The sequence below is a fragment of the Algoriphagus sp. genome (assembly GCF_030694375.1).
GTDB lineage: Bacteria > Bacteroidota > Bacteroidia > Cytophagales > Cyclobacteriaceae > Algoriphagus.
The window spans coordinates 1-57,671 of the sequence record NZ_JAUXYL010000024.1 but is presented as its reverse complement, the minus strand read 5'-3'; the positions used below and the strand labels follow the sequence as shown (position 1 = coordinate 57,671).

Below are 57,671 nucleotides of genomic sequence, written 5' to 3'. Positions count from 1 at the left end.
ATCCTGAAGCATTAGCGAAAACTTGGTGAGATCTTCTTCATTTTTGATTGCATCGAGTTTGGAATATAGCCCCAAACGTTCACTGATATTGGTCACGTATGTTTCAGGAATCAACAGTTCCAAGTCGGTTTCTATGGTACAATCCTGAACCAATACCTTCACTCTTTCGCTCAAATCTGTTTCAAAAAGTGCGGCAAATTCATTTTCCTTCAATTCCTGTACAGCTTCATCGAGAATTTTATGATACATCTCAAATCCCAGATCTGTGATAAATCCGCTTTGCTCGGCACCCAGTAAATTTCCCGCTCCCCGAATGTCCAGATCTTTCATCGCTACTTTGAATCCGTCACCTAAATCCGAAAACTCCTCCAAGGTTTGAAGCCTTTTTCTGGCCTCCGCAGTCAAACCTGACATCGGACTGGTCAAAAGGTAGCAGAATGCTTTTTTATTGCTTCGCCCTACCCGGCCACGCATCTGATGCAAGTCGCTCAATCCAAACATGTGGGCCCGGTTGATGATGATCGTATTGGCATTCGGAATATCCAGTCCTGACTCGATGATATTGGTAGAGACCAATACGTCATATTCATGATTGATGAAATCTACCATTACTTTTTCAAGCTTTTTACCATCCATTTGACCATGAGCACTGATAACTCGGGCATCCGGCACCAGCTTCATGATCAGGTTGGCAATGCTGTCAATCTCCCCGACACGATTGTGCACAAAGAAAACCTGCCCTCCTCTTCTCAACTCATAAGCAACGGCATCACGGATCACAGGCTCTTGGAAGGTCTGGACTTCGGTGGTGACAGGTTGTCGATTGGGGGGAGCAGTAGCAATCACAGAAAGATCCCGTGCACCCATCAGCGAGAAGTGCAGGGTTCTGGGGATAGGGGTAGCGGTCAGTGTTAGTACATCCACATTGACTCTCAGGTTTTTGAGTTGGTCTTTGACTTTGACACCAAACTTCTGCTCCTCATCGATGATCAACAGACCGAGATCTCTAAAAACGATGTCTTTATTGACGATTTTATGTGTGCCAACCAGGATGTCGATCTCGCCGGTTTTCACCTGAGCAATGATTTCCTTTATTTCTTTAGCAGAGCGAAAACGGTTGATGTATTCCACCTTGACAGGAAGATTTTCCAATCTTTCGCTGAAGGTGTGGAAATGCTGCATTGCCAAAATGGTGGTTGGGACCAAAATGGCCACTTGCTTGCGGTCATTGACTGCTTTAAAGGCCGCACGGATGGCGACTTCAGTCTTTCCGAATCCCACGTCTCCACATACCAATCGGTCCATTGGATATGTTTTTTCCATATCAGATTTGACATCTGAAGTGGCCAAAGCCTGATCAGGCGTATCTTCATAGATGAAGGAAGATTCCAATTCCACCTGTAAAACAGAATCTCTCGAGAAGGCAAACCCATGTGCAGATCTTCGCTTGGCATAGAGCGCGATCAGATCCTTTGCAATGTCTTTTACCTGTTTTTTGGCGCGGGATTTTTTGTTTTCCCACTCGGGAGAACCCAATTTCGACATGGAAGGTACTTGCCCCTCCTGACCGGAATATTTTGAGATTTTGTGGAGGGAATGGATGTTGACGTACAAAAGGTCATCATCCCGAAAGATCAGTCGGACAGCTTCTTGCATCTTGCCGTTGACGTCGACCTTTTCCAAACCCGCAAAGCGTCCAACGCCATAATCAATGTGAACAATGTAATCGCCGGGGTGGAGGGCTTTCAGCTCCTTGATGGTGAGGGCTTTGGATTTACTGGCTTTTGCCCTTGATTTATATCTGTGAAAACGTTCAAATAACTGGTGATCGGTGTAGCATACGATTTTTCCCTGCTTGTCTACAAATCCCTCCCTTAGCCCCAAAAGCATGCTTTGAACATGAAGAGTAGGATCCAATTCATGAAAAATTCCAAGTAGCCGGTCGATTTGCTTTTCGTTCTCAGCCGTAATTAAATTGGTGAACCCTTGCTTTTCGTTGTCTGAAAGATTGGCGACGAGCAGGTCGAAATTCTTATTGAAAGAGGGCTGAGGCTGACTTTCCCAGTTTATTTTATTTTCTGTTTTCAAATAAAATTGCCTGCCAAATTCAACACTTGAAAATCTGCTGATGATGGCTGAAAAGTCCGCTCCCCGATCAAACAAATCTGTAGGCTTCAGCAATAAATTTTCGGTGTGAGATTTGGATACAATTTGGGTAAATGCCTGTTCAGCTTTGTGAAAGGATTCATCCATCACGTCGACTGTCAGCTGATAATCCTTGATCCAAATAGTCGCGTTTTCAGGCAGAAAGCTCAGAAATGATTGCCGTACCTCCTGAAGCAGCTTCGTCTGTACATTTGGGATCAGGGAAATCAACTCCACACTTGCAATTGAAAGTTGGGTTTCCGGATCAAAGGTTCGGATACTTTCCACTTCTTTGCCGAAAAGTTCGAGGCGATAGGGATGCTCGTTGCTGAAAGAAAACACATCCAGAATCCCTCCCCGTATGGCAAATTGCCCGGGTTCATAGACGAAGTCGGTTCGCTCAAAATCATAGCTGGCCAAAAGTTCTGACACAAACTCCATATCGACCGATTCACCGACTCTTACCGAGAAGGTGTTTTCTACGAGTGACCGCTTATTGATCACTTTTTCGTAGAGTGCCTCTGGATAAGTGATGATTATGCGAGATTCTCCTTTTGTCTCCAAAATATGGTTCAGGATTTCGGCCCGCATCAGGACATTGGCATTGTCTACTTCATCGTATTGATAGGGGCGTTTAAAACTGCCGGGGAAAATCATGTGAACCTCCGTGTGAAGGAGGTTTTGCAAATCTGAATTCAGGTAGGCCGCCTCCTCTTTATCTTGAGCGATGATGAGGTGAAAACCACCACTTTTTTCAAAATAAGAAGCTAAAAGAACCATGTCCAAGCTTCCTGATAGTCCCCGAAGTTGGAGTTTAATCGTTTCGGTAGACGCTAGCTGATGGGCAAGTGTCTGAAAAATAGGGTCTGACTGGTAAATGCTGATAAAGGACTGACGATCCAAGGCTGGAAATGTTAGAGGAAAATTGGAAGTGCCAAATTTAGGGTATTTTGACCTTTTTAAGGTTAGCGGTCGAGTATTTGATAATTTTCTGAACCAAGCACCCTTTAAAATGTTTTTTACCAGATGAATCGAACCAAAGAACCCCAAACCTGGCTTCAACGGGTGGAGAATCTCCATCCCTATGAGACTTTACTTTATTTGGGGATGTTTGGTAGCGGGCTGATTTTTTTATTCTTAGCCGTAGCTTTCATCTCCTCCGGAATTAATCAGCTAGAAGGCTTGAATCACAAGATCCCTGTAGCATTTCTGATTTCTACCTTCATGTTGATCCTTTCGGGGTATACAGCGACCAAAATGAGACTACATTATCAGGAAGAAAACATTCCCAAATTGGAAGGCTCATTGCGGAACACCTTTTTTCTGGGAGTGACTTTCACTATCCTTCAGTTTGCAGGATGGAAGGAATTAACTGACATGGGTATAAATTTTACGGGGCTTCCCAGTGGCAGTTTTTTATATTTACTTTCCGGGATTCACATCTTCCATTTGTTGGGGGCAATGATCTTTGCATTAATATTATTGGTACAGCTTCGCAAAACCCAAGAAGATGGGATCCGAAAATTGATCTTGGTGACCAACCCGTTTGAAAAAATGAGAATTCGGTTATTTACCGTTTACTGGCATTTTATGGATGCGATTTGGTTGATTTTATTTTTCCTGTTTATCCTTAGTTTCTGATGCAAATACAAATAGAATCTCCTGTCGAGCAAGGCTATCTTGAGGTGAAAGCCGGATTCAATGAGTCGCTTTTCAAAAAGCTCAGTCCGCCATTTCCTCCGGTGAAGCTGTTGCGATTTGATGGCTCACGAAAGGGTGATCTGGTTACTCTGGAACTTAATTTTATTTTTTTTAAACAAAAGTGGACCAGTGAAATCACAGAAGACAGTACCACCCCGCTGGAGTTTTTCTTTGTAGACAAAGGCGTAGAATTACCTTTCTTCCTTAAAAAATGGAAACACAAGCATCGGATAATTTCATCGGGGATCGGTTCGATTATTCGCGATGAGATTGAGTATGAGGCACCTTTTCGTTTATTGACCTACGCACTTTATCCAGCCTTATGGCTTCAGTTTGCTTTTCGGAAGCCGATTTACAAAAAGATTTTCAAAAGGCCTGGAGCGCACTGAGATTTTCGCAGTTTTCAATTCTACAATCGCCATAGAGAACCAAAGAATGGCTGGTGATTTGGGATTTGAAATCCCGGCCTGTGGAATCCTTGATTTCATTGATTTTCGGATCGGAAAATTCACGGATTTTTTGGCATTGATTGCAGACATGATGGTCGTGGTGCTTGTAAGTCAGCGCCTGCTCGTAGAGCGCCACTTTATCTTTGAACTGATGCTTGACCGCCAATCCGCTTTCGACCAGAAGATCCAAGGTATTGTAAATAGTAGCACGACTGATTGTATAACCTTTGTTTCTCATTTTCAAGAAAAGGCCTTCCACGTCAATGTGTTCGTCTTCGGGTAAAATGTACAGTTCATCAATGACTGAAAATCGTTCCGGAGTTTTTCTGTTACCCTGTTTAATCAGGAAGTTTTCGAAAATCTTTTTCGCTTTATCAATTAGAACTGTATCCGCCATTTTTGAATTGATGATTAAGAATTAAAGATGAGGCATTCCTGTTTTTTTGGCAAATCGCCCTGCGTTTTCTGGGTAATTTGATTTCAGTCTAAATTAGTGAAAAGAATTTTCAATCTTATTCCAACTTTTGGGTAGGCAATTTGAGTTTATGGAGTATAACCTTAAAAGAAATCTCATTATCTTCTGTCGGAGATCACCCCAACCCAAATGATTTCAAGAAAGATTTTCCTCCTTGTCCTTTTATCTTTCAATTTTAAAGCCTTTACGGAGGCTCAGGTGCCTGGATTTTTCATGAAAGAGGAAGCACGAAAAGTCAGAATTCCTTTTTACAGCTCCAATAGCCTGATTATTCTGCCTGTTTCGATTAATGGTAGCGAGTCGATCAATTTTCTTGTCGACACAGGTGTACGCTCAAACATATTGTTCAGCAAAACTTTGGGTGATGCATTAGGTTTGGATTACACCCGACGGCTTAGTATTGCTGGCGCGGATGGATCTACGGTCATTATGGCGCAAGTATCACCGATCAACACCTTGGATCTTGGTCCTATTGTGGGAAGGATGCAGAGCTTATTGGTACTCGAACAGGATTTTTTCGAATTGGAATCTGTGATTGGAGTGCCGGTTTATGGGATTATCGGGTATGAATTTTTCAAATTCAATCCTGTCAAAATTAATTATGATGAAGGATTTTTGGAGTTCTATAGAGAAAATTCGATCAAGTGGAAACCTCCCTTTTATCGAAAATTTGATATGGCTATTGAGGATAGTAAGGCATATATCGAGGCCAAAATCAATCAAAAAAGCGGTCCAAAGATCAAAGCTAAACTGTTGATTGATACGGGTGCCAATCATGGCCTATTACTCAATCAGGAGACTTCGGATGAAATTAAAATGCCTCCGCTGTTCATTGAATCCCAACTTGGTCAATCGCTCGGTGGGGTACTTTACGGATACATCGGGAGGGTGAACTCACTCAATCTGAATGGGCTGAATATGAAGGAGGTGCTCACCTCTTATCCTGATAAAAATACATTCAGTGACATCATTGTGGCTACGGGTAGACAAGGTAGTCTAGGTTCTGAGGTGTTGGGCAGGACTAGAATGATTTTGGATTATCAGCGAAAAAGAGCGTTGATCCGAAAAGGAGAAAATTTCTATTCACCCTTTGAATATGATATGAGCGGGTTGATTTTGAGAAAAATCCCGAATGATGAAAACCGCTACTATGTGAGTGATGTTCGATTGGGCTCCCCAGCCTACAAAACGGGGATTTTGCCCTATGATGAACTCCTCTCCGTCAATAAGATTCCTACCTTTCTTTGGGAACTTTCGGAACTTTTCAAACTGCTTAGATCAGAGGAAGGAAAGGAAATTCAATTGGAAATGAGGCGCTATCAAAGTGATGATTTAACCGAATTTGATGATTATAAAGTGAGTATTTTTCTCAAAAAGCAAATTTAAATATTCCTCATGGAGGGATTATTTGGATAACTTTGACGCGGGTTTTAAACACCAAAGCTTAGAATCCGTGTAAGCAATCGTTAAAAAACACAACCTAGAAACTATGAAAAAATTTCTTATCCCTGTTGCAATTATTGCCGTCTTGGGTATATACCTATATACTAAGGCTGTTGGAAGTTACAATCAATTTGTCCAAGCGGAAGAACAAGTCAATGGACAATGGGCTGAAGTGGAAACCCAATACCAGCGTCGGGCCGACTTGATTCCCAATTTAGTGAACACCGTAAAAGGATATGCGGATTTTGAACAGGAGACGCTCACAGGGGTGATTGAAGCGCGCTCAAAGGCCACTTCCATGACTATTGATCCCACCAACCTGACACCGGAAAACCTTGCTCAGTTTCAGCAAGCTCAGGATCAACTATCCGGCGCACTGAGCCGATTACTCGTGACCGTGGAGCGATACCCTGATTTAAAGGCCAATCAGAACTTTCTGGAACTTCAAGCCCAACTCGAAGGAACTGAAAACCGAATTGCGGTAGCGAGAAGAAATTTTAATGAATCGGTCGTCGCATACAATGCTAACATCAGAACTTTCCCGAACAATATTTTTGCCGGATGGTATGGTTTTGAGACCAAAGGAACATTCAAAGCTTCTGAAGGCGCTGAAAATGCACCAACTGTTCAATTTTAATCATGGCTGAAAAATTATTTTCTCCGGAGGAAAAAGCTCAGATCACAGCTGCAATTCAAGCTGCTGAGACTCGAACTTCCGGAGAAATCCAAGTTCACATCGAAAACCACTGCAAGGGCAATGTGCTTGACCGTGCCGCAGAGGTATTTGAGACGCTGAAAATGTATCAAACCAAAGACAGGAATGGCGTCTTGTTTTATTTGGCGGTAATTGACCACAAGTTTGCCATCCTCGGAGATGTAGGAATCAATGCAGTAGTCCCTAAAGATTTTTGGGAAAAGGCCAAGGACTTAATGGCGGATCACTTCCGTCAGGGGGAATTTACGCAAGGCCTTATGGCAGGTATACACCAAGCCGGAGATCAGCTGGGAGCACATTTTCCCTTTGATGAATCCGGCAACAAAAACGAACTTTCGGATGAAATATCTTTTGGGTAAAGCCCAAATTCAGGTATCAGCACTATTACTTCTTGCTACGGGATATGCGTTTGCACAGGATTTCCCTCCCGTACCCAATCCGCCGAGATTAGTGACGGATTTTACCGGAACGCTATCCTCTGACGAAATTGGCCGGTTGGAGCAAAAACTGGTAGCCTACAATGACAGTACTTCTACCCAGATCGCTATCGTGCTGATGCGCTCTACCGGTGAATATGAAATCGCGGATTATTCCCAGCGCCTAGCCCAGGCATGGGGAATTGGCGGAGCTGAAAATAATAATGGGATTCTGATTTTGGCAGCGATGGACGATCGAAAGGTCTTCATTGCAACAGGATATGGAATGGAAGGGGCTGTGCCCGATGCCTTGGCCAAGCGGATTGTAACTAATTTAATTCTTCCCAATTTCAAAATGCAAGCCTATTATCAAGGTCTGGATCAAGCCACAGACATGATTTTCAAATTGGCATCCGGAGAGTATAAAGCAGAAGATGTCGAATCGGACGGAGATCACGGCGGAGCATTTTTTCTTCTATTGCTGTTCATTTTCATTTTTGTGATCCTTCCATTGATCAAAAACCGAAAAGACAACGATAACCACATGGGAGGAAAGGGAGGAGGCATTGATCTTTGGACCACCATTATGCTGGCCAATATGCTAAAGGGCTCAGGTGGAGGCAAATTCGGTGATTTCTCCTCGGGCCGTGGGTCTTTTGGAGGCGGTTTCGGTGGCGGCGGATTTGGCGGTTTCGGCGGTGGATCTTTCGGCGGAGGCGGAGCAGGTGGAAGCTGGTAAAACGCCTTTCCTTTTTGACAAAAGACAAAAAATTCAAGACTTAGGCATAAAAAAAAAGCGCTCAATCGAGCGCTTTTTTAGCTTTTGCTTGACCTTAACTTAATTAAAGTACTCGCTCAGTCTGAGAAAAGTAGAAGCTTCCTTCGATTGCCGCGTTTTCGTCGGAGTCAGATCCGTGCACCGCATTTGCCTCGATGGATTTTGCAAAAATCTTTCTGATCGTACCTTCAGCAGCATTGGCAGGATTGGTAGCACCGATCAAAGCGCGAAAATCTTCTACTGCATTGTCCTTCTCCAAAATTGCAGCAATGATTGGCCCGGAGGACATATACTTGCATAGATCCGCGTAGAAGGGTCTTTCTTGGTGAACCTCGTAAAATTTACCTGCTAATTCAGGGGTTAATTTGGTAGCTTTCATTGCCACAATTTTGAAGCCCGCCTCTTCAATCATTTTCAGGATAGCTCCTGAGTTTCCAGCCTCGAAAGCGTCCGGCTTAATCATCGTGAAAGTTCTGTTACTTGCCATGGGATGTTTTTTATCTTGGTTTAATTTGGCCGCAAAAATAGGGGATTTCCCTGCATTTTTCTGCCTATGTCCTGTAATTCTGTCCTATTCATCTAATTTTCAGCCGGATGTCGTCTTTGGGATTTCTGGAAAAATTGCAGACATTTGCAGGCCACTAGAGCCAGAAGTGCTGCTGAAATGATATTAATGGAAGCTTTAGACTTGTTTAAAAAAGAACTTTCCTCTCCCAAGAAAATATTCATCACTACCCATGTGAAGCCTGACGCAGATGCCTTGGGTTCATCTTTGGGTTTGGCGAATTACCTCATCAAGAAAGGGCACGAAGTGACTGTAGTAACTCCTACTGATTACCCTTCTTTTCTTACTTGGATGAAGGGCAATGAAACGGTTCTTGACTTCAGTAACTCGGAGCATCAGGCTTTAGCCTCAGTTCGATTGGAAGAAGCCAATATGATCTTTTGCCTTGACTTCTCAGTTTTAGGAAGAGTCAATGAGTTAGGGGAGATGATCAGAAAGTCCGATGCTTTTGTGGTCAATATCGATCATCACCAGGACCCGGAGGATTTTGCGGATTTCAGATATTGGAGCACCAAGGCTGCCGCTACTTGCGAGTTGGTGTACGAACTGATTGTGGAATTGGGTGACAAAGACTTAATCGATAAGGACATTGCAGATTGTCTTTATGCCGGAATTATGACCGATACGGGAGGATTTCGCCATCCGAATACCACCAAAAATGTTCATTTGGTCGTGGCTGAGCTTATTGAAAAAGGAGCTGATTGCTCTCAGATTTCCAATTGGATCTATGATTCCAACTCGGTCAACCGACTCAAATTTATCGGTTTTGCCATTACACGGAGATTGGTCGTTCGCGAGGATTTACATACGGCTTACTTTGTGATCAGTAAAAAAGATCTTAAAAAATATCAAAGCCAAACCGGGGACACAGAAGGATTGGTCAATTATGCCTTATCTTTGGATGGAATCAAGGTTGCTGCCTTATTTTCAGAGCGGGAAGATGGGATAAAAATATCGTTCAGATCCAGTAGTGATGTAGCAGTAAATAAATTTGCTGCGTCCTATTTCAACGGAGGCGGACATAAGAATGCCGCCGGAGGAAAGTCTGATTTGAGCCTGAAGGAAACCGTTGATCTATTTGAATCACTCGTTGAAAAATGCCAAGATGAATTGTTTCATTCCGAAACATTAACTGCCGGATAAAACAGGCACAGAAATAAAACACAGAAAATTCCCCTAACCTTTATGAAAAATAGCAAAAGCCTGTTGGCAATCCTCGTCCTGATGTTTGGAGCGAGCACTATGTCTTCCTGTCAGAAAACAAAAGTCACTGAAAAAGACGCAATCGAGTATAAATATATTAAGCAAGGATCTGAAAAAGCTCCCAACGGAGATTTTCTCCTTTACAACTTGGAAATCGCCACAGCCAGTGACTCGGTGATTTACAGTACTATTGACCAACCTTTTCCAGGTTACCTAATGGCAAATGATACCTTGACTCCTCAGAATGGAATGGATGAAATATTCCTGGCTTTGAGAAAAGGGGACTCCATTTATTTTGAATCCACTGCTAAAATTATCTTCAGTGGCAACCAACCTCCATTTCTGAAAGAAGGTGATGTGGTTAAAGTCAAATTGGGGGCATTTGATATTAAAACGGACTCTGCAATGCAGGCATTTTATCAGGAAGTCATGATGAAAGAGCAGACGAAAAGTGTGGAAAGAGCCAAAACACTTTTGGTAGAAGAAGGTAAAACTATCGAGGCCTATGCCTCAGAAAAAGGACTTAAGGTACAAAAGACCGAAAATGGCCTGTATTATGTAATTGAAAAAGAAGGAACGGGTGAAGTTACTACTCCGGGGACGACCATGTATGTTAACTATGCAGGTTACCTATTGAACGGGACATTGTTTGATACTTCTTGGGCAGAAATCGCCAAAGCAAATAATATTTTCAGCGAAGGCAGACCATACGAGCCACTTTCAGTGAATGTAGGAATGGGTCAGGTGATCCCAGGATGGGATGAAGGTCTTATGTTGTTGAAAAAAGGATCCAAGGCAAAATTCTTGATTCCTTCGCCTTTGGCATACGGTGAAGCCGGAGCTGGGGCAATGATTCCTGCCAACTCCATCCTCATCTTCGACGTAGAAGTGACCGACGTGCAGAAATAATATTTCTAAAGTAGAGTAAGAAATTAAACCAAACCAGAACATATGAACTACCGACTGATCGCTTTTGCAGCTTTGCTTTTGGGTGCCATTTCTGTTGTATCCTGTATTGACCCTGATCAGACTCAAGAAGTGATTCTTGAAAAAGATAAATTGGCAATTGAAAAATACATTTCAGAAAACCCCTTCACATCTGTAAAGGAGTACAAAGAGGAAGTGGAAGGTTTTTATATGTTCTGGGAGGTTGCCAATGAATCTGGAGCAAGTGTCGTAAGAGGAGATACAGTCTTTGTGAATTACACCGGTAAATTGCTCAACAAACAGGTCTTTGACACCTCCATCGAACAGGTTGCCAGAGATAATGGTATTTTTGCAACTAACCGAACTTACCAGCCTCTAAAATTCCGCCCGGGGTTCAACTTTGCAATTGTAGGCTTTGAATTTGCCATATCGCTAATGAAAGAGGGTGAGAAAGCTACTGTAATTTTCCCCTCAAGGCTCGGATATGGCTCTCAGCCAAGCGGTCCTGTTCCGGCAAATGCTCCCCTGATATTCGAATTGGACTTGACAAGAGTAAAAAAGGTACCACAAAACTAAACCATGATTAAAAGACTGATTCCTATTTTGGTTTTGCTGGGCATGTTTTCCATGATGGCATGCGAGCCAAACAATCCATTCAATACAGGTCCTGCCTACGATGTTGAAGCAAATCTAAAAATTGATAACGCCAAAATTGCTGGATACCTTGATACTGCACGTATCGACAGCTTGTACCGGATTCATGACCCAAGTGGGGTGGTGATCATTGTGCAAAAGGAGGGAGTGGGAACAAGGCCCACTACGAACACGGTTATCTATACCGATTACACGGGGTATCTTTTTGACAAGAAGATATTTGATACAAGTATTGAAAATGTGGCGCGGGAAGCAGATATTTTTAATGATAAAGTGACCTATACTCCATTTCAATTTGTGTTCAACACTGGTTCTGTAATTCAGGGTTGGGATATCGCATTCCGAAGGTTAAGACCTGGCTCTAAAGCAGTCTTTATAATACCTTCTCCTTGGGGATATCGAGATAGAGAGCAAAACCGAATTCCGGCAAATTCAGTTTTAGTTTTTAAAATTGATTTTCTGGGAATAGATTAAAATGAAGGGGCTCAGCCCCTTTTTTTATGGATTTTAGGGAAAAAGGGAGGCACTTCTTTTTTATACTCCCGATAGCGTTCTCCGTAAAGAGAAATCAGATTTTTTTCTTCAAAATAAATTCCGAGGGGTAAATACAAGATCAGACAGCCCAAGTGGATTAAAGAACCCATAGTCCCAGAAACCAAAAAATATCCCGCAAATACCAGTAGAAGTCCAAAATAAAGCGGATGTCTTACCTGTGAATACATCCCTGAGGTGATCAATTCCGGATTTGATTCCGAAATCTTCTCGGGGAGAATTCCCAGAAATGATTTCATTGATACTTGCTTGAGTGATCGCAGCAGAATGATCACACCGGCTGTAGCGATCATGTATCCGGCATATTGTCCAAACTGCGTTGCGGGATAGACCAGTTCTACAGGCAAAAAAATTGCCTGTACCAGAATTGCAACAAATAGAAGGGTCGATAAAATAGAATAGAACAATCTGTACCATTTGTAGCGCTCGGGCCATTTCGCCTTCAAAATTCTTTTTAACTTGGAAGCTGCAAGGGCAGTGTGAAGAAAGTAAAACAGTCCCCAACTAAGGACCATGAGTAGATTTGACATTTGCGAAAATTAAACCCGGTATACCAGAATTTTTATGAAAATCGGAATAATCCGTGAAGGAAAGAACCCGCCGGACAAAAGAACTCCTTTTCCTCCAGGGCAACTAAAAAGCCTAAATGAGCGCTTTGGAGATCAATTGACTTTTATCGTTGAATCCAGTCCTTCTCGCTGTTATTCTGATGATGAATACAGGACTTCGGGAATTGAAGTAGCTGATGATATCTCCGATGCAGATGTGTTCTTTGGCGTCAAGGAAGTTCCGATTGAAAAGTTGAATCCTGATAAAACGTATTTCTTTTTTTCCCACACCATCAAGAAACAGCGCTACAACAAAAATCTTCTCCGGGCAATTTTAGAAAAAAATATCCGGCTCATTGATTATGAAGTGCTCAAGGACGATCAAGGAAACCGGGTAGTAGCTTTTGGGCGCTGGGCTGGAATTGTCGGGGCATACAATGCCTTCTGGGCTTATGGAAAGAAAACCGCCCTATACGATATCAAGCGGGCTTCGGAATGTATGGACCTTTCCGAATTGAAGCTTGAATTGAAAAAGGTACAGCTCCCCCCTATCAAAATTGTAGTTACTGGTTCCGGTCGGGTAGGTAAAGGAGTGAAAGAAATACTTGAGGTATTGAATATACCGGAAGTCGAAACGCATGAATTTTTGCATTTATACTTCGAAGAGCCTGTATTCACAGTCTTGAGCTCGTCGGATTACAACAGAAGAAAAGCTGATGGGGCGTTTGATCGAGAGGAGTTTTATTCATCTCCTGAGCTGTATGAAAGCCATTTTTTAAAGTTTGCAGAAGCAGGCGAAATGTTGATTGCTGCAGCATATTGGGACCCTGATGCGCCTAGATTGTTCAAATTGGAAGACATCAATTCTCCGGATTTTGCCCTTTCGGTGATTGCAGATGTGACCTGTGACATTGGGGGTTCGATACCGACCACACTTCGGGCTTCGACTATCTTGGAACCAATCTATGACGTGGATCGGGCAAGCGGAACCGAAATTCCGGCATTCGGAAGTCAAACCAGTATTTCGGTCATGGCGATTGATAATCTCCCCTGCGAACTTCCGAGGGAATCTTCGCTTGAGTTTGGCAAGCAGCTCGAACAATGGGTGGTCCCGGCTTTACTCGAAGAAAATTCCCCTATTTTGGAGCGGGCCACAGTTGCACGGGATGGAGATTTAACCCTGGAGTTTATGTACCTCAGGGATTTTGTGGATAACATTGAATGAAAATAGCATGAACAATTTGAATCGTTTTTTGGAATCCACACTGCTGCGACCGACCATGACGGGCCATGAGGTGGACCAATTAATCCAAGATGCCGTTGAGGAGCAGTTTATTGGAGTCTGTGTTCCTTCCTTTTGGGTAAAAAAAGTAAAGCGGGAACTCCGGGATCAGGATATTCAAGTGGTGACAGTGATCGGGTTTCCCTTTGGATTTGAAGACACTGCGACTAAAGTTGCCGAAACGAACGAGGCAATCAGACAGGGTGCTGACGAATTGGATTTGGTGTGGTCACAGACTGCCTTTCACTCGGGGATGAACTGGCCCAAAATTGAAATCGCGCAGATTGCCAAAATTTGTCATGCCGAAGAGCGAATCCTGAAGGTGATCATTGAAACTGCCTATTTGAACCCCGAACAGCTTCGGGAAGCTTGCATGATCTGTCAGGATGCCGGAGTAGATTTTGTCAAAACCTCTACAGGATATGCCCCATCAGGAGCCAAAGTGGAGGATATCAAACTTATGCGGGAGACCCTTTCCTCCGCAATTGGAATCAAGGCGAGTGGTGGGATTAAAACATTGGAGTTTGCCCTTGAGCTGATCAAAGCCGGGGCAGACCGGATAGGCACAAGCTCTGCAAAAGCAATTATGGAAGCCTATCGGAACGCCTCTCAAGCCTAATCCCTACTGAAATAAATCAGCAGGAAAGGAATAATAAAGAAGGTCAGCAGAATATATGCAAATCCGAAAATTCGATGTGTCACGGAGGTTTTCCCCATCCACTCAGCCAGTTTTACCGGAATATTTCTGACTTCTGGGAAAGGTAAAAAGATCAACGCTCCGATCGAATTGAATAGCACATGGGCGAAGGCCAAGGCAATGGCAGCCTCGGTTTTATACATTGCAGCGATGACAGCGGTGATGGTTGTTCCAATGTTGGCTCCGATGATAAAAGGGAAGGATTTAGCCAAGCTTACCTTACGATTGGCAACTAAAGGGACAACCAGACAAGTCGTCACCGTACTGGATTGTACTGCGGCCGTAAAAAATATGCCGTAGATAAAAGATACTGCCGTATTTTTAAAAATGATTTTGTTAATGTCTTCAAAAGTATCCAAAACAAAAGTTTTGTATACAGAGGTAGACATGACTTTAATAGAAAAAAACACCAGGAAAATTGCCAATAAAGTGGACACAAATGGGATGTTGATGTGTTCAACGATCCACTCTGTGGTTCCGCGTGTGAAGGTTCGATTATATTCAAAAGTACCGGTGAACTCTTTATCAGACACAAAGAGTTTTGCCAATTTTTCTGCGGTATTGGACAAAAAATTGAAGTATAATTCCAAAGGGAACAGAATTATCACATTGAAAATATTAAACACGTCATGAGAAATTCCTGAAGAAAGCGCTCGCTTAAATTCTTTCTTTCTGGTGATAAAAGTGAAAGAAACCAGTGTCGAAGTCAGCGTGGTTCCAATATTTGCCCCAAGAACCATCGGTACGGCCTGCTGTAAGGTCATATTACCGGAGGCCACAATTGCCACAATACTTGCCGTCACCGTAGAGCTGCTTTGAATCAAAGCAGTCACCAACAGTCCTACAAATAAGCTGATAAATGGATTTCGGGTGGCCTGAATAATTTCTTTAGCGACATCGTTATTCAACTTCCCCATCGCCACCGTGAGCAAGTCAATGGCAAAAATGAACAGCAAAAGGGAAAGAAATACAATCAGATAGTTTCTGATCTTGCTCTTGGTTGTTTTCTCTTCTAACAGTTCTTCCATTTATTTTAACAGAATACGCCTAGCTTGAGGCTTAGAATTCAAATCAGATCAATTTTTTTATTTCAGTGATCTCAGAAGAAATTCAAATTTAACTTAGAAATTCAGGTCAAAGTTGAAGTTTTTTCATGATTTGCAAGTCGGATTTGCCCTGAAAGTGAAGGATTTTCACTTAGTTAACAATTTGTTAACATTGGATGCAGATAACTTATTTAATTTTGTGCCCAATCTCCCACTAGCCTCAACATGGCCAAGAAAACAGCAATAGATCAAAACATCAATCAGGAAAAACTTTCTAAGAAAACCTATTCCCTTTTTGATTTTACCAAAAGTGAGCGCCCTTTTCTGATTACTGTTTGTATTCTGGTATCCATAGCAGGGTTGATTACTCCCTACACTTATGCTGCCATGTGGTTTGGCTTTGCTTTGGCGGCCTATTCTGCCATTGCTAATGACAGTATTCAGACCATAGGTACATTCATCGCCTCCAACAACAAGAAGCCTTGGTATTTGCTTTGGCTCTTTATGGGCTTGATATGGGTTGGGACGGTAAGTTATAGCTGGTTTTTTTATGCTGGGGATGTGACCTATCAGCGTCTCAGTGTGCCTGGTCTGGAAAAGGCACCGGAGAGTTTTGTGTTTTTACAGCTCGCTGCGCCAATCGTTCTTTTGGTGATGACCCGTCTCCGAATGCCGGTGTCCACTACCTTCCTCTTGCTGAATGTCTTTACCTATAAAGCCGGCACTATAGTAGATGTCATGTTCAAAAGCTTCGTCGGGTATCTTTTGGCCTTTGGTCTGGCAATGGTGGTTTGGTTCCTCCTGGAGCGGTTTGTAAAAAATTACCTAAAGGGTCAGGCTGCTTCCTATTGGATTTATTTACAGTGGATTACATCCGGAGTGCTCTGGTCTGTATGGATCATGCAGGACGCGGCAAATATCGCAGTGTTCCTTCCACGGCAGCTCAATGCTGTTGAATTCTCCGTATATGCAGGTTTTGTATTTCTCGGGCTTGGATTTCTCTTCTACATGAAAGGAGACAAAATCCAGGAGATTGTCAATGAAAAATCAAATGTCACGGATGTCCGTGCAGCAACCATTGTGGACTTGGTTTATGCCGTGATCTTGTTTTACTTCAAAATGTACAACAATGTTCCTATGAGTACCACTTGGGTGTTTATTGGCTTGTTGGCAGGAAGGGAATTGGCCATTGCTTTGGGGAAACACGGTAAGGCTAAAAAGCGAAATGCCTGGCTGGTAAGAGCTTTCCGATTGGGAAGAAAAGATATTTTTAAAGCCCTGATTGGACTAGTAGTCTCTTTGATCTTGGCCATTATCATCAACAAAGGAGTACGGGACGAGATTCTGGCATTCTTTCAATAACTGAAAATTTGGAACTTTACACCCACGAGTATTTCATGAATGAGGCTTTGAAACAAGCCAAAATCGCCTTTGATGAAGGAGAAATACCCGTGGGTGCCGTAGTCGTTTCAAAAAACAGAATCATAGGCAGAGCCTACAATCAGACTGAAAGGCTCAATGATGTCACCGCACATGCAGAGATGCTGGCAATTACGGCCGCCGCAAATTCCCTGGGTGCCAAATACCTGACTGAATGCAGACTCTATGTGACATTGGAGCCTTGTCCGATGTGTGCAGGCGCCTTGTATTGGTCGCAGCTCAGTGAGTTATATTTTGCCGCATCAGATTCGAAGCGGGGCTTTAGGCAGAGTAATCCTGCCATGCTTCATCCCAAAACACAGGTTTTTTCCGGGATATTGGCTGCGGAGTCAGAGAGACTGGTTTTGGATTTTTTCAAAAAACTGAGGGAGTAAGCCTTTTTTTGGCATTAAAGAACCTTTTTTTGCTTAGGTGGGTTGACAAACCAGAGTCTAACGACTTATTTCAATAAAATTCTTTAACTCAAAACCTAAAAATAATATGGCTTTTACACTTCCCGCTCTACCTTATGCTTTTAATGCTTTAGAGCCACACATCGATGCAAAAACCATGGAGATCCACCACGGAAAGCACCACAACGCCTATGTAACCAATCTAAACAATGCCATTGCTGGCACTGACTTAGAAGGTAAATCTCTTGAAGAACTGATTAAAGTTGCCGGCTCAAATGCAGCTGTCAGAAATAATGGAGGAGGACATTGGAATCACAGTCTTTTTTGGCAAGTAATTTCTCCAAACGGAGGAGGATCACCTTCCGGTGAACTTGCTGCTGCAATTGATGCCAAATTTGGATCATTTGATGCCTTCAAAGAAACATTCAACAAGGCTGCCGCTACTCGATTTGGGTCAGGATGGGCTTGGCTATGTGTAGATACAAAAAAAGAGCTTTGCGTTTGCTCTTCTCCAAATCAGGATAATCCATTGATGGACGTATCTGATTGCCCAGGAACACCAATCTTGGGGCTTGATGTATGGGAACACGCCTACTATCTGCATTACCAAAACAGGAGACCGGATTACGTAGCTGCGTTTTGGAACTTAGTCAACTGGGATGAAGTAAGCAAGCGTTTTGCCGCTGCCAAATAAGGTAAACCTGCCTGGAAATACAGATCCCCGGACTTGTTCGGGGATTTTTTATGTCCTAAACCGAATAAAATACTGTACGGATTTGAGACATGTATAGTACATAGAATAGTATAAAAGTGCCTTAATGGCTTTTTTAAGCTTATTAGTAGGCTTGGCACTTCATTTTCCTATAGAGTTGGCATATCGAATTGACTAAGCCAATCTATTATTCAAATGAAAACTACCAACTTCCTTTTTCTATCCATGCTTATTTATTTTCTGGGAATAAGTAATCTGGCAGCCACTCCAAAAGAAGTGGCAAAAATTACCGGAAAAATTGCCAACCAAAAGGGAGAAGCGGTCCCTTACGCCAATGTTGCTCTCGTACAATTGGACGGCGCATTGGTAGATGGAGCTGTTTCCGATGAAAATGGGAACTTCCTGATCGAGTCTACCAAATCCGCTAAAGTGAAACTCGTAATTTCTTCGATTGGGTATGTTTCCTTTAGTTCAGAGGCTTTTGATCTTTCTCCGGGGATTAATAAAGACTTCGGTTCCTTATCCATCTCAGATGAAATGACGGGTTTGGATGAGGTGACTGTCAAAGCCTCGAGGCCGGAAATTATTATCCAGCCAGACAAAACCATAATCAATGTAGAAGGGACGATCATGGCTGAGGGTTCAAATGCCCTGGATGTCATCGGCAGATCTCCTGGAATCTACGTGGATCAGGATGGAACTATCAACCTGAATGGACGGACTGGGGTCACGGTGATGATCAACGATCGCCCAACCTACATGAGCGCGACAGACCTCGCCAATTTTCTCCGATCGATGCCTGCAGATAATATAAAAAGTATCGAAGTGATCAATAATCCTACCTCCAGGTTTGACGCAGAGGGTGCAGCGGGTGTGATCAACATCCAATTGAAAAAGAACAATGTGGATGGGGTCTTCGGGAATATTCAAGTAGGAGGACAATACAACGGTCAGTTTGCGCCCAATGCAGGAATGACACTGAATGTGAAAAAAGGGAAATGGTCTACAAACGGAACACTCAACTACAATGAATATGCAGTCTATAATGATATAGACATCATCAGAAACTTCAGACTAGCCGAAGGCCAATCCAATTTCAATCAGGATTCAAGAATAGCTTCCCGATACAAGACGCCATCATTTAACGGAAGTGCCAACTACGAAATCAATAAAAATCAAAATCTTGGGCTGAACGTACAGGCATCTAATTCCTCGGATGTCAATACAAGTTCATCGGGTACAGTCATATCCAACCCGGGACAGGATTTTAACAGCTATATCGAGTCTTTCAATGATGCAAATGGAGAAAGAAACCGTTTGTTTACCAATCTCCACTATGATGCAAAGCTTGATACTTTAGGGAGCAAAATTTCAGCAGATGTCGATTTTACAATCATGGACAGCGAAAGCTCCTCGCTTTTGGATAATAGCTTTTGGTCAGAAAATGATCCGACGGGTTCTGCAAATTCCAATAAAATCCAGACATTAAACGACATGTATTATACCATTTTTACTGCTAAAGTAGATTTTACCAAGGCATTGAAGGGTGGGAAAACAGTTGAAACGGGAGTAAAAGGAAGCTGGGTTGAGTCTGATAATAATCTGGATTTGAGTAGAGCAGAAAACGAAGGCCCTTTTGAGCAAGATCCAAACTCTAACCGCTTCGTCTATAACGAAAATGTCCTGGCTGCTTATGCTGCTCTGAAAGGCTCGTTTAACACGAAATTAAGCTATCAGGCAGGATTAAGAGGTGAATATTCCGATATCGTTGGAAACTCAGTGACCCTGAATCAGGTGAACAAACAAAGTTATTTTAATCTGTTTCCAAGCTTCTTTGTTCAGCATAAGGTAAGTGATAACTATCAGATCGTCTACAACGCAAACAGACGAATCACACGACCAAATTACAGATTACTAAATCCATTTGTCTACTACATAGATCCACTGACTTCGGAGCGGGGTAACCCGCATTTAACACCACAGTACTCCACCAATTTTGAGATGAATCATGTGGTGAAAGGATCCTATCAGTTTACGTTTGGATATAGTGTTACCGAGGATGCATTTATGCAGGTCTTTGAACAAGATCAGGCAGAACGGACCACTACTACCTTTACCGATAATTTTGACCAGACCCGAAATGCCAATTTCCGTGCAATAGTGCCTGTTGAAATAAAAAAATGGTGGACAACCTCAAACATGCTTCAGGTGAATTACAATCAATTTAAAACTCCGATTGGGGGCGATTTTCTGGATGTGGAGCAGGTTTCTTTTATGGTGAGATCGCAACAAAACTTCACCCTGCCTAAAGGATTTAAGTTTGAAGTAATGGGGATGTATCTTGGACCCCAGATTTGGGGCCAAGGAAGCATAGGAGGTTTTGGATGGGTAGATGCCGGTATCACCAAATCGCTGATGAAAAACCAGCTCTCACTCTCTGTCAATGGGACTGACCTTTTTAGAACTCAGGTCATCCGGGCCAATGTTCAGTTTGCGGAGATTGATACTAATTTTCGTCAATATCGAAGTAATCAGGGCCTGAGATTTACGCTGAGATACAACTTCGCCAAGGGAGAAAGCTTCCGAGTACGATCCAATACGGGAAGTACCGAAGAGCGCAATAGATTGGATTAATAAAGAAACCTCTCCATTTTGGAGGGGTTTTTTACATTTCTAAATTTCAATAATCATGAAGTCAGCTTTTATTTCGACAATCCTTTTCTTTGGACTTGCCTTCCATCCTTCCTTTTCACAGGTACAAAATTTTACAAGACTGAATCAGTTTCTTGATTCGCTGGAGATTCATGACAAGTTTATGGGGACAGTGCTTTTAGCATCTGAAGGAAAGCCTGTATTCCAAAGAGCCATAGGATATGCGGATTTGGATAAAGGATTAAAAGCAAATATCGAAACACATTATCGAATCGGTTCTATTTCCAAAATGTTTACTGCTGTTTTGGTTTTGCAAGCCGTGGAGGATGGGATCCTCAGCTTAGATCAAAAGCTGGCTGATTTTTATCCCCAAATCCCCCATGCCGAAAAGATCACGATGAGTATGCTGCTCCAGCATCGGACTGGAATTCACAATTTCACCAACAATGCTGATTACCTAAGCTATCATACCAAGCCACTTTCGGAAGCTGAATTAGTGGAGATCATAGTGGCAGGAGGAAGTGATTTTGAGCCTGATGCTAAGGGTGACTACAGCAATTCTAATTTTGTGTTGCTGACTTTTATTCTGGAAAAAATCAATGAAATGCCCTTTTCGCAGCTTTTAAAAACGCAAATTTCAAATCCCTTGAATTTAAAGAGTACTTATGTATTTACAGGGATTGATCCTTCCAAAGGGGAGGGATATTCCTACAATTTCGATGGAAAATGGATGAGAGATGTCGAAACAGACCCAAGTATTCCTTTGGGTGCAGGGGCGATCACTTCAGACGTCAATGATTTAAACTCCTTTATTTATGCACTTTTTGAGGGCAAGTTGATTTCTCAGGAAAGCCTAAAACTTATGATGGAGATCAAAGAAAATTTTGGAAGAGGGATGTTTTCTTTTCCTTATTCTGAAAAAAGAAGCTATGGCCACACTGGAGGAATCGATGGATTCAGGTCTTTTCTCGGATACTTTCCGGAGGAAAAAGTAACAGTGACAGTTCTCTCCAATGGATTGAATTACAATAACAATGACATCCTGATTGCATTACTGGATTCGTATTTTGGAAAAGATATTGTCCTGCCCAGCTTTCAGCAAGTTTCACTGACTACGGAGGATTTGGAGCGGTATGTGGGTGATTATGCCTCAGATCAGATTCCGCTGAAATTGACTTTCGTAAGAGAGGGGAATAAACTTGTAGCTAAACCTACAGGTCAGCCGGCCACAGCATTGGAAGCTACGAAGGAACACACCTTCGAGTTTAAGCCTGTAAATGCGGTCTTCCTTTTTGACCCCGAGAAAAAACAGGTGACACTGAAGCAAGGTGGCCAAAGCTTTGTCTTTAAAAGGCAATAATTAACCAGACAGCCGACCTCCTAAGAATCCGATAAGTTTAATTCTTTAGCGGGATTGATTAAACTGAGGATTAACCTCAATGGAAATGGTACAGGAAAATCAAAACACCGGTGAAAGCCGGTTTTTTTTGATCCTTTATTTCCAGTTTGACTTCAACTTCTGCTTTTACCGTACCGCGGAGGTTGGCTACATTTTTCAGTTTGGCTACAAGTCTTACTTCACTTTCCACAGTTACCGCCTGGGCAAATCGCAGGTTTTCGATGCCGTAATTGATCATCATTTTGAGATTTTCTACCCGAACGATCTGCTCCCATAGGTGAGGCACAATGCTGAGCGTCAGATAACCGTGAGCAATTGTATTTCCGAATGCTCCTTCCGCTTTAGCACGCTCAGGATTGGTATGGATCCATTGGTGATCGTGCGTTGCATCAGCAAAAAGGTTGATTTGCGATTGAGTGATTTTGAAATATTCAGAAGCCCCTAGCTCTTGACCATTGTGCTTTTCAAACTCTTCAAAACTGCCGATAACTGTAGGGTTCATGGAAATTGGATTTGGAAAAAATCAAAATAGCAGAGATTATTCGGGAAATCCAAAAAGCCCCTGTACCCTCATCCTCCAATTTTATTTAGGTAAAAACCAATAAAAAGGTATTCAAATGCAAGGGAAAAAATATTGACCTAATTCAGTAAAAATCAAAACTAATCTTCTATGTTTGACCAAGATTTTACCTGTTTCAAATGTTTAAATTTCTTTTGGGAGTCTTATTGATTACTGAGTTTATTGTGTCAAACGATAGTACTTTAATTTCAAAAGAGGCCCCATTTTATTCCACGCTTTCACACAGAAAATCCATCACCGTCCATCCTGATTTCACATATACTCATGTGGAGGAGCGAAGGCTAATTGTTAATTCGGCAGAGGGGCTTAATCATGCCTATACCCGGCTTTCATATGACAAGCTGAATGAAGTGAGAGGTTTTGACCTTGAGCTTAAGGATTTATTGACTGGGAAAACCCTCAAAAAAGCAAAGCTCAAGGATATGGGCGATGTCGCAGCTTATTCCTACTCAGATGTTTTAGACGACAACAGGTACAAATACTATGAATTGGCTACAGTCAAATATCCTGTCGAGGTGCTGATTCGCACCGAGATGTTCTCCAAAACCAACTATTATATCCCTACTTGGTTTCCAATTTTGTATTACAATCAAAAAGTACTAGAAACTACTTACACTATAAGCTATCCCTCGGAATTTGGTCTAAAATATAAAGAAATCAACCTTTCTGGAGAGAGGACTCAAACAGAATCCGCTGGAGTCACTACCATCAAATGGATTGCAAAGGATCTACCGGTATTGGCCAAGGGTCATGACCCAAATGACGTTCCGACTTTACTTGTTGCCCCGGTTAAATTTGCCATGGATCAATACCATGGAGAAATGGGAGATTGGGCAGGTCTGGCACTTTGGAACCATGAACTGAACAAGGGAAGAGATGAACTGCCGGATGACTTCAAAGTGAAAATCCAAAACTTGGTTGCTGGTGTGGACGATTCCTATGAAAAAATTAAAATCCTATACGGCTATCTGCAAAAAAACTTTCGATATGTCAGCATTCAATTGGGCATTGGTGGCTGGCAAACAATGACAGCATCAGATGTGATAAAATATGCTTACGGAGACTGTAAGGCACTTACCAATCTGATGAAGTCAATGCTAAAGGAGGTGGGGATTGCATCAAATTACACGTTGGTAAAAGCAGGACCACAGGCCTTTGACATACAGGTAGACATACCGGCCAATCAGTTTAACCATGTGATTTTACAGGTGCCTACAGCTAAAGATCCGGTTTGGCTTGAGTGTACGTCAAATCTTCTCCCAGCGGGATTTTTAGGGGACTTCACCCGTGACAGGCATGTCCTTGTGACCAATGAGAATGGCGGTTTTCTCACCAAGACTCCAGCTTATGATTCTGAGGAATGGAATTTGATCCAATCGGAGACTGAGGTGGTGATCGATCCTCAGGGGAACGCTTCAATCCATTCCCAGCAGCGACTGTACGGGAATTTTTCTGAGGAAATTCTTTCGGTAAAGAGTCGTCTGGATGAGCGACAACAGCGAGATTTTCTCAACAAAAACTCCTCCATTTCAGGGTTGATAGTAAAGGACTATCATATCGAAGTCGGGAGCGAAGATTCTCTTCCTCAATCTACGCTTACCTATTCGGGTGTGGTTCAAAAATTCACACAATCCACAGCCAAACGAGTGGTTTTGAAATCCTTTTTTGGGAAACTTGGACCAGATCACCTAGCCAACAAAGCCCTGAAGCAAGTGGATGAATATCGAATCGAACTGCCGGAAGTCTGGCAACTTGAGGGGGATTTTCCGACAGTCAGTATAGAGGAATCGAATTTTACAGGCTTGCTGCAGTTGAAAATGGATGGAAAAACTATTTATGTCCGTCGTGAAATTAGTATTAAGCTTCCAGAAAAACTGAAAAAAGAGCAAGAAACTGAGCTTTTGAAAAAGATCAATTCCGCATTTGATCGCACCATTCTTTTCTCAAAACCAACACTAAGTACTACTATTTCCCCTACCTATGAATAGGCTATTTTATACCCTGCTGACACTTGCATTCCCAATTTTGACCCTAGCACAAACTGCCAAAATGGGTGAAATCAACCAAAATGAAATTGACCTGAAAGCGGTCAGCTATGAACCGGGAGCCGGAGCTGTATTTTTGGTTGCTTCGGCCGAATCCCGGTTTTTCAGTTCGATATTAGAGACTCAGTATTTCTACCGGAAAAAAATTCTGACGGAGACAGGAAAAAGAAATGCTGATATCTACATTAAGTATTATACAGGAAGCACAAATGTCGAATTGGTTTCTGGCATTAAGGCGCAAATCACCAATTATGAAGGCACCGCCCCAGTAGTGACTGTTTTGGGAAAGGAAAGCATTTTTCTGGTAGATCTTGGAAGTGGTTACAAAGAGTATAGAATTTCTTTTCCAAATGTCCAGATGGGCTCAATTCTGGAATATTCCTATAAAAAAGCAGATAAAAATATTGAATTTCTTGACGGCTGGTCCTTTCAGAGAGATGTCCCCGTTATTTTTTCAAAATATCAAATTACCATGATTCCGCAGTTGGAATACAAAATGATTGGACAGGGAGAAAACTTCTTTCATAGATCAGAAAAATCTGATGCCAACGGAACGTACAGCTGGGTTCTAAGAAATCTTTACTCGCTAAAGGCAGAGCCCTATATGAAGAATTATCGGGACTATGTGGATCGAGTAGAGTTCCAACTTTCCCGTTATCAGCGGGCTGCCACTACATCTGGTCCTGAATGGACGGACTTTTTGACTACTTGGGAGATGTTGGGAGATAAAATGATTGAATACTACTCCACGAAAGGCTTCTATAGGTCGAACCCCTTGGAACGGGAAGTACTTTCCCTTGACTTGAGCAAAGGAACACAAAAGGAAAAAGCTGAATTGGCCTACTATTACATTAGAGATAATTTTATCAATGAGGGAGAGGATAGGATCTATACCAACCAGACCCTTCCACAACTTTTGAAGTCTAAAAAAGGGGAACCTGGCGAGCTGATTTTGGCCTATATGGGGATCCTCAAATCTCAGGGAATCGAGTGTAATCCCATCTTGATCGGAAGTAAGGGGTATGGCAGAAGTGATATTGTTCCTTTTCCATTTTTGAATCAATTTGATGAGATACTACTACTTGCCAATTTGGATGGGGAACTCCAATTTTTGGATTTGAGTGACCCTCATGCACCTTTTGGGTATGTGGATCTGGATAAGCACGTAAAGGCCGGTCTTTTAATTGAGAAAAAAGCGAGCAAGCTGATACCAATTGATATTCGGCACAATTCCAACAAGTTGGTATTTTCAACTATCAAACTGGATCAGGAGACAGGGGAGTTGGTCATTGATAATACGATTAGGGATTATTTCTATGAAGCACTGGCTTCAGTCCATCAGATTGAGTTCCTCAAGAAGCAGAACAAGCCTCTTGAAGAGCTATTCAATGAAAATTATGATGCATTTGAAATTCGAAATGTCAAAGTGGATAATCAGTTGGAAGAAAAAAACATGGTAAATATCAGTTTCCAATCCATTCTAAAAGGTGCTGTAGATCATGATTTGATCATTTTCAATCCTCTTCAGTTCTCAGATTTTTCAAAAAACCCATTTACTCAGGATTTTCGGGTATTTCCGGTAGATTTTGAATATGCTTTTAATGAAACCTATACGGCAAACCTGATTATTCCCGAAGGATACGAACTGGATGATTATCCAACTGATGAATCAATTACTATTGCAGGATCACCAATTTCATTCAACTATCAGACAGAAAATCTTGGATCAATTTTTAAAATCACGGCGAGGATTGAAGTGAAAAAACCCTTAATTCATCCGAACAGCTTTAGTGATCTAAAGTTCTTCATGGAAAGTGTGGCATCCAAACTTGCAGCACCTGTAGTCTTGAAAAAGGTTTCGGGTCCCTGACTTTTCGAGTTTAGACTAAACTTTTGAATATTATTTAGGCTAGCGAAATTTAATGCTTTTCGGACTAGAACCCGTATTTTAAGCAAAAAGCGTATATGGTGAAATACCTTCATGGATTCAATTCTCAAGAACAGCAACGCCTCATAGATCAGGCAGGTTTTTTGGCCCCCTTGATTTATCCCACGGTTGATTTCTCGGGGTGTAAAAAACTTCTCGAGATTGGTAGTGGTGTGGGAGCGCAGACCCGGGTATTGTTGGGGCTTTTTCCCCAACTGCAGATCACATCGGTGGATTTTTCATCCGCACAACTGGATAAAGCGAAAGAGAATCTGAAGGAATTCGAGTCCCGAATTACATTTGTGAATCAAGATGCAGAACGGCTGCAACTCAACGATAAGTTTGATTCAGCTTTTATATGCTGGGCATTGGAGCATATTTCCAATCCACTTGCAGTACTTCAGCAAGTGAGGTCACACCTGTTGCCAGGTTCAAAGATTCACATTACAGAGGTTTTTAACTCCACCTTTTACTGCAATCCCAAGTCTCCGTCAATGGATCATTATTATCAAAAATATAATGAGCAGCAATTAAGGTTTGGTGGTAATCCTGATGTGGGAAGTCAGTTGGGGAACTTGCTGTCTCAAGCAGGCTTTTGTGAAATTTCGCTCTTGCATAATGGGTTCCACTTGGATCAAAGTAATCCCGGAGAGTTGAAGCGATTCATTGACTTCTGGAAAATTTTGATGAAAAGTGGTGCGGGTGGACTGCTGGAAGCTGGTTTGGTCACCCAAAAAGACATAGATCAAATGGAAAATGATCTGGATCGAATTCTTGCTGATGAAAATGCAGTTTTTTTCTACCAATTTGTGCAGGCAAAAGCAACGGTTTAAAACCTTATGAAGATAGTTCGCTTGATTTGGAGATGGATATGGAAATCAGCCCTCTGGTTTTTCGGGATTTCGATTGGTTTAGTGATTATTTATCGCTTTGTGCCGGTCCCGATTACTCCGCTGATGGTTATCCGCGTTTTTGAGCAGGCTTTTGATCCTGATAAAGACGTGCGTCTATACAAAGACTGGGTTTCTATTTCAAAAATTTCTAAAAATGCACCCCAAGCGGTAATAGCTGCAGAAGATCAAAAATTTCTCAATCACAATGGCTTTGATATTGAAGCAATGGAGAAAGCTTGGGAAAACAATAAAAAGGGAAAACGGATCAAAGGCGCCAGTACAATCACTCAACAGACGGTTAAGAATGTTTTCCTTTGGCCAAGTAGAAGTTACGTCAGAAAGGGTCTCGAAGCATACTTCACGGTATTGGTTGAATTTCTTTGGTCCAAAGAGCGGATCATAGAGGTTTATCTGAATGTGATCGAAATGGGAGATGGGATTTACGGGATTGAAGCAGCTTCTCAAACTTTTTACAAAAAACCTGCAGCCAAACTCAATAGGAGCGAAGCTGCAATGATAGCCGCGGTATTGCCAAATCCCCGAAGGTGGAAACCATCTAAACCAACCGCTTATATAAGAGGTAGGCAGTCTTGGATTATGAGACAAATGAATAATCTTGAGCCTGTTGGATTCGGAGTTTGAAACTTGTGTTTTAAAGGTTAAAATATAATAATTTCGTCATTTACCTTTCTGTAAGGAATGGTGTTGCTCAATTGGATTTATGAGCAAAAAAATAAGGTAACAAGATTCCAAATTTTGTTTTAAAATTCTCAAAAGTGCTCCTGAAAATTTTGTTTCGTTTTTTTTTAGTATTTCTAGTAAAAATGCCCTGCAGAGGCTGTAATTGAGGATTAAAAAACGCAAGAAAAATTTATCCACATTTTCATTTATTTATCCACAGATCCAAATATAAATACCACAAAACATTGAATATCAGTATGTTGGGCATCCAGTCGGAAACTGGATTTTGTGGATAATAATAGGTAACTGCAAGTAAAACAGGAGAAAAAATCTTCAAGTCAGTGGATAATTCCAAAAGCCAAATTTTCTTCTAAATCGCGGTTAATCCTGCTTTTGACGGATTAATCTTTTCCGGTAGGTGTTGAATATTCTTGACTTAGAAACGAACCCGAGATACCTTCCCTCTTCTACCACCGGAAGATTCCAAGCACCTGACCTTTCAAATTTTTCCATGGCGGATTGCATATTTTCAGTAACCAATAGAATTTCCGGAGGACTGTGCATCAATTGTCTGACTAATACACTTTCCTGTTTTTCAATGTCAAACATGATGTCTCGGAAGTCATCGAGCGTGATGATCCCCCGAAGTATTTGATTCTCATCCACTACGGGGAAAATATTTCGTTTGGAGATTTTCACCAGGTCAATCAGGTTTTTTAGCTGTGCATTGGGATGAATCGGAAGCAAGTCCCGCTCAATGACATGGGAAATATCAATAGCGTCCAATAGCTCCTGATCTTTTGACTCAGGAAGAAGCTTTCCTTGGTCTTTGAGTTGGAGTTTATAAAGGCTGTCTTTTTGAAAATAAGTCGTGGTGGTATAGGCTATTGCGGATACAAACATTAAAGGCACAAAAAGTTCATAGCCACCCGTGATTTCGGCTATCAAGAATATAGCAGATAGCGGTGAGTGCTGAACTCCTGCCATCAATCCACACATTGCCACCAATGTAAAATGTGCCATCGGTAGTGGGATATGGAAACCAAGCATATTTTTAGAGTAGGCAAATAGAAATCCTACGATTCCTCCTACATATAAGGAAGGCGCAAAGATCCCTCCACTGCCTCCGGATCCGATCGTCACTGCTGATGCGATGGGTTTTACCAATACAATCAAAGAGAGGAATACAATGATCATAACCGGGTTTTCGATAGAAGAAAAGAATGGGCTTTTATCAAGTATTTGACTTGAATTTCCATCGATAAGGGTATTCAGCATATCGTATCCTTCTCCGTAAATCGGAGGAAAAAGGAAAACGACAATTCCCAAAAATGCACCCCCATACATGGTTCGCATCCACTGATCTCCTATGTCGTTCATAAGTCTTTCTGTTGCCCTTACCATTTTACTGAAATAGAGCGAAACCATCCCGCAAATGATACCCAACAAAAGATAATAAGGCATGTGCGCGGCAATAAAAGTCTCTTTCAAATCGAAGTTGAACAAAGACTCATCCCCAATCAGGACCATAGAGGTAATTGACCCCATCACGGAGGCGATCAGGAGCGGAATAAAGCTTGCCGTACTGATTTCAAGCAAGATTACTTCTATTGCAAAAATCACAGCTCCGATCGGCGCTCCAAAAATTGCCGAAATCGCGCCTGCTGCTCCACAACCGATCAAAAGCGTACGTTTCTTTGGATTGAGGTGCATTAATATGCCCACGTTGGAGCCAATTGCCGAGCCAGTTACCACCATGGGGGCCTCTAGTCCTACTGATCCGCCGAATCCAACCGTCAGGGCAGAAGTGATTACACGGCTATAAATTTTGACTTTGGGGATGATGCTGGAATTTTTTGAGATATTAAATAGTACATCCGGGATACCATGACCTCCGATGTCTTTCAAAATAAACCGACCGATCAGATATGCCGCCGAAATCCCGATAAGCGGATAAATGATATACATGAAGTTGGCATATTCGGTATAAAAGTCCTCCGTTAGAAATTTTTGGATTGCATGAACCGAACTGATAAGAATGACGGCAGCCAATCCCGAAAAAACACCAATCAAACCGCTCAGAATGAGGATAAAAGCCTGATTGCTGAGGTGTCGGAGCCTCCATATTAAAAGTTTTGTTATCAGATCATTTTTTGCCAAAACATGTGATATTTATACTCAGGTCACTTAGGAATTGATTTCAAGTTACTTTTCATTTTCTGTAAATAAATCCTTGTCAAGGGCAAGAATACATTTTAATACAAGATTCACGGCCTTGATGTAAAATTCCTGTTGGATATTTTTGAATTCATCGGATGGCTTATGGTAATCTTTGTGATCTTCTACTCCAAAATACAGATGTGGAATCTTCTTGTCGAAAAAAGCCCCATGGTCAGAGGATTTTGTCCAGTCCTCTCTCCCTGAGCCCGGAGTGTCATGTCCGAGGACTAACTTGGGATTGGATCCTGCAGCTGCTTTTTCAAGAATTGGTTTGAATTGGGGATTGTGGTAGGTGCCTGAAGCGTAAAGTTCATTTTTATCACTTCTGGAAAGCATGTCCATATTGACGTTTAGTACTATTTGTTCCAGGGGATAGGGGAAGTCATCTACCAAGGCCTTCGCTCCTTTAAGACCCAATTCTTCCGCATCCAATGCCACAAACATCATACTGTGTAAAGGTCGGTTTTTGGAAAAATATTCCGCCAGAGTCATCATGGCTGCGGTTCCTGAAGCATTGTCATCTGCCCCGTTGAATATCGAATCTCCGTTAGCATTAGGCCGTCCGGTTCCCACATGGTCATAGTGGGCCGTAATCACGATTACTTTTCTGGAATTGCTGCCCGGAATAAAAGCCACGAGATTTGCAGCGTCTTCATACTTCTTCAGATCACGGCCAGTGAATGAAAAAAGCTGCATAAAATCCGGATATAATGCCTGCACATTTTCATATGCGGTGACTTCATCGAGGATGTATTTCCTGGCAGCAAGACTCCCCTCACTGAGTGGTTTTCTCCCGGCAAGTTCATCTGAAGAAAGGTACTCAATGTGTTTTATAAGCTTATTTGCATCAACACTTTGTCCATTTGAAATAGTGGAATAAAAACAACAAAGGATAAAAAAGAGGATATTTTTGAATTGGAATTGTATCTGGTGATCCATAAATCGTTATGTATATTCGTAAAAATACTAGGCTTACCGTCACCACACTTGAAATAGATGAAATATATCTGCACCGCACTCCTTTTTTTTAGCGCTTTTATCCAAGTTTTTGCTCAAGGAGGACTCCCAACCAGTTTTTTTGATGGGAAATCTGTAGTACTGGTTTCTACCGATCCTGGCTCAAGGCCTGTCTTGAGTTGGCAGGAGCTGGCAGACAGTGTACATATTCATTTAATTGAGGCTGGAGCTGATCCTATAGCCTATTTCGAATTGGAGCAGGTGATCCTTTCGGAGGCAAGACAAGCTGATTTTGCAAAGGCCTTTTTGCAACGACAGGTGAAAAACGTCATTTTGGTCACTAGAAAAAAGGAAAGTCTGAGCATTCATGTTGGGCCATTTAGTGGCGATGGGAAAATAGTTAATTCAACAGCCTTATTTGGAGTCATAGGTAAGAATTGGAATGAAGCAGGATCTCAATTGGTAGAATCAGGGAAGTCTACCCGATCAAAAAACTTGCTCGTAATCGATGTTGCAGAATTTCCTCAAATTAGCAATCAGGAAACAGCACAATCCGAAAGAAAATTCTTTCCAAGAAATCCATTGAATTTGGAAGTGTTCAAACTTGGAATTCCCCTTGAAGGTTCTTCTGCTGAGGCTGGCGCACTGAGCTATTTCAGGTATGATTTGTTAGGCAAATCCCAAGAAGTAATTTTAGCCGAGCAGACAGCCCAAAAAACTCAGATTCAGGGAATTTTTGAAAATTTATATCCACACCAAATCGAGTGGTTGACTGAAGCCAAGACAAATGATCAATTGGTTAGAGACCGTGTACAGTTTCTTTTGGTAAAAGTGGAGGGTCGGCAGGCTGACCTGATGAAAAGTATGGGATTAGAGCCAATACTTGGAGAAGAGGGATCCAAAACAGTGGTTAAATATTACATCAAATTGATCGTGAGAGATGAATTATATCTCGGACCTGTTTGGGATGCCGACTCAGATTGGAAAGTAGCCCTGAGTAATTTTCTGAATAACCTGAAAAAATAAAACCTCCCTAGAGAGGTTTTACACACGAATTAAGGTTGGGGGTGATTAATGCAACTTTTACCAAATAGAAGATGAGGTGCTAATTTTTAGGGATCAAATCCATATTTTACTAAAAGAAGAAATAATATTTGGCAAATCCAATTTCGCCTAAAAAATTTTGAAAAAGATTTTGGTTTATTGAATTTTTCAAAGAATTACTTTCTTTTAGAAAAGATTTTCATTCAAAAATGGAATTAGGGCCAAAATTATTGCTTGTCTATAATATTCATTTCTGTCTACAATTCCATGAGTCAATATCCCAACGGAGCCCCCTTGTTGTTTGGAGTTTTCCTGGTTGAAAACAGTATCATCAGCCATTCCAAGTTCCATGCCTTCCTTTACAAGTTTTGAGACTGCTGCGGGTAAGTAAAAAGTGCCCGTTTTGGATTGGCTTGTTTTACCAGTTGTATCCAGAATAAAAATCCAGGCAAAAGCAAACATACCCGCTTCGTCCTCGTCCAAACCTCCTTCAATACCAACCCAATAATGGGCCTCAGGGAATACGTCTCTGGAGTTTTTTGCTCTATTTATCGCTCCTTGAAGTGTTTCCTGATCTCCCATAGGTTGATCGCTCACGCCGGAAGCAGCATTAATGCCCTCTACCAAGAAGCTTTTGTTGAAGGCCCGGGTAAAGGCGTCTTCCGTACAGGAAATTTTTACAGGATTTTTGCTTCCAACCAAAACCAGAAGTTTGTCGGAGGGCTGGAAATTTTGTCTTCTTTTGAAATTCATACAAAAAGGCCAGGCAGAACCTAGGCCATGTTAGTAAATACTTGGTTAATATCATCGTCCTCTTCCAGACGATCGATGAGTTTGTGAATGATATCTTCCTGCTCTTCTGTGAGTTCAGTCAAGGTAGTTGGAAAACGTTGAAAATCCGCAGAAATCACTTCGATTCCCTGGTCTTCCAATGCTTTTTGCATGGACCCAAAGTCCTCAAATTCGGTGTAAGCAAAGATTTCACCTTCATTTTCAGCAATCTCAGTCAGTCCAAAGTCAATCAACTCCAATTCAAGTTCATCCAAATCATGATCCCCTTTGGCGAAACGAAAAACAGCCTTTCGGTCAAACATGAAGCTCACGGAGCCTGAGGTCCCAAGTGCGCCCCCAGCTTTGGAAAAATAGGATCGGATGTTGGCTACTGTTCTGTTGGTGTTGTCAGTGGAAGTCTCCACAATGAAGGCTATGCCAAATGGGCCGTATCCTTCATACACAATCTCTTCGTAGTCTTTTTCATCCTTATTTGAAGCACGTTTGATTGCGGCTTCTATCCGGTCCTTAGGCATTTGGGCTCCTTTGGCGTTCTGAATGACCGTTCGGAGTTTTGCATTACTGTTTGGATCAGGTCCGGCGGCCTTGACCGCCATGACTATTTCTTTTCCCAACCGGGTAAAAACCTTGGACATTTTGTCCCAACGCTTAAATTTTCGCTCTTTTCGGAATTCAAATGCTCTTCCCATGGATTTGCTTGTGTATAGGTGGGCAAAAATAGCAAATCTTTTTACTTAGCCGAACCTCGAATCCTTTTATCAAAATGGGTATTTTTTCCAAAATCTTCGACTTTATGTCCTGTTGGCTCCGTTAAAGAGGAAACCCTTTACCCTTATGGACTTTTCTACATATCAGCCAATCCCGAATCTTCCCAAACTAAATCTCCCCAAAGTTGTCGTTGTAGGTGCAGGGTTTGCGGGATTGAAACTAGCTCGAGATCTTCGAAATGCAGCGTTTCAGGTCATTCTGTTGGATAAAAATAACTATCACCAATTTCAGCCGCTGTTTTATCAGGTGGCAACGGCAGGACTCGAGCCGAGTGCGATTTCTTTTCCGCTTCGCAAAATTTTCCATGGTACACCTAACGTAAGTTTTAGAATGGCTGAGGCGGAAAAAGTGGATTCAAAAGCCAAGAGGCTCTATACCGATATTGGGTATATTGACTATGACTTTTTGGTGTTGGCAATGGGTGCAGACACCAATTATTTCGGAGCAAAAAATATTGAGTACTTCTCATCTCCGATGAAAACAGTTTCCGAAGCACTATACATCCGAAATAAAATTATCTCCAACTATGAGCGGGCAATTACCATCGCAGAGGTCGAAGACAGAAAATCCCTGATGAATATGGTGATCGTGGGCGGAGGGCCCACAGGAGTTGAGTTGGCCGGAGCTATGGCCGAACTTAGAAACAACGTTTTTCCCAAAGACTATCCTGAGCTTAGCTTCAAAAACATGAAAGTGGTGTTGATCGAGGCCGGACCTAAGCTCCTTTCATCTATGTCATCGGAAGCGCAAGATCATGCGTTGAAGTACCTTCAACAGCTTGGAGTCGAGGTTTTCCTCAGTACCAAAGTTCAGGATTATGATGGAAAAAAGGTTTTATTGGAGGGAAGAGAATCGATTGAAACCCAAACCTTGCTTTGGGCGGCTGGGATTAAGCCAAATCGGATTGAAGGTTTTGAGCCGGAGCAATATGCAGGAAATGGAAGAATGCTGGTGAATGAATTTAATCAGCTGATCGGATCTGAAGGGGTTTATGTGTTGGGCGACCAATGTTTATTGCCCCAGGGTAATTTTCCAAAAGGTCATCCTCAAGTTGCCCAAGTCGCCATCCAACAAGCCAAAAATCTATTCAAGAACCTGTTTCGTATCGTAAATAGCCAAACGCTGATTTCTTTCAAGTACAAAGACTTAGGCTCGATGGCAACGGTAGGGAGAAAATTAGCGGTGGTAGATTTACCTTTTCTTAAGTTTCAGGGGCTATTGGCTTGGATGACATGGCTTTTTGTTCACTTAATGGCCATTCTTGGTGTCAAGAATAAGCTATTCATTTTTCTGGACTGGAGCTGGAATTATCTCAGCTTTGATCCCAGTTTGCGGCTTTTGATCAAACCTAAGTATGTCAGAGCTTCAGAGCGGAAGGAGTTGATTGAAGAAAAAAGCTCCTAATTAAGATTCCTTAACGTTCCGAGTTTAGAGGGGATTAAACGCATTAAAGTTTGATGGGTCTAACCTTCGAAACTAAACTACAAAAACGATGAAAAATTGGATCATTGGTGCGGCCTTATTGGTATTTACCAGTTTGCAAGTAGCTGCTCAACAACAAAAAAGAACTCAGATAAATCCTGAGGAACGGGCCAAAATAGCCACTGAAAAAATGGCAACCGAACTTAAACTTTCTGATCAGCAGAAAGCTCAAATTCTTGAATTGAATTTAGAACAAGCTAAAAAGCGGCAGATAGAAATGGAGCAGGACATGGCTGAAAGAAAAGTCAAATCACAAGAAATGAAGGTACATCAGGAGAAAATCAAAGAAGTGCTTACGGAAGAGCAACGAACCAAGTGGGAAGAAATCAAACTTGATCAGCGGAAAAGCCGAAGACCCGGAGGAGAAGTACATCAGCGTAGGGATATGCCAAGGCACAAAAGAGGAAACTAAACCAAATGAAGAAAGCCACCCAAAAGGTGGCTTTCTATATCGCAGGTGGTTCAACTAAACAGGGTACTATTGATGTGTCAGGGCAAACCCATAGGGGATAGCCTTGACATTATCCTGCGATTTGCTCTTCAACTTGGAAGAAAGACACATCTTTCTGCGGAAGTGAAGATGTACCCATAAGGTATTCGTCCACTTTTACAGCCGTTTCCCTTCCTTCAGATATCGCCCAGACAACCAACGATTGGCCGCGTCTCATGTCCCCGGCAAGGAAAACTTTAGGATTTGTACTTTGATAATTTTTTGATTTTGGCAGACTGTTTTCCAAAGTTTCTGCACCAAAAGCCTCCAAAAGTCCATTTTGAGCTGGCCCCATATAACCGATAGCGATAAAGGCAAGGTCACAAGGTACAGTTCGTTCGCTTCCGGGAATCTCTTCGAAAGTCATTCGTCCTCCTTTTTCTACCCATTCGATATCAACCAATGTTAGTCCGGTGACTTCCCCAGCTTCATTTCCAGTGAATTCCTTGGTCAGGATGGAGAAGATTCGTTCAGCCCCTTCTTCATGCGAACTGGAAGTTTTTAAGGTCATTGGCCATTCGGGCCATGGGTTGAGATTATTTCGTTGCTTGGGAGGCTTGGGTAAAAGCTCGAGTTGGGTGATGGAGGCTGCGCCATGTCGGTTGGAAGTACCTATGCAATCGCTTCCCGTATCGCCTCCTCCTATTACAATAACATGTTTGCCTTTGGCAGAAATCGGATTTTCTGTGATTTCTCCACCGATTACCTGATTTTGTTTGCCAAGGAATTCCATCGCAAAATGAACGCCTTTGTACTTGTCTCCTTTAATATTTAAAGACCTTGGATGTGCTGCCCCTGTGGAAAGAACTACCGCATCGAAAGCCTTCAGGATTTCTTCTGCTTGAATGGTATTTCCGATTTCTGTATTGGTAGTGAAAATCACTCCTTCCTCCTGCATAAGTGCTACCCTACGGTCAATTACCCACTTTTCGAGTTTGAAATCAGGAATTCCGTACCGAAGTAGGCCACCTACCTTTGCGTCTTTCTCAAACAATGTCACTTCATGACCTGCTTGGTTTAGCTGATCGGCGGCCGCCAGACCCGCAGGACCCGATCCGATTACAGCCACTTTTTTACCGCTTCGTTTTTCTGGGGGATTTGCCTTGATCAAACCAAGTTCATAGGCCTTTTCGGCGATATTCTTCTCTATCAACTCGATGGCAACTGGATCTTTATTGATTCCCAACACGCAGCTGGCCTCGCAGGGAGCAGGACAAATTCTGCCTGTAAACTCCGGGAAGTTGTTTGTGCTGTGTAAAATGCTGATCGCTTGTCCCCATTCCTGGTTGTAAACGGCATCATTGAACTCCGGAATTACATTACCAAGCGGACATCCGTTATGGCAAAACGGCACACCGCAGTCCATGCATCGTGCAGCTTGGTGATTCAGTTTTTCGCCGGAAAACGGCTCATATATTTCCTTATAGTCGCCGATTCGCTCTTTTGGATCCCGACTTACAGGTGTTTCTCTTTTAAATTGGATAAATCCTTCTTTCGCTCCCATCTTACACCAGTGATTTAACTTGTTCTTGTGATCTTTTTTGTAAAACCGCCTTGTAATCTCTCGGAATTACCTTGATGAACTGCTCTTTTGTTTTGTCCCAGTTTTCCAAGAATCGCTGACCCAGTCCGCTGTTGGTCAGTTTGACGTGGCGCTTGATATAGGCTTTGATTGTGGCAAAATCTTCTTCTTCAAGGATGTCAATGTCTACCATTTCGCTGTTTATTTCAGTGATGTAGTCCTTGAGTATGTAGGCAATGCCACCACTCATACCGGCCGCGAAATTTCGGCCGATTTCACCGAGATTAATCATTAATCCTCCGGTCATGTATTCACAACCGTGATCTCCGATTCCTTCAATTACAGTTTTTACACCTGAGTTTCTTACACAAAAGCGTTCGCCGCCTTTTCCATTAATATAAGCCTCACCGGAGGTGGCGCCATAGAAAGCCACATTTCCGATGATAATGTTTTCTTCAGGGGCAAAGCGTGCATTCCTACTTGGGTATACGATCAGTTTGCCGCCCGAAAGCCCTTTTCCAAAGTAGTCATTAGCCTCACCTTCCAGTTCGAAGTTCACACCTTTTGCAAGGAATCCGCCGAAAGTTTGACCCGCAGACCCAGTGAATTTGAAGTGAACAGTATCTTCGGGTAATCCTGCACCTCCGTAGATTTTGGAAATCTCGTTGGAAAGCATCGCTCCTACCGATCTGTCGATGTTCTTGATTTGAAAATTGCCGGTGACAGGAATCGCCTGTTCCAAAGCTGCAGTTGCGGTTTTGATCAATTGGCGATCAAGAACTTTTTTTAGTTCAAATTCCTGATCGATCTGCTTGTGGATACCCACGTGATCCGGTACTTCCACTTTATGGAAAATTGGAGAAAGATCGACTTTATCCCACTTCCAGTGATTCAAATGACCTGTAGACTGAAGTACCTGACTTTGTCCTACCATTTCATCCACAGTACGGAATCCAAGTGAAGCCATGATCTCTCTTAAATCCTGGACTAGGAATCTGAAATAGTTAACCACATGGTCGGGATCTCCGGTGAAGAGCTTCCGCAGTTCAGGATCTTGAGTAGCTATGCCAACTGGACAGGTGTTAAGATGACATTTTCGCATCATAATACAGCCTTCGACGACCAGTGCACCGGTGGCAATACCCCATTCTTCAGCTCCCAGCAGTGTAGCTATTGCCAAGTCACGTCCTGTGCGAAGCTGTCCGTCTGTCTGAAGGACAACACGGCTTCTGAGGTTGTTTTTTACCAAAGTTTGATGTGCTTCAGACAGTCCAAGTTCCCAAGGCAGTCCAGCATGTCGGATTGAGCTTAAGGGGGATGCTCCCGTACCGCCGTCGGCACCTGAAATGAGAATTACATCAGCGGCCGCTTTTGCAACACCTGCTGCTACTGTCCCCACTCCAGCCTGAGACACCAATTTCACATTGATTCGAGCCTTTCGATTTGCATTTTTCAAATCGAAAATCAGCTGTGCCAAGTCTTCAATCGAATAAATATCGTGGTGTGGAGGAGGTGAAATCAAGCCGACTCCAGGCGTGGAATGTCTTACTCTTCCGATCCATTCATCCACTTTATGACCTGGAAGTTGTCCACCTTCTCCAGGCTTGGCACCTTGTGCCATTTTGATTTGAAGTTCTGCTGCATTAGTCAGATAGTGACTGGTGACTCCGAAGCGTCCTGAAGCCACTTGCTTAATAGCAGAGCGTTCCCAATCCCCATTTGGCTTTATATTGTATCGTATTTCATCTTCTCCCCCTTCGCCGGAGTTACTCTTCGCTCCGATTCGGTTCATGGCGATAGCCAAAGTGGCATGCGCTTCATGGGAAATAGAGCCAAATGACATCGCGCCAGTAGCAAAACGCCTCATGATGTTTTCTGCGGGTTCTACCTCCTCGATGGGCACGCTGATCCTTTTCTTGAATTCAAATAAGCCCCTGAGCGTTAAAGCATCCTTTGTCTGCTCGTTGATTTTGGAGGCGAACTTTTTATAGAGCTCGAAATCTCCAAGTCGGGTAGATTTTTGAAGTAAATGGATAGTTTCCGGGTTGAACATATGTTTTTCCCCTCTTCTTTTCCATTGATAGACTCCACCAGTCTCCAAAATCGGACTGTGAGTTTCGTGTGCTGCATGATGACGGATTAACACTTCCTCAGCCAGATCATCGAATGAAATACCGCTGATTCTGGAAATTGTGCCCTTGAAACAACGATCTATGACCTCTGGACCCAGGCCCAATGCCTCAAAAATTTGAGCTCCTTGGTACGATTGAAGCGTGGAGATACCCATTTTTGAAAGAACTTTCAAAAGTCCCTTTCCAATTGCATCCTGGTAATTAGCGAACAACGTGCTTTGATCTTTTACCTTCTTCAATTGGCCTTTTTCGAACATATCCAATAAGGACTCCAAAGCGAGATAGGGATTGATCGCTGAAACACCATATCCAATGGCAGTGGCAAAGTGATGAACTTCTCGGATATCAGCTGACTCAAGGACAATTCCTGCACGTGTTCGGATTTTCTTTATCACCAAATGTTGGTGAACTGCTCCGATTGCAAGCAGTGAAGGAATCGGCGCTAATTCTTCCGAACTGTTTCTGTCAGAAAGAATCAGGACATTTTTACCAGCATGAATAGCTTCTTCTGCCTCCCGACAGAGTTTATCTAATGCCTCAAGAAGTCTTCCGGGCTTGTGATCAGCGATGAAGTGTCCGTAGAGTTTTATTGTGCGATAGCCCAAGTGCTCCATTCGGGTGATTTTTTCCAGATCCTCATTGAGCAAAACCGGCTGTGAAATGTGAATTTGCTTGGTATGGATCGGACTTTCATCCAAGATGTTGTGCCCCTCTCCGATTCGGGTGAACAATGACATAACCAATCGCTCCCGAATAGGATCGATTGGAGGATTGCTGACTTGAGCGAAAAGCTGCTTAAAGTAATTGGAAATATGTTGACTTTGCTTTGATAAGACTGCTAAAGGCGTATCTGCTCCCATCGAACCAATGGCTTCATATCCAGTGTCGCCCATGGGGCCAAGTATCACTTTTTGCTCCTCAGAAGTGTAACCAAAGACAGTTTGACACTTTTTGATGTTTTCCGTAGAGTAAGGATGTGATAATTCCTCAGGATCTGGAACAAACCGAAGTTTGGTTCGCTGTTCGTTTACCCACTTTTCGTAGGGTTGACGACGGCAGATTTCTCCTTTTACTTCCTCATCGAATAGTACACGTCCTTTTTCAAGATCAGCCCAAAGCATTCTACCCGGGCTTATTCTTCCCTTTTCAGTAATTGTAGCTTCGCGAATAGGCAAAGCACCAGCCTCTGAAGAAAGCACCAGTCGATTGTCTCTTGTGATGAAGTAGCGAAGTGGACGTAGACCATTTCGGTCCAAAGTAGCTCCTACTGACTTTCCGTCTGTGAAAAGCAAAGCTGCAGGTCCATCCCAAGGCTCTACCAGTGAGGCGTGAAATTTATAAAATGCCTTTCTATCCCGGTCCATTACCTCATTGTCTTGCCAAGCTTCGGGCACAAGCATCATCATGGCATGCGGCAATGATCGGCCACTGAGCGTCAGCAATTCTACCATAGCATCCAAATTGGCAGAGTCCGAGTTGAGCTTATTTGTGATAGGCATCAGCTTGGCGAGTTCTTCATCTGTGAAGAACTTGGACTTCATCAAGGCTTCTTTGGACTTCATTTTATTCAGGTTTCCCCGGATTGTATTTATCTCACCGTTATGAGACAGAAATCTGAAGGGCTGAGCGAGTCTCCAATTTGGAAAGGTATTGGTCGAGAATCTAGAGTGAACAATGGCAAAAGCCGATTCTATTCTTGGGTTTTGAAGATCTTTGTAGAAAGGCAAAACTTGATCTGTTCTCAATTGACCTTTATATACAAGGGTCAGACTGCTGAGACTTGCAAAATAAAAGGCATGATTTACCCCGGGGATCTTCGTGTTTATCTCAGAGGTTGCAAAGTTCCGTAATACATAGAGTTTTCGCTCAAGCTCAAGACCAGTCAGACCTTGTTTGTGGCTTACAAAAAGCTGCTCAATATTTGGCATGACTTCCAAAGCCCCAGATCCCGGAATCGTTTCATCAACAGGTACCTGTCGATACCCAATCAGATTGAAGTCCATTTCTTCAATCAGTTGATTGAGTAATTCTTTGGAGCGATGATAAAGCTGCTTATTCTTGGGAAAAAAGGTCATACCTACGCCATAAAATCCAGGCTCAGGGAGATTAATTTCCGTTCGTGCTGTGACGTCATTGAGAAATTGATGCGGGACTTGTATAGAAATACCGGCACCGTCGCCGGTTTTAGGGTCTGATCCCCTTCCGCCACGATGCTCCATATTACTTAGCATATATAAGGCATCGCTGATTGTCTCATGAGACGGTATATTACTCAAGTCGACTACCGCACCAATACCGCAGGAGTCATGCTCAAACTCCGATCGATACAAACCTTCTTGCATTCTTTGTTAATTTAATAGGTTCAAAATTTCCAAAAATTACAAAAAAAAATTCTTTTGTTAAAATTTAGGCAATAAAAACGGCTTAATTATGAAGTATTATTGATAATATCCGGCTTTATTAGATTTTTAGCAAAACCGATTTTGACCCAAAAAGTTTCAATTATTGACAGTTACAAATGACCAATGCAGCTTTTGTTGTAAAAAATCAAGCCACTTTAAGACGTTTAGACGTAAAAAGTTCAGAAATTGGTTTTTTAAAAAAAAATTGATTTTTTTTTAAATTTTTATTCCAGAAAAAATTAGCAAATAGTGAGCTTTCGATATGGAATTTTTAAATACAGTATAATATTCTGAATTACACAAGTAAATCCAAATATTATAAAAATTCATGGTTAGTCAGTAAAAGGAGCTGAACTGTCCTTTTCGCCATTGCTGAGATGTACTTTGACTTTTTTGATTTTGCGAGCGTCAACTGCCAGCACAGTAAATTCAAAATCCTCAAATTTGATTTTAGTACCGTTCTTAGGGAGCTTTGAGTTTAATTCAAGAAGTAATCCTCCGAGAGATTCGCTTTCCCCTTTCACCCCTTCAAATACTTGAGAATCTAATTCTAACTTCTTGCAAAAGTCATTCAATGATACCTTTCCTTCAAAAATAAAGGTGTCATTGTCAAGTTCCTGAAAGAATATATCATTGGTATCGTCGAATTCATCATTGATTTCTCCGATGATTTCTTCGATCAAATCTTCCAAAGTAACCAGGCCTGAAGTGCCACCATATTCGTCGACCACTATGGCCATGTGAACACGCATCTTTTGGAAATCTTTCAGAAGCACATCCACTTTTTTGGTCTCTGGTACAAAGAAGCTTTTGCGAATCAAGTCCTTCCATGCAAAATCCTCATCTTTTTCGATAAAGGGGAGAAGGTCTTTGATATATAATACACCCAATATATTGTCAATGGTCTCCTCAAAAACCGGAATTCTGGAATAGCCACTCTTGTTGATTTTGTCCATCAACTCATGGAAATCCATTTCAACATCAATAGCGGTGATGTCCATTCGGCTTCGCATCACTTGTTTTACCGAGAGCGTTCCAAAATTTACAATCCCTTTAAGAATGTCTTTTTCTTCATTGGGAGTATCCTCAGTTGTCAATTCAAGTGCCTGATGGAGTTCGTCTACTGATAGAGAATAACCCTTTAACTCGACTCGTTTTTCAATCAGATTGCTGAAAGCCATCAAAAACCACGAAACCGGCTTTAGTATGGAGGAAAAAAAGCTTAAAATAGGTGCTAAAGTAAGTGCAAAAGGGATTCTTGACTGATTTGCGTAAACTTTTGGTACGATTTCACCAAAGAAGACTATAGCAAAAGTAATCCCTACAGTCTGCACCAAAATTACAATTATACCAGTAGCGTTCATCCCAAAAAGTGACCACGAAACAAAAGTGGTCAGGGTGACAATACCAATGTTGATTAGATTATTGAGTATCAGAATGGTGCTCAATAGTTTTTTTGGATTTGCCAAAAGGTTGGCCACCTGTCGTCCCCTTTTGTTTTCAGAATCTTGGAGTGAAGCGATTTCATCATTAGTCAAAGAAAAAAATGCCACTTCCGAACCGGAGGCAAGCGCTGACCCTATCAAGAGAAGGACTAAAATCAATCCATTGATAAAGAAATAACTAAATGAAGGCTCGATAATCTGTGCGATCAGGTAGTAACTCGGATAGGGGTCGTCCATGTAGGCGAAAAGATGTTCGTGACAAAATTAAGCAATTCCCCTGAAAATCAACTTCAGGGGAATTAAGTATCATTTAAAATGGCAAATCATCATCAGCATCGTCCAGCACTAAATCTGGGCTCGAATTTGTGCCTCCTCCACTAGTAGCGGCAGGTTTTGGATTTGCAGTAGAGGCGGCATTAGGGGCTTGTCCTCCGCCCATTCCCTCAGGCTTTCCTCCCAGCATTGTGAAACTCAAAACCCGGATTTTTGTCCTATACCTGTTTTGTCCTTGTTCATCCTGCCAAGAATCTGTTTTTATTTTTCCCTCGACGTAGAGCTGAGAGCCTTTTTTAAGGTATTGTTCAGCAATTTTGGCCTGACCATCCCACATTTCCAGATCATGCCATTCCGTCTGATCTACTCGGTTGCCGTTTCGGTCCTTGTAAGATTCGGTCGTAGCCAACCGAAGTTTAGCCACCGCTTTGTCACCTTCGAGATATTTTACCTCGGGATCTGCCCCCAGGTTACCCACTAAAATCACTTTGTTTACTCCTGCCATAATTTTATTTGTTTAGGTTGAAAAATTGAAAGGATTGAAGTTACTCAAATCCCTTGATCGTTCAAAAAGTTTACGATCAATTTGGGTTTAGCCAAGGCCTCAATTTCATTTTCGGAAACCAACAAATATCCTTCATTTTCGCACCAATCAGACAGTTCGGGGTATTTATTGACAGGAATGTCAAGTTTAGAAAAACTAGCATTAAGTTTTTGGTGTGACAAAATATGTCGGTATTTCTTTGGGATGGATTCCGGAATTTCCGAAGTGGGGAATGCAAGTTTGGTGAACTCAGTGCTGGTTTTTTCTTCCAAAGGAAAATCATGCAGTCCTTCCCAGATGTCTCCGGAAGCCCGTTTTTTCCAAACCCAATTTTTTCCGCAGCGAATCACGAAATAATGAAGACTCCGCTCTTTTACTTTTGTCTTATTGATTTTTACCGGTAAATCTTTCACTAAGCCCTTTTGAAAAGCAAAGCAAGTGGAGGTTAACGGGCAATTTGCACAGTCAGGATTTTTAGGGACACAAAGCCTTGCACCAAAATCCATCATTGCCTGATTGAATTCTCCAGGATTTTGTTGTGGAATCAATTCGTCCGCAAGCGCCTCAAATTGTTTTTTTGCCTTACCCGTAGCAATGTCAGTTTCAATCCCATAATACCTTGCTAATACTCTAAACACATTCCCATCGACCACCGCCTTGGCTTCATTATAGGCAAAACTGGCGATTGCAGCCGCGGTGTAGCTCCCAACACCTTTTAATAAGAGTAGATCCTTGTAGTTGTCCGGAAATATCCCGTCAAGTTTATCACAGATATATTTAGCACAACTATGGAGGTTTCTGGCTCGGCTATAATAGCCTAATCCCTGCCAAAGTCTGAGTACTTCCGATTCAGGAGCCATTGCAAGGTCTTTAACGGTAGGATAAGCCTCCGAAAAAGCATAATAATAAGGTAAGCCTTGGGCAACACGAGTCTGCTGAAGAATGATTTCTGAAAGCCAGATTTTGTAAGGATTATCGATCCCTCTCCATGGAAGTTCCCTTGGATTTGCTCTATACCAAGAAATTATTTGGAAGGAAAAGGCTTGATTTTCAGTAGTTTTATGATTCATTTGTGGGGAATATTTCAAGTATAAACCAAGGTAATTTTTTTGAATATGTTTTTTAATTGAGTTGGTTCTCGTACATTTGCAGTCCCAAAAACACTTGGTTAATAGGTTGTTAAGCTTATTTCGTAATTTCTAAATTAAAAACACTGTGACAAAAGCAGAAGTAATCACCAAGATTTCAGACAAAACAGGAATCCAGAAGGACGATGTAACACAAGCCATTGAGGCGTTCTTCAAAGTAGTGAAGGATTCCATGGCTGATGGAGAAAACATTTACGTAAGAGGTTTTGGCAGCTTTATCAATAAGAAAAGAGCTAAGAAAATCGCCCGTAATATCTCCAAAAATACGGCTATCGTTATTGATGAGCACTATATTCCGGCTTTTAAGCCATCTAAAGTGTTTATCGAGAAAATCAAAAACAGTAAGAAAATCAAGGAATTGGCTCCTCAAGACTAAGTCTGAGGCGATATTGCCATGAAAAAAACTCAGCTCATTCTCATTATTTTAGCGGTAGGTGCCGTAATAGGTCTGTACGCTTTGCCCAAGGTCGTTGTCGACAATAAGGCAGGTACCACGGCTGTTGAGGATCCAAATGCCCCGGAGACTTCCAAAATGGAGGTGTCTAAAATGCATGAGAATGAGCTTTCTTCTGACAATCGCTCCCAAGCTGATCAATTAAAGTCAACTTTAGCTTCAGCAGTAGGATCACCTGAAAAAATCGAAGCGGCAAAAACGCTGGCTTCAATTTATCAAAATGAAGGAATGTTTGACAGCGCAGCCTATTTTCTTGGTGAAGCGGCTTATCTAAATCCTTCAGATTTAGCCTTGAAAGAAGAGGCCGGTAAAGCTTATTATGAGGCCTTTTCCTTTGCCTTGGATAAAACCAAAGTGGAGAATCTAGCTGAAAAGACGAGGGGGTATTTAAATCAGGTTTTGGAAAAAGATCCAAATCGACTTGATTTGAAAACCAAAGTGGCGATGACTTATGTATCTTCGGCCAATCCAATGCAGGGCATCACCATGATGAGGGAAATCCTCGAAGCTGATCCCCAAAATGAAGATGGCTTGTTTAACATGGGAATTCTATCCATGCAATCTGGTCAATATAAGCGTGCAGCTGAACGATTTGAGGAGTTGATTAGATATCACCCCGACAATCTTCAGGGGCAATTTTACCTGGCTGTTAGCTATTTTGAGTCTAAAGAAAAGAATAAAGCGAAAGCTCAGTTTGAGGCAGTGAAGAAAATGACCCAAGATCCGATGATTTTGGAAAGTGTTCAGACCTACCTTGACCGGCTGTAAATTAATAGTATAAACCTTAAAATCTAAAAAACTATGCCTTGCGGTAAGAAAAGAAAGAGACATAAGATCGCTACGCACAAGCGTAAGAAGAGACTTAGAAAAAACAGACATAAGAAGAAGTAATCCAACTTCTTCTTTTCCTGTTTAATTAACACAACACGTTCATTTACATATTATAAGACCAAATTTTGAGTACGGAATTGTTAATCGATTCTGCTCAAAACGGAAGTCGGATCGCCCTGCTGCATGATAAGCAACTGGTGGAGCTTCATTCCGAAGGGATGGACAATCAGTTCAAAGTAGGTGACATTTATCTGGGAACGGTACGGAAGATCGTCAATGGTCTCAATGCTGCATTTATCGATGTAGGCTATGAGAAAGACGCCTTTCTTCATTACCAAGACCTCGGACCAAATGTCAACTCGATGTTGAAGTTTACCAAAATGGTACGCAACAACAACTACAACAATTATCTGCTAAAAGGCTTCGAAAACGAACCTGAAATAGACAAAATCGGCAAAATCGAGAAAGTTCTATCTAAGACCAATCAAGTGTTGGTTCAGGTCGTCAAAGAGCCAATTTCAACCAAAGGCCCCCGACTTTCTTGCGAGCTCTCTCTGCCCGGTCGCTTTCTCGTGCTGGTACCCTTCTCCGATACAGTCAATGTATCCAAGAAAATCCGCAGCAACGATGAGCGCAAAAGGCTTCTTAGACTCATCAATTCAATTAAACCCGCCAACTTCGGAGTAATCATCCGTACTGTGGCCGAAGGACAGTCCGTGACGGAACTCGATAAAGACCTTCGAAATCTTCTCGATACTTGGGAAGAGGGGATGAAAAAATTGCTGAAAGCCAAGAGCCGGGACAAAATCATCGGAGAGATGAGTATGGCTTCCTCATTAATCAGGGACCTACTCAACGAATCATTCGACGCAATCACCGTAGAAGAAGAGTCAACTTACGATCAGATCAGATCCTACATCAGGTCAATTGTCCCTGAAAAAGAAAAAATTGTAAAGCTTTACAACGGTAAAGTCAAGCTATTTGAAAGTTTTGGAATCGAAAAGCAAATCAAAAGCTTGTTTGGACAGACGGTGAGCTTGCCTCAAGGCGGCTATGTCATCATTGAACACACCGAAGCGCTGCACGTCATAGACGTCAACAGCGGCAACAAATCCAACCAAGAAAGCGACCAGGAATCAACAGCGTTGAAAACCAATATGGCCGCCGCTAAAGAAATTGCCAGACAGCTCCGCCTCCGGGATATGGGAGGAATCATCGTCGTAGACTTCATTGACATGAAGAAGGCTGACAATAAAAAAGCCATCTATGAAGTGATGATGCTGGAGATGAAGTTAGATAGGTCCAAGCATACTGTATTGCCACTGAGCAAATTTGGGCTCATGCAGATCACCCGACAGCGGGTAAGACCGGAAGTCAACATTGTGACTAAGGAAACTTGCCCGGCTTGCAACGGAACCGGCAAGATTCAGGCTTCGATCCTGATCGCCGATAAGTTGGAGCATGACCTAGAGCATATTGCCACCATCCAAAACGTGGCTAAAATTCAAATTGGGCTGCATCCCTATCTGCACGCATACTTCACCCAAGGCCTGATTAGCCAGAGGATGAGGTGGTTTTTCAAGTATTACAAATGGATAAAACTGATCAGAGATTCTTCTCTACCCGTGACGGAATACAGATTTCTAGATGAATCTGGTGAAGAAATCGAATTACAACTGGTAAAAAGCGAGACTGAGTAAGTCTCGCTTTTTTTTTATGGGTTAATTTTGGAAAAATCTAATATTGCAAAAGCAACTAGATCGTCCGTTGTTTTTGTGCGGAGGAGAACGGCATAACCTTTCGGGGTATTGAATCCATAAAATCCTATTTGATCAGTATTGAATTCCAATTCAGCTTCAGCCGAAAGGGCATAGTCAAATACTAATAAGCGATGTTTCTTCTGATCAGGATTTTCAATAGTTGGTCCTTTGATCCTTACAGTTCGCAAGATTTTTTTAGAATGAGTATCGATGTCGAGACTTTCGTATTTAAAAAAGCAATCTATTATCCCGAAAAGTCAGTAATACCTGACCGGAGTCAGTTTCAAAGTAGGCGAAAGCACTACCCAATTCCTTGGTTAAAGTGTCCTTTTCAAGATATAGCGTATCTGTAATTAAATCTGTAAGCTCAAGGTATTGAAGAGCTGTTGGCTTTTGCGTTTTTGAGCACGCCAAAATTGCAAAGGCAAACCCCAAAAAAAGGAATCTTCTCATAGTTTTTTCTCCAAGAAAGAAAAAAAAATGAATTAGTCAAACTACCAGTCTATAGGAACAAGCCCCAGCCGTCATCAAATTTCTCGGTAGAATCAAAGCCTTTAACCCACTCCACAAATAGACTTTTAAATTCTTCAATTGCCTCTCTCAATAAGTCGAGGTGCTCCTCTGCATGGGTTTCCTCCATGGCGAGTTGATAAGTCATGGAGTTGAGATGTCGGGCGTGAACCTTCATAATGGTCGCATTTTCCATTTTGAGAATGTAGTCTTTGACTCCTTCTGCACCGGCAAATTTGGCACACATCACCATAGCATCTTCCAACATCATGCCTCCATAAAGTTCCCTTCGCGCCTCATCCAGACTTCCAACTAGCGCATGCGTAAGAGATACAATTTCTTTACCTTTTTTCATTAGAGGATGGGAGTAAATCTGATCCCGATGTGCCTTCGGATCAAATTCACTCTCATCATCATCCTCTTCATTTTCTTCAAAATCGTCCCACATCGAAAAGTCAAGTTTAAAAAAGCCGAGAATTATTTCCTTAAAAAGGAAGTTTGTCCTCTTCGCTTTCGGAATAAAATGTGTCCATCTCCGGCATAGGGGCCGGTGCGCCTCCTCCGGAAGTTCGATCCACTTTGTAGGCTTTTACTTCTGTATACCAACGCCCATTATATTCCCTACTTTCCACATCGATTCCTAGCGTAACTTGCTCACCCACTTTCAATCCAAATTGGTCAATTTTATCTCCCCATAGAGATACACATACTTTTTTCGGGTATTGTCCGCCGGTTTCGAGGATAAACTCCTGCTTTCTCCAGGCATTTCCAGTTTTTGAATTTCCTCCTACTTCCGGTAGTTGGCTGATTATTTTTCCGCTTAAATCCATTGTAATTTCTATTTCTTGATCAGATTACGAAGATAAGAATTGAAGGGGATTTTTAGGGTTTTCTAGCTGGTAAAAGAGTTTACAAATAGTATTTGTCGTAATTTTTTTGGCATTGACAATTGCAATTTGATTTATAAAACCGAGTTTTATTTAAAATAAAAGTTTGTGAAATAATTTTTTTCCAAACTTTCGCTTGAATTTAAGCACTCACTTGACAAGTATTCAAAAAACGGCTTAGATTGCTCTCCTTGAATATAATCCTCAGCAAAATTTCAGTTTTTTATATCGTTCACTCTTAACAGATACTATGGCTTAGACTTCTACGTTGTTTATAAACCAACTTAAAATGAGTAAGCGAATAGGTCCACAGGACAGCGAGTTGATAGCTCAGTATCGAAATGGCAGCGAGGCAGCCTTTGATCATTTGGTAGATCGATACCAAAGTAAAGTTTTTACCACAATATATCTGATCGTCAAAGATCAGGCTGTTGCGGAGGATTTGCTCCAGGATGTATTTGTGAAAGTCGTCCAGACAATCCATTCAGACCGGTACAGTGAGGAGGGGAAATTTCAGCCTTGGTTGATGCGTATTGCACATAATCTGGCCATTGATTATTTCCGAAAGGCCAAACGATATCCGACCATCTTGATGGAAGATGGATCAAATATTTTCAATTCTCTCCAGTTTGCGGAATCCTCGATTGAGGATCATCGCGTAAGGGAGGAGACCTTGGAGATGGTGAAAAAATTGATTGAAGAGCTTCCTGAAGCTCAAAAAGAAGTGTTGGTCATGCGCCATTACCTGGACATGAGTTTTCAGGAGATAGCTGATCAGACCGGAGTGAGTATTAACACAGCCTTGGGAAGAATGCGATACGCGCTGATCCACCTCAGGAAGAAAATGAAACAACTAAACTTTGCCTATGATAAAATCTTTTACCCCAAATGACCTGGTACGATACATCTATCAGGAAATGCCCGAGGTAGAACAAGAACTCTTGATGCAAGCCTTGCATAGCGATCACGCTCTGATGCAAGAATACGTGGAGATGCTGAGCACAATAGAGCAATTGGACCAGGTTCGCCTGCAGCCATCGGAAAAAGTAGTAAACGCCATCAAATCTATGGCACATTCTACGGGACTTCAAAGAGTCTGAAAAAGCATTGGTAACCTCGGCATTTGCCGGGGTTTTTTTCTTTAAAACTCTCCTATAAATTCTTTTGCTTCTTTGAGTAATGCGATGTTGGTGGCTGGGGTAAATCCATGTCCCTGCCCTTGAACCACTGTGAATTGATACCTTACTTTTTCACTTTTCAACTTTTGTTCCAAGAGTTGACTCTGGCTAATGGGGACTACTGTATCCTGATCCCCATGGAAAAAAATCGTAGGAACGTCTTTGGAATCAATATGGCTAATCGGGCTTGTATCTTGATAGTTTTTACTCGCCGTAGCTGGAGTGCCTCCCAACAGTGCCGTTAAACCCAAGGCAGTAAAATTATTGAATTTATAAAGTTCTGACAGCTCTGTAGGTGGGAAGAATACGACTGCAGCCTTGAGGTCTGAAGTGTTATTCTTGTAAGCATGTAAAAGTGCCAAATGACCGCCGGCACTGGCTCCGGAAATAACAAAATCATTAGAAATGTTCCAGGCTCCCAGTTTACTTTCGATGTATTCAAAGGCTCGGATTATATCCTTCTCCTGCTCTATTATTCCATTGTTTCCGGTAGCGAAATCGTAGAGCCTATAGTTTAATGAGGCAAAAGCATAACCTGGAAATTGACTTTCCAAAATGGGTTTTACCTGTAGGAATTCACTTTTGTCTCCGTCTATCCAGCCTCCTCCATGTATATATATAAGAAGTGGGGTTTCAGCTTGAGTCCTGCCTGAAGGTAAGTAGACGTCCATATTTTGTTTGACATCAGCACCATAAGATTCATTGAGAAGTTCTTTTGCGATTAGAAAATCTGGTTCAGAATCAGGCGTACATGCCGAGAAAACCAGAAAAAGCGCAAAGCTGAAAAAGAAAAGGAATTTAAAAATATAATGTTGCATCGCTTAAAACCATTTGATTAAAGTGGAGATGATTTGTTTGGCTTTCACACCATATGGAGGCCTCAATAAAGTGACGTTGTTGAGTCCTATTCGCTGTGTGAGAACGCCTTTTTCATTACTGAATGCAAGGAAACCCTCATGTCCGTGTGCTTTGCCTATTCCACTGTTATTCACGCCGCCAAACGGTAAATTGTTATGCAAAAAATGGATGACGCAGTCATTGAGCACTACATTTCCTGAACTTGTCTCACGAACTACTTTCTCCGAATTCTCAGATTCCTTTCCGAAATAATAAAGGGCCAGTGGTTTTGGTTTAGAATTGACCATTCCAATTGCTTCTTCAATTGTGGAAAAGGTGAGGATAGGTAAAATCGGTCCGAATATTTCTTCTTGAAATACACTCATGTCTTCTCTAATAGCAGTAAGAATAGTGGGGTCGAAATAAAAAGAAGATTTGTCTGTTTTCCCTCCAAAATCCAAAGTAGCACCTTTTGAAATTGCGTCTTCCAGGTGATCACTTAATCTTTCAAAATGCTTGGGTCCAATAATTCTCGCATAATCCCTTGAGTTTTCGATTCCTTTAAAAGCGGGATCATAGAATTTCTGAAGAAAAACCTTGAGTTCCATTAGCAGTCGCTCCTTTTGAGATTCATGTACCAGGATGTAATCCGGCGCAATGCAAGTTTGCCCGCAATTCACAAATTTCCCCCAAATCAGTTTCCCTGCGGCATCATTCAGGTCAGCCGAAGCGTCAATTATGGCAGGAGATTTTCCTCCCAATTCTAAAGTGACTGAGCTAAGGTGTTCAGCCGCAGCCTTCATTACGATTTTGCCCACTGCAGGGCTTCCAGTGAAAAAGATATGATCGAAAGGCAAGCTAAGTAGGGCCTGAGACTCTTCCACTTCCCCGAGAAATACTTCAACTTCATTGGGGGGAAACACTGCTTTGACCATTTTTTGGATCAAAGAAGAGGTAGCAGGTGAAAGTTCAGAGGGTTTGATGATGGCAGTACAACCCGCAGCAAGTGCAGAAACGAGTGGACCGACCGTCAGATTGAATGGAAAATTCCAAGGGGAAATTATCAAAGCCGTTCCTTTGGGCTCGAAGTGTATTTTTCCATTAGTCCCGATCATTGAAAGGGGAGTACTCACTCTCTTAGGCTTCATCCAGTCCTTTAAATTCCTTAAGGTATGATTGATTTCTGAGGTGACGGGAAAGATTTCGCTGAGATCTACCTCAGGCTCCGGTTTCCTGAAATCCTCCAATAGTGCCTTGCGGATAAGGTCCTGATTTTCTTTTATCCAGTTTCGAAGATTTATGAGTCGAGCTGATCTTTCCTCCAAAGTTGATGATCTCCATTTGACAGCAGTCTCTTGATGATCGGAAAAAGTTTTTTGGAAATCCAAACGATAAATTTGGTTTGGGATTGGGTTCAACATTGGAATTAGGGGCTATTTTTTTGAAGATAATTGTAAGCCTAAAGGTCGGGATTGGAATGATTAATCTGATTATCCGCACACAGGGAAAGTCTAATAATAATTCGAATGTTCAAAATAATTTTTTAGGATAAATTTTTTTTTCAATTGTTGGATAAAGTTTTGGGTTTCACGGAATCGTCCTAAAATCTCAGTACAAATTTACTTTAAACTTTAAAAAATTGAATAAAAACAAGATAACGCTAGATAAATCCTGTTTGATTTTGACAACAAAAAATATTTCAAATAAAAAAAAATGCATTACAAATAAATTTTTTTGCAAAATGATTTGGATATGAAAAACAATAAAGTGTATTTTTATGGCAGATTAATACTTGTGAGAAGTTAAAGTATTTGAAATCGGCCCAAAAACCGGTTTTTTGAAAAGGTAGAATAAGAAAAAAGAGATGTGTGAGTTTTGGTGAGTAAATGAAATAGTATTAGTCAAAACACATGCTATCAAGACCTTAGAATAAAAAAAGCAAAGTATCGAAACAAGTTTACGGACTCGAAATTTTAAATTTTAAAGATATGGACAAGTTATCCAATTGTCAATTCAACCATCGACCACAATCCCGTGGATTTTTCGAAAGAGGTATATTTCAGAAAAATAGTCCTTGGTTTTTAGCCTTCATCCTATTTATCACCATTGGAGTGAGTTTGCCTAATAAGGTTTTATCTCAAATAATTACACCCGTAACACCATTTGTGATAAATAATCCCGGATGTAATCAGAACAACTTAAGAGTTGTTGAAATTGAGTTTAGAGACAGCAATGGAAACGTTTTTAATCCAAATGATCTAGATGGCACTCCTATAGGTACACCAATAGACGGTGAAATTTGGGCAAGGTGGGCAGTCAGTGGAAATGGCTATAACCCACATATCCAATATGATATTTTTGTTAATGATTTGCCACAAGTAACCCAGGCTAATTGTGTTGTTGTTGAAAATCCAAATGGGACAACAAGAAATGTTGTGAACGGTGAAATTTTCAAAATCAGTAATTTTTCATGGAATTATGGGGATAAGCTGGAAATTAAAAACCTATACATTAATTGGGTGACAGGTAATGCTAAAGCAGATAATAAAAATTGTCCTACATCCGCTGGTAACTCGCAATGCTCCTTCCCTGGAGTAACTTTTCTAGTAAGGACTCCGTTAGTTGCTAATTTTGAGTTTATTACGAATTGTGATGATTTCACAGTTGATTTTACCAATTTAACTACTGGAGGAAATCCTGATAATTATACTTTTTCATGGACATTTCAGGGAGGTACTCCAGCCATATCCTCTGTACCAAGTCCACAAAACATAAATTTTCAAAATCCAGGAACGTATCAAGTCACCTTGATTTCCACGAGTGAAGGGATAGTCAAACAACTTATTAAGGAGGTTACGCTATATCCAGTTTTAGATCTTGACACTTCCAAAGAAGATGACGATTGTTCTATTTTAAATACAGGTTCAATAGACCTAACAGTTGCTGGAGGACTCGCCCCATATACTTATTTGTGGTCTAAAACTGGAGATGCTAATTTTTCATTTAGTGGGGAGGATCCCTCTGGGCTATCTGCGGGGACATATTCAGTTTTAGTGACTGATGCCAGAGATTGCAAGGCTACAACTTCAGTTTCCATTATTAAGCCCATGCAGTCACCTGTTCCAAGTGTTAAGACCTTTGATTTTTGTCAGGGATCAGGAAATCAGCTTTTGACGGTATCGCCTGCTTCAGGTTATATGATCAAGTGGTATGATTCAGCAATGAATCCGCTTCAGGGAGCTCCGACGGTTTCAACCTCCTCAGCTGGTACTGAAAGTTTTTACATCACCCAATTCAAAGAAGGGGAATGTGAAAGTGAGATGGCTGAAGTGACTGTAACTATCAACCCAGCACCTGCCGCACCGACCAGTCCGGTTAATGTGACGATCTGCGAGGGCGATGCAGAGTCTATCACTGCAAGTGCTACAGTACCACAAGGCTTCAGTATTGTATGGTACACCACAGCAGATGGAGATGTGACTACAGAAAGTCCAAGCCTGAGCACAGTAGGAACAATCACCTACTATGCTGCTTCGGTAAATAATGAGACAGAGTGTGAGAGTTTGACAAGAACTCCTGTAACGCTGACAATCCTTGCAGCACCTGCCGCACCTACTGACGGAAAGGATATAATTATCTGCGAAGGTGATCAGGAAAGCATCACTGCATCAGCATCTGTTCCAGAAGGCTTTAGTATCGTTTGGTATAATCTAGCAGTGGGAGGGTCAGAGGTTTCGGACCCAAGCTTAAGTGAAGTTGGTTCCATTACATACTATGCCGAAGCAGTAAATGATGAGACTGGCTGTGTCAGCCTGACTAGAACTCCTGTTGTTTTGTCAATCCTTGATGCGCCGGCACCTCCGGTTAGCAGAGGTGACATAACGATCTGTGAAGGAGATGTAGAAAAAATTACGGCCTCAGCATTTGGACCTGGGACAATTGTTTGGTACACTGAAGCCGTAGGGGGAGAAATAGTTGCTGACCCAAGCTTAAGTACGGTTGGTTCCATTACTTATTATGCTCAGTCTGAGGGTGAATCTTGTTCTAGCCTAGAAAGAACACCAGTTACTTTAACAATCCTTGCAGCACCTGCCACACCAATCAATCCGGTTAATGTGACGATCTGTGAAGGCGATGCGGAGTCTATCACTGCAAGTGCAACAGTACCACAAGGCTTCAGCATTGTATGGTACACCACAGCAGATGGAGATGTGACTACAGAAAGTCCAAGCCTGAGCACAGTAGGAACAATTACCTACTACGCTGCTTCGGTAAATAATGAGACAGAGTGTGAAAGCTTAACCAGAACAGCGGTTACATTGACTATTCAAGGTGCTCCTATAGCTCCTGTTAGTGGGGGAAATCAAATAGTATGTGAAACTATAGAGGCTCAAAACTTGGTAGCCACTGCAACTGTACCGGCAGGATTTAGTGTGGTATGGTATAACGCTCCAGATGGCGGAAGTGTAATTGCTACGCCTTCATTAAGCACTGTGGGTACAGTTACCTATTACGCTCAGGCGGTAAATAACGAAACAGGATGTTCAAGCTTAACCAGAACCGCAGTTTCCTTGACAATTGTACAAGGGCCAACACCTCCTGTAAGTGGTGGAGATCAAGTGGTTTGTGCGACAGTTCCTCTTCAGACATTGACTGCATCAGCAACTGCTCCTGGTACTCTGGTATGGTATAATGCTCCAGTAGGAGGTGATGTGGTCTCAAACCCAATTCTGAATACTGTAGGCACTGTGACCTACTATGCTCAGACTGTCGATGGTAGCTGTGCAAGTCTGCAAAGAACTCCAGTTACCCTTACAATCTTACCTGCTCCAGTTGCTCCGGTTAGCGGAGGCGATCAGGTTGCTTGCGCAAGTTCAGATGTTCAAAGCTTGACTGCGACAGCAAGTGTTCCTGGAGGATTCAACATTGTATGGTATAGTGCCTCAGTGGGTGGTTCAGTAGTACAAAATCCTACGCTAAGTTCGGTAGGTTCAGTAACCTACTACGCAGAAGCAGTGAATAGCGAAACTGGTTGTGTGAGTAACGGAAGAACTCCTGTAACCCTGACAATATTTAATTGTGATATTTCAATCACCAAGACTTCGGATGTGAGTACTGTTAACGCTGCGGGAGATGTAATTACCTACACGTTGACGTTGACCAACAGCGGTAATGTGACGTTGGTTAATGTGACGGTAGTAGATCCATTGACTGGATTGAACCAGACGATTGGGACATTGATACCTGGAGGCAGTCAGTCCTTGACGACCAGTTACACGGTTACCCAGGATGATATGGATTCGGGTGAGATTTTGAACGTGGCCACGGTGAGCGCGCTTGGACCGGATGAGACGGAGGTAAGTGCAGAGGACGAAGCGTTGGTAAGGGCTGTTCAGAGTGCGGACATCACGGTAGACATTACGGACAATGATGCGGTAATCACCGAGGCGGGTCAGGAGATTGTGTATACGATCACGGTGACCAACACGGGTAACGTGACTTTGGAGAACGTAACGATTGTGGACAGTAAGACCGGTTTGGTGATCAATATTGGTACGTTGAAGCCAGGGGAGAGCAAGTCGGTGGATACGACTCCGTATGTGGTGACCCAGGAGGATGTTGACAAGGGCAGTGTGACCAACGAGACGACGGCCACAGGAGAGAGTCCGAGTCAGGGG

Annotated in this window: 51 protein-coding genes (1 of these 51 running past the window's edge); 30 read left to right on the top strand and 21 right to left on the bottom strand. The window is 42.1% G+C overall.

Features of this window, described 5'->3' with window-relative positions; translation table 11 throughout:
• Positions 1-3,048, bottom strand: the 5' portion of a protein-coding gene (mfd, locus tag Q8M62_RS09295; RefSeq protein WP_304901460.1) for a transcription-repair coupling factor. It extends 303 nt beyond the left edge of the window; 3,048 of the gene's 3,351 nt are visible here — the first part of the coding sequence; its start codon is at positions 3,046-3,048; its stop codon lies off the left edge, out of view.
• Between the two features lie 123 nt (positions 3,049-3,171).
• Here mfd and Q8M62_RS09290 point away from each other — a divergent pair, with 123 nt between their 5' ends.
• Together Q8M62_RS09290 and Q8M62_RS09285 are read left to right on the top strand one after the other, a co-directional pair.
• The gene (locus tag Q8M62_RS09290) at positions 3,172-3,786 is read left to right on the top strand and encodes a cytochrome c oxidase subunit 3 (RefSeq protein WP_304901459.1); all 615 of its coding nucleotides are present in this window, start codon (positions 3,172-3,174) and stop codon (positions 3,784-3,786) included.
• The gene (locus Q8M62_RS09285) at positions 3,786-4,235 is read left to right on the top strand and encodes a hypothetical protein (protein WP_304901458.1); all 450 of its coding nucleotides are present in this window, start codon (positions 3,786-3,788) and stop codon (positions 4,233-4,235) included. Before Q8M62_RS09290 ends, Q8M62_RS09285 begins: the two co-directional genes overlap by 1 nt.
• Here the strand turns inward: Q8M62_RS09285 and Q8M62_RS09280 are convergent.
• Complete coding sequence (locus Q8M62_RS09280; RefSeq protein ID WP_304901457.1) at positions 4,213-4,692, bottom strand: Fur family transcriptional regulator; 480 nt, start codon at positions 4,690-4,692, stop codon at positions 4,213-4,215. The two genes, Q8M62_RS09285 and Q8M62_RS09280, sit on opposite strands and share 23 nt — an antisense overlap.
• Before the next feature lie 207 nt (positions 4,693-4,899).
• Between Q8M62_RS09280 and Q8M62_RS09275 the strand changes: the two genes are divergently transcribed.
• The 4 genes from Q8M62_RS09275 to Q8M62_RS09260 all read left to right on the top strand — a co-directional run bounded on the left by Q8M62_RS09275 (position 4,900) and on the right by Q8M62_RS09260 (position 8,083).
• Positions 4,900-6,156 (top strand): aspartyl protease family protein, encoded by a 1,257-nt coding sequence (locus Q8M62_RS09275; protein ID WP_304901456.1) that lies wholly within the window; start codon positions 4,900-4,902, stop codon positions 6,154-6,156.
• Positions 6,157-6,259: 103 nt separating this feature from the next.
• Positions 6,260-6,850: a LemA family protein gene (locus tag Q8M62_RS09270; protein WP_092733095.1), complete on the top strand. Its 591-nt coding sequence runs from the start codon at positions 6,260-6,262 to the stop codon at positions 6,848-6,850.
• A gap of 2 nt (positions 6,851-6,852) precedes the next feature.
• Entirely contained in the window at positions 6,853-7,287 is a 435-nt protein-coding gene (locus Q8M62_RS09265; RefSeq protein WP_304901455.1) for a TPM domain-containing protein, read from the top strand.
• Entirely contained in the window at positions 7,268-8,083 is an 816-nt protein-coding gene (locus tag Q8M62_RS09260) for a YgcG family protein (RefSeq protein ID WP_304901454.1), read from the top strand. The genes Q8M62_RS09265 and Q8M62_RS09260 overlap by 20 nt, the downstream gene beginning before the upstream one ends.
• Before the next feature lie 103 nt (positions 8,084-8,186).
• Here Q8M62_RS09260 and Q8M62_RS09255 read toward each other — a convergent pair whose 3' ends face one another.
• Positions 8,187-8,609 carry a nucleoside-diphosphate kinase gene (locus tag Q8M62_RS09255; RefSeq protein WP_304901453.1) on the bottom strand — a complete coding sequence of 141 codons (423 nt, stop codon included), beginning with the start codon at positions 8,607-8,609 and terminating at the stop codon, positions 8,187-8,189.
• 186 nt (positions 8,610-8,795) lie between these two features.
• Between Q8M62_RS09255 and Q8M62_RS09250 the strand changes: the two genes are divergently transcribed.
• Genes Q8M62_RS09250 through Q8M62_RS09235 form a run of 4 tightly spaced genes read left to right on the top strand, consistent with a single transcriptional unit; the run spans position 8,796 to position 11,945 of the window.
• On the top strand, positions 8,796-9,830 hold the full coding sequence (locus Q8M62_RS09250) for a bifunctional oligoribonuclease/PAP phosphatase NrnA (RefSeq protein WP_304901452.1): 1,035 nt from the start codon (positions 8,796-8,798) through the stop codon (positions 9,828-9,830).
• Positions 9,831-9,872: 42 nt separating this feature from the next.
• A complete protein-coding gene (locus Q8M62_RS09245; protein ID WP_304901451.1) occupies positions 9,873-10,799 on the top strand; it encodes an FKBP-type peptidyl-prolyl cis-trans isomerase in 927 nt (308 codons plus the stop codon).
• Positions 10,800-10,841: 42 nt separating this feature from the next.
• Positions 10,842-11,393: an FKBP-type peptidyl-prolyl cis-trans isomerase gene (locus Q8M62_RS09240; protein WP_304901450.1), complete on the top strand. Its 552-nt coding sequence runs from the start codon at positions 10,842-10,844 to the stop codon at positions 11,391-11,393.
• A gap of 3 nt (positions 11,394-11,396) precedes the next feature.
• A complete protein-coding gene (locus tag Q8M62_RS09235) occupies positions 11,397-11,945 on the top strand; it encodes an FKBP-type peptidyl-prolyl cis-trans isomerase (protein WP_304901449.1) in 549 nt (182 codons plus the stop codon).
• Between the two features lie 11 nt (positions 11,946-11,956).
• Here the strand turns inward: Q8M62_RS09235 and Q8M62_RS09230 are convergent, their stop codons facing one another.
• Positions 11,957-12,553 (bottom strand): isoprenylcysteine carboxylmethyltransferase family protein, encoded by a 597-nt coding sequence (locus Q8M62_RS09230; RefSeq protein ID WP_304901448.1) that lies wholly within the window; start codon positions 12,551-12,553, stop codon positions 11,957-11,959.
• 34 nt (positions 12,554-12,587) lie between these two features.
• Here Q8M62_RS09230 and Q8M62_RS09225 point away from each other — a divergent pair, with 34 nt between their 5' ends.
• Both Q8M62_RS09225 and deoC read left to right on the top strand, forming a co-directional pair.
• Positions 12,588-13,796: an NAD(P)-dependent oxidoreductase gene (locus tag Q8M62_RS09225; protein WP_304901447.1), complete on the top strand. Its 1,209-nt coding sequence runs from the start codon at positions 12,588-12,590 to the stop codon at positions 13,794-13,796.
• A gap of 7 nt (positions 13,797-13,803) precedes the next feature.
• Entirely contained in the window at positions 13,804-14,472 is a 669-nt protein-coding gene (gene deoC, locus Q8M62_RS09220; protein ID WP_304901446.1) for a deoxyribose-phosphate aldolase, read from the top strand.
• On the opposite strand, the gene Q8M62_RS09215 is transcribed toward deoC, so the two are convergent.
• Positions 14,469-15,578 (bottom strand): Na/Pi symporter, encoded by a 1,110-nt coding sequence (locus tag Q8M62_RS09215; RefSeq protein WP_304901445.1) that lies wholly within the window; start codon positions 15,576-15,578, stop codon positions 14,469-14,471. The two genes, deoC and Q8M62_RS09215, sit on opposite strands and share 4 nt — an antisense overlap.
• Before the next feature lie 243 nt (positions 15,579-15,821).
• Between Q8M62_RS09215 and Q8M62_RS09210 the strand changes: the two genes are divergently transcribed.
• The 5 genes from Q8M62_RS09210 to Q8M62_RS09190 all read left to right on the top strand — a co-directional run bounded on the left by Q8M62_RS09210 (position 15,822) and on the right by Q8M62_RS09190 (position 22,152).
• Entirely contained in the window at positions 15,822-16,958 is a 1,137-nt protein-coding gene (locus Q8M62_RS09210) for a hypothetical protein (protein WP_304901444.1), read from the top strand.
• 8 nt (positions 16,959-16,966) lie between these two features.
• A complete protein-coding gene (locus tag Q8M62_RS09205; RefSeq protein WP_304901443.1) occupies positions 16,967-17,410 on the top strand; it encodes a nucleoside deaminase in 444 nt (147 codons plus the stop codon).
• 106 nt (positions 17,411-17,516) lie between these two features.
• Positions 17,517-18,122: a superoxide dismutase gene (locus tag Q8M62_RS09200; protein ID WP_304901442.1), complete on the top strand. Its 606-nt coding sequence runs from the start codon at positions 17,517-17,519 to the stop codon at positions 18,120-18,122.
• Positions 18,123-18,335: 213 nt separating this feature from the next.
• On the top strand, positions 18,336-20,774 hold the full coding sequence (locus Q8M62_RS09195; RefSeq protein WP_304901441.1) for an outer membrane beta-barrel protein: 2,439 nt from the start codon (positions 18,336-18,338) through the stop codon (positions 20,772-20,774).
• Between the two features lie 55 nt (positions 20,775-20,829).
• Positions 20,830-22,152 carry a serine hydrolase gene (locus Q8M62_RS09190; protein ID WP_304901440.1) on the top strand — a complete coding sequence of 441 codons (1,323 nt, stop codon included), beginning with the start codon at positions 20,830-20,832 and terminating at the stop codon, positions 22,150-22,152.
• A 76-nt stretch (positions 22,153-22,228) separates the two neighbouring features.
• On the opposite strand, the gene Q8M62_RS09185 is transcribed toward Q8M62_RS09190, so the two are convergent.
• A complete protein-coding gene (locus tag Q8M62_RS09185) occupies positions 22,229-22,693 on the bottom strand; it encodes a MaoC family dehydratase (RefSeq protein ID WP_304901439.1) in 465 nt (154 codons plus the stop codon).
• 197 nt (positions 22,694-22,890) lie between these two features.
• Between Q8M62_RS09185 and Q8M62_RS09180 the strand changes: the two genes are divergently transcribed.
• The 4 genes from Q8M62_RS09180 to mtgA all read left to right on the top strand — a co-directional run bounded on the left by Q8M62_RS09180 (position 22,891) and on the right by mtgA (position 28,278).
• Positions 22,891-24,759 carry a DUF3857 domain-containing protein gene (locus Q8M62_RS09180; RefSeq protein WP_304901438.1) on the top strand — a complete coding sequence of 623 codons (1,869 nt, stop codon included), beginning with the start codon at positions 22,891-22,893 and terminating at the stop codon, positions 24,757-24,759.
• On the top strand, positions 24,752-26,686 hold the full coding sequence (locus Q8M62_RS09175) for a DUF3857 domain-containing protein (RefSeq protein WP_304901437.1): 1,935 nt from the start codon (positions 24,752-24,754) through the stop codon (positions 26,684-26,686). The genes Q8M62_RS09180 and Q8M62_RS09175 overlap by 8 nt, the downstream gene beginning before the upstream one ends.
• A 95-nt stretch (positions 26,687-26,781) precedes the next feature.
• The gene (locus tag Q8M62_RS09170; RefSeq protein ID WP_304901436.1) at positions 26,782-27,576 is read left to right on the top strand and encodes a class I SAM-dependent methyltransferase; all 795 of its coding nucleotides are present in this window, start codon (positions 26,782-26,784) and stop codon (positions 27,574-27,576) included.
• A 6-nt stretch (positions 27,577-27,582) separates the two neighbouring features.
• Positions 27,583-28,278 carry a monofunctional biosynthetic peptidoglycan transglycosylase gene (mtgA, locus tag Q8M62_RS09165; RefSeq protein WP_304901435.1) on the top strand — a complete coding sequence of 232 codons (696 nt, stop codon included), beginning with the start codon at positions 27,583-27,585 and terminating at the stop codon, positions 28,276-28,278.
• A 420-nt stretch (positions 28,279-28,698) separates the two neighbouring features.
• On the opposite strand, the gene Q8M62_RS09160 is transcribed toward mtgA, so the two are convergent.
• Both Q8M62_RS09160 and Q8M62_RS09155 read right to left on the bottom strand, forming a co-directional pair.
• Positions 28,699-30,477 (bottom strand): chloride channel protein, encoded by a 1,779-nt coding sequence (locus Q8M62_RS09160; protein WP_304901434.1) that lies wholly within the window; start codon positions 30,475-30,477, stop codon positions 28,699-28,701.
• Between the two features lie 45 nt (positions 30,478-30,522).
• Complete coding sequence (locus tag Q8M62_RS09155) at positions 30,523-31,476, bottom strand: M28 family peptidase (RefSeq protein ID WP_304901433.1); 954 nt, start codon at positions 31,474-31,476, stop codon at positions 30,523-30,525.
• A 57-nt stretch (positions 31,477-31,533) separates the two neighbouring features.
• Here Q8M62_RS09155 and Q8M62_RS09150 point away from each other — a divergent pair, with 57 nt between their 5' ends.
• Entirely contained in the window at positions 31,534-32,520 is a 987-nt protein-coding gene (locus tag Q8M62_RS09150; protein WP_304901432.1) for an NTPase, read from the top strand.
• A 204-nt stretch (positions 32,521-32,724) separates the two neighbouring features.
• Here Q8M62_RS09150 and yjjX read toward each other — a convergent pair whose 3' ends face one another.
• Positions 32,725-33,291 carry an inosine/xanthosine triphosphatase gene (yjjX, locus tag Q8M62_RS09145; RefSeq protein ID WP_304901431.1) on the bottom strand — a complete coding sequence of 189 codons (567 nt, stop codon included), beginning with the start codon at positions 33,289-33,291 and terminating at the stop codon, positions 32,725-32,727.
• A gap of 20 nt (positions 33,292-33,311) precedes the next feature.
• Entirely contained in the window at positions 33,312-34,019 is a 708-nt protein-coding gene (locus Q8M62_RS09140) for a YebC/PmpR family DNA-binding transcriptional regulator (RefSeq protein WP_304901430.1), read from the bottom strand.
• Positions 34,020-34,164: 145 nt separating this feature from the next.
• Here Q8M62_RS09140 and Q8M62_RS09135 point away from each other — a divergent pair, with 145 nt between their 5' ends.
• Together Q8M62_RS09135 and Q8M62_RS09130 are read left to right on the top strand one after the other, a co-directional pair.
• Positions 34,165-35,502: an NAD(P)/FAD-dependent oxidoreductase gene (locus tag Q8M62_RS09135; RefSeq protein ID WP_304901429.1), complete on the top strand. Its 1,338-nt coding sequence runs from the start codon at positions 34,165-34,167 to the stop codon at positions 35,500-35,502.
• An 88-nt stretch (positions 35,503-35,590) separates the two neighbouring features.
• Positions 35,591-35,992: a DUF4890 domain-containing protein gene (locus Q8M62_RS09130; RefSeq protein WP_304901428.1), complete on the top strand. Its 402-nt coding sequence runs from the start codon at positions 35,591-35,593 to the stop codon at positions 35,990-35,992.
• A gap of 109 nt (positions 35,993-36,101) precedes the next feature.
• Here the strand turns inward: Q8M62_RS09130 and Q8M62_RS09125 are convergent, their stop codons facing one another.
• The 5 genes from Q8M62_RS09125 to mutY all read right to left on the bottom strand — a co-directional run bounded on the left by Q8M62_RS09125 (position 36,102) and on the right by mutY (position 45,458).
• Entirely contained in the window at positions 36,102-37,574 is a 1,473-nt protein-coding gene (locus Q8M62_RS09125) for a glutamate synthase subunit beta (protein ID WP_304901427.1), read from the bottom strand.
• A gap of 1 nt (position 37,575) precedes the next feature.
• Positions 37,576-42,066, bottom strand: a complete 4,491-nt coding sequence (gene gltB / locus Q8M62_RS09120) for a glutamate synthase large subunit (protein WP_304901426.1) — start codon at positions 42,064-42,066, stop codon at positions 37,576-37,578.
• Positions 42,067-42,458: 392 nt separating this feature from the next.
• Positions 42,459-43,808: a gliding motility-associated protein GldE gene (gene gldE / locus Q8M62_RS09115; RefSeq protein ID WP_304901425.1), complete on the bottom strand. Its 1,350-nt coding sequence runs from the start codon at positions 43,806-43,808 to the stop codon at positions 42,459-42,461.
• A gap of 73 nt (positions 43,809-43,881) precedes the next feature.
• Positions 43,882-44,349: a single-stranded DNA-binding protein gene (locus Q8M62_RS09110; protein WP_304901424.1), complete on the bottom strand. Its 468-nt coding sequence runs from the start codon at positions 44,347-44,349 to the stop codon at positions 43,882-43,884.
• A 44-nt stretch (positions 44,350-44,393) separates the two neighbouring features.
• Positions 44,394-45,458: an A/G-specific adenine glycosylase gene (gene mutY, locus Q8M62_RS09105; RefSeq protein ID WP_304901423.1), complete on the bottom strand. Its 1,065-nt coding sequence runs from the start codon at positions 45,456-45,458 to the stop codon at positions 44,394-44,396.
• 145 nt (positions 45,459-45,603) lie between these two features.
• On the opposite strand from mutY, the gene Q8M62_RS09100 reads away from it, so the two are divergent.
• From Q8M62_RS09100 to Q8M62_RS09090, 3 genes are all read left to right on the top strand, one after another.
• Entirely contained in the window at positions 45,604-45,912 is a 309-nt protein-coding gene (locus Q8M62_RS09100) for an HU family DNA-binding protein (RefSeq protein WP_092733185.1), read from the top strand.
• Positions 45,913-45,930: 18 nt separating this feature from the next.
• A complete protein-coding gene (locus Q8M62_RS09095) occupies positions 45,931-46,758 on the top strand; it encodes a tetratricopeptide repeat protein (protein WP_304901422.1) in 828 nt (275 codons plus the stop codon).
• Positions 46,759-46,946: 188 nt separating this feature from the next.
• Positions 46,947-48,521 (top strand): Rne/Rng family ribonuclease, encoded by a 1,575-nt coding sequence (locus Q8M62_RS09090; RefSeq protein ID WP_304901421.1) that lies wholly within the window; start codon positions 46,947-46,949, stop codon positions 48,519-48,521.
• Positions 48,522-48,535: 14 nt separating this feature from the next.
• Here Q8M62_RS09090 and Q8M62_RS09085 read toward each other — a convergent pair whose 3' ends face one another.
• From Q8M62_RS09085 to Q8M62_RS09070, 4 genes are read right to left on the bottom strand one after another with little or no spacing between them, the layout of a single operon-like run.
• Positions 48,536-48,769 carry a hypothetical protein gene (locus Q8M62_RS09085; RefSeq protein WP_304901420.1) on the bottom strand — a complete coding sequence of 78 codons (234 nt, stop codon included), beginning with the start codon at positions 48,767-48,769 and terminating at the stop codon, positions 48,536-48,538.
• Between the two features lie 40 nt (positions 48,770-48,809).
• A complete protein-coding gene (locus Q8M62_RS09080; RefSeq protein ID WP_304901419.1) occupies positions 48,810-49,034 on the bottom strand; it encodes a hypothetical protein in 225 nt (74 codons plus the stop codon).
• A 49-nt stretch (positions 49,035-49,083) separates the two neighbouring features.
• Complete coding sequence (locus Q8M62_RS09075) at positions 49,084-49,539, bottom strand: hypothetical protein (RefSeq protein WP_304901418.1); 456 nt, start codon at positions 49,537-49,539, stop codon at positions 49,084-49,086.
• 37 nt (positions 49,540-49,576) lie between these two features.
• Positions 49,577-49,921, bottom strand: coding sequence for a DUF3127 domain-containing protein (locus Q8M62_RS09070; protein WP_304901417.1), 345 nt, complete (start codon positions 49,919-49,921; stop codon positions 49,577-49,579).
• A gap of 346 nt (positions 49,922-50,267) precedes the next feature.
• Between Q8M62_RS09070 and Q8M62_RS09065 the strand changes: the two genes are divergently transcribed.
• Positions 50,268-50,870, top strand: coding sequence for an RNA polymerase sigma factor (locus Q8M62_RS09065; RefSeq protein WP_304901416.1), 603 nt, complete (start codon positions 50,268-50,270; stop codon positions 50,868-50,870).
• Positions 50,845-51,078, top strand: a complete 234-nt coding sequence (locus Q8M62_RS09060) for a hypothetical protein (RefSeq protein WP_304901415.1) — start codon at positions 50,845-50,847, stop codon at positions 51,076-51,078. The genes Q8M62_RS09065 and Q8M62_RS09060 overlap by 26 nt, the downstream gene beginning before the upstream one ends.
• A 41-nt stretch (positions 51,079-51,119) precedes the next feature.
• On the opposite strand, the gene Q8M62_RS09055 is transcribed toward Q8M62_RS09060, so the two are convergent.
• Together Q8M62_RS09055 and Q8M62_RS09050 are read right to left on the bottom strand one after the other, a co-directional pair.
• Entirely contained in the window at positions 51,120-51,974 is an 855-nt protein-coding gene (locus tag Q8M62_RS09055; RefSeq protein ID WP_304901414.1) for an alpha/beta hydrolase, read from the bottom strand.
• Positions 51,975-51,977: 3 nt separating this feature from the next.
• The gene (locus tag Q8M62_RS09050; protein ID WP_304901413.1) at positions 51,978-53,381 is read right to left on the bottom strand and encodes an aldehyde dehydrogenase family protein; all 1,404 of its coding nucleotides are present in this window, start codon (positions 53,379-53,381) and stop codon (positions 51,978-51,980) included.
• Positions 53,382-53,981: 600 nt separating this feature from the next.
• Between Q8M62_RS09050 and Q8M62_RS09045 the strand changes: the two genes are divergently transcribed.
• Positions 53,982-57,671, top strand: a 3,690-nt coding sequence (locus Q8M62_RS09045) for a PKD domain-containing protein (RefSeq protein ID WP_304901412.1), incomplete at its 3' end; no start/stop codon positions are given.

Bases quoted from the DNA above. Each gene is read 5' to 3' on its own strand.
- Q8M62_RS09270 (WP_092733095.1), top strand. From the start codon at position 6,260: ATGAAAAAATTTCTTATCCCTGTTGCAATTATTGCCGTCTTGGGTATA.
- gldE (WP_304901425.1), bottom strand. From the start codon at position 43,808: ATGGACGACCCCTATCCGAGTTACTACCTGATCGCACAGATTATCGAG.
- Q8M62_RS09125 (WP_304901427.1), bottom strand. From the start codon at position 37,574: ATGGGAGCGAAAGAAGGATTTATCCAATTTAAAAGAGAAACACCTGTA.
- Q8M62_RS09110 (WP_304901424.1), bottom strand. From the start codon at position 44,349: ATGGCAGGAGTAAACAAAGTGATTTTAGTGGGTAACCTGGGGGCAGAT.
- deoC (WP_304901446.1), top strand. From the start codon at position 13,804: ATGAACAATTTGAATCGTTTTTTGGAATCCACACTGCTGCGACCGACC.
- Q8M62_RS09245 (WP_304901451.1), top strand. From the start codon at position 9,873: ATGAAAAATAGCAAAAGCCTGTTGGCAATCCTCGTCCTGATGTTTGGA.
- Q8M62_RS09265 (WP_304901455.1), top strand. From the start codon at position 6,853: ATGGCTGAAAAATTATTTTCTCCGGAGGAAAAAGCTCAGATCACAGCT.
- Q8M62_RS09075 (WP_304901418.1), bottom strand. From the start codon at position 49,539: ATGTGGGACGATTTTGAAGAAAATGAAGAGGATGATGATGAGAGTGAA.
- Q8M62_RS09060 (WP_304901415.1), top strand. From the start codon at position 50,845: ATGATAAAATCTTTTACCCCAAATGACCTGGTACGATACATCTATCAG.
- Q8M62_RS09195 (WP_304901441.1), top strand. From the start codon at position 18,336: ATGAAAACTACCAACTTCCTTTTTCTATCCATGCTTATTTATTTTCTG.
- Q8M62_RS09135 (WP_304901429.1), top strand. From the start codon at position 34,165: ATGGACTTTTCTACATATCAGCCAATCCCGAATCTTCCCAAACTAAAT.
- Q8M62_RS09235 (WP_304901449.1), top strand. From the start codon at position 11,397: ATGATTAAAAGACTGATTCCTATTTTGGTTTTGCTGGGCATGTTTTCC.
- Q8M62_RS09170 (WP_304901436.1), top strand. From the start codon at position 26,782: ATGGTGAAATACCTTCATGGATTCAATTCTCAAGAACAGCAACGCCTC.
- Q8M62_RS09215 (WP_304901445.1), bottom strand. From the start codon at position 15,578: ATGGAAGAACTGTTAGAAGAGAAAACAACCAAGAGCAAGATCAGAAAC.
- Q8M62_RS09150 (WP_304901432.1), top strand. From the start codon at position 31,534: ATGAAATATATCTGCACCGCACTCCTTTTTTTTAGCGCTTTTATCCAA.
- mutY (WP_304901423.1), bottom strand. From the start codon at position 45,458: ATGAATCATAAAACTACTGAAAATCAAGCCTTTTCCTTCCAAATAATT.
- Q8M62_RS09065 (WP_304901416.1), top strand. From the start codon at position 50,268: ATGAGTAAGCGAATAGGTCCACAGGACAGCGAGTTGATAGCTCAGTAT.
- mtgA (WP_304901435.1), top strand. From the start codon at position 27,583: ATGAAGATAGTTCGCTTGATTTGGAGATGGATATGGAAATCAGCCCTC.
- Q8M62_RS09180 (WP_304901438.1), top strand. From the start codon at position 22,891: ATGTTTAAATTTCTTTTGGGAGTCTTATTGATTACTGAGTTTATTGTG.
- Q8M62_RS09285 (WP_304901458.1), top strand. From the start codon at position 3,786: ATGCAAATACAAATAGAATCTCCTGTCGAGCAAGGCTATCTTGAGGTG.
- Q8M62_RS09155 (WP_304901433.1), bottom strand. From the start codon at position 31,476: ATGGATCACCAGATACAATTCCAATTCAAAAATATCCTCTTTTTTATC.
- yjjX (WP_304901431.1), bottom strand. From the start codon at position 33,291: ATGAATTTCAAAAGAAGACAAAATTTCCAGCCCTCCGACAAACTTCTG.
- gltB (WP_304901426.1), bottom strand. From the start codon at position 42,066: ATGCAAGAAGGTTTGTATCGATCGGAGTTTGAGCATGACTCCTGCGGT.
- Q8M62_RS09095 (WP_304901422.1), top strand. From the start codon at position 45,931: ATGAAAAAAACTCAGCTCATTCTCATTATTTTAGCGGTAGGTGCCGTA.
- Q8M62_RS09290 (WP_304901459.1), top strand. From the start codon at position 3,172: ATGAATCGAACCAAAGAACCCCAAACCTGGCTTCAACGGGTGGAGAAT.
- Q8M62_RS09190 (WP_304901440.1), top strand. From the start codon at position 20,830: ATGAAGTCAGCTTTTATTTCGACAATCCTTTTCTTTGGACTTGCCTTC.
- Q8M62_RS09130 (WP_304901428.1), top strand. From the start codon at position 35,591: ATGAAAAATTGGATCATTGGTGCGGCCTTATTGGTATTTACCAGTTTG.
- Q8M62_RS09200 (WP_304901442.1), top strand. From the start codon at position 17,517: ATGGCTTTTACACTTCCCGCTCTACCTTATGCTTTTAATGCTTTAGAG.
- Q8M62_RS09225 (WP_304901447.1), top strand. From the start codon at position 12,588: ATGAAAATCGGAATAATCCGTGAAGGAAAGAACCCGCCGGACAAAAGA.
- Q8M62_RS09250 (WP_304901452.1), top strand. From the start codon at position 8,796: ATGGAAGCTTTAGACTTGTTTAAAAAAGAACTTTCCTCTCCCAAGAAA.
- Q8M62_RS09210 (WP_304901444.1), top strand. From the start codon at position 15,822: ATGGCCAAGAAAACAGCAATAGATCAAAACATCAATCAGGAAAAACTT.
- Q8M62_RS09080 (WP_304901419.1), bottom strand. From the start codon at position 49,034: ATGAGAAGATTCCTTTTTTTGGGGTTTGCCTTTGCAATTTTGGCGTGC.
- Q8M62_RS09275 (WP_304901456.1), top strand. From the start codon at position 4,900: ATGATTTCAAGAAAGATTTTCCTCCTTGTCCTTTTATCTTTCAATTTT.
- Q8M62_RS09175 (WP_304901437.1), top strand. From the start codon at position 24,752: ATGAATAGGCTATTTTATACCCTGCTGACACTTGCATTCCCAATTTTG.
- Q8M62_RS09240 (WP_304901450.1), top strand. From the start codon at position 10,842: ATGAACTACCGACTGATCGCTTTTGCAGCTTTGCTTTTGGGTGCCATT.
- Q8M62_RS09140 (WP_304901430.1), bottom strand. From the start codon at position 34,019: ATGGGAAGAGCATTTGAATTCCGAAAAGAGCGAAAATTTAAGCGTTGG.
- Q8M62_RS09055 (WP_304901414.1), bottom strand. From the start codon at position 51,974: ATGCAACATTATATTTTTAAATTCCTTTTCTTTTTCAGCTTTGCGCTT.
- Q8M62_RS09185 (WP_304901439.1), bottom strand. From the start codon at position 22,693: ATGAACCCTACAGTTATCGGCAGTTTTGAAGAGTTTGAAAAGCACAAT.
- Q8M62_RS09230 (WP_304901448.1), bottom strand. From the start codon at position 12,553: ATGTCAAATCTACTCATGGTCCTTAGTTGGGGACTGTTTTACTTTCTT.
- Q8M62_RS09070 (WP_304901417.1), bottom strand. From the start codon at position 49,921: ATGGATTTAAGCGGAAAAATAATCAGCCAACTACCGGAAGTAGGAGGA.
- Q8M62_RS09255 (WP_304901453.1), bottom strand. From the start codon at position 8,609: ATGGCAAGTAACAGAACTTTCACGATGATTAAGCCGGACGCTTTCGAG.
- Q8M62_RS09280 (WP_304901457.1), bottom strand. From the start codon at position 4,692: ATGGCGGATACAGTTCTAATTGATAAAGCGAAAAAGATTTTCGAAAAC.
- Q8M62_RS09260 (WP_304901454.1), top strand. From the start codon at position 7,268: ATGAAATATCTTTTGGGTAAAGCCCAAATTCAGGTATCAGCACTATTA.